61 protein-coding genes (2 of these 61 only partly in view) are annotated in these 55,520 nt (G+C 60.2%); 36 read left to right on the top strand and 25 right to left on the bottom strand.

Going from position 1 to position 55,520, the window contains the following annotated elements; all coding sequences use genetic code 11:
* The 8 genes from RSO67_RS10760 to xth form a co-directional block, all read left to right on the top strand.
* A protein-coding gene (locus RSO67_RS10760) for a SemiSWEET family sugar transporter (RefSeq protein WP_315843472.1) crosses the window boundary here: on the top strand, positions 1-4 show its final stretch. Its footprint begins 191 nt before the window's first position; only the last 4 of its 195 coding nucleotides appear in the window; the start codon falls outside the window, past its left edge; its stop codon occupies positions 2-4.
* A gap of 67 nt (positions 5-71) precedes the next feature.
* On the top strand, positions 72-638 hold the full coding sequence (locus tag RSO67_RS10755; protein WP_315843471.1) for a phosphatase PAP2 family protein: 567 nt from the start codon (positions 72-74) through the stop codon (positions 636-638).
* Complete coding sequence (locus RSO67_RS10750) at positions 635-973, top strand: DUF3147 family protein (protein ID WP_315843470.1); 339 nt, start codon at positions 635-637, stop codon at positions 971-973. Before RSO67_RS10755 ends, RSO67_RS10750 begins: the two co-directional genes overlap by 4 nt.
* A gap of 433 nt (positions 974-1,406) precedes the next feature.
* A complete protein-coding gene (locus tag RSO67_RS10745; protein WP_315843469.1) occupies positions 1,407-2,015 on the top strand; it encodes a cysteine hydrolase in 609 nt (202 codons plus the stop codon).
* A 762-nt stretch (positions 2,016-2,777) separates the two neighbouring features.
* Positions 2,778-3,287 (top strand): (2Fe-2S)-binding protein, encoded by a 510-nt coding sequence (locus tag RSO67_RS10740; protein ID WP_244528439.1) that lies wholly within the window; start codon positions 2,778-2,780, stop codon positions 3,285-3,287.
* Entirely contained in the window at positions 3,284-4,297 is a 1,014-nt protein-coding gene (locus RSO67_RS10735; protein WP_315843468.1) for a xanthine dehydrogenase family protein subunit M, read from the top strand. The genes RSO67_RS10740 and RSO67_RS10735 overlap by 4 nt, the downstream gene beginning before the upstream one ends.
* A 20-nt stretch (positions 4,298-4,317) precedes the next feature.
* On the top strand, positions 4,318-6,573 hold the full coding sequence (locus RSO67_RS10730; protein ID WP_315843467.1) for a xanthine dehydrogenase family protein molybdopterin-binding subunit: 2,256 nt from the start codon (positions 4,318-4,320) through the stop codon (positions 6,571-6,573).
* 121 nt (positions 6,574-6,694) lie between these two features.
* Positions 6,695-7,465, top strand: coding sequence for an exodeoxyribonuclease III (gene xth, locus RSO67_RS10725; RefSeq protein WP_120286781.1), 771 nt, complete (start codon positions 6,695-6,697; stop codon positions 7,463-7,465).
* A gap of 2 nt (positions 7,466-7,467) precedes the next feature.
* Here the strand turns inward: xth and RSO67_RS10720 are convergent, their stop codons facing one another.
* Entirely contained in the window at positions 7,468-7,896 is a 429-nt protein-coding gene (locus RSO67_RS10720; protein WP_315843466.1) for a hypothetical protein, read from the bottom strand.
* Between the two features lie 107 nt (positions 7,897-8,003).
* On the opposite strand from RSO67_RS10720, the gene RSO67_RS10715 reads away from it, so the two are divergent.
* Entirely contained in the window at positions 8,004-10,391 is a 2,388-nt protein-coding gene (locus RSO67_RS10715) for a PAS domain S-box protein (RefSeq protein WP_315843465.1), read from the top strand.
* Positions 10,392-10,396: 5 nt separating this feature from the next.
* On the opposite strand, the gene dinB is transcribed toward RSO67_RS10715, so the two are convergent.
* Entirely contained in the window at positions 10,397-11,509 is a 1,113-nt protein-coding gene (dinB, locus tag RSO67_RS10710; RefSeq protein ID WP_315843464.1) for a DNA polymerase IV, read from the bottom strand.
* The gene (locus tag RSO67_RS10705) at positions 11,488-11,748 is read right to left on the bottom strand and encodes a hypothetical protein (RefSeq protein ID WP_315843463.1); all 261 of its coding nucleotides are present in this window, start codon (positions 11,746-11,748) and stop codon (positions 11,488-11,490) included. Before RSO67_RS10705 ends, dinB begins: the two co-directional genes overlap by 22 nt.
* A 510-nt stretch (positions 11,749-12,258) precedes the next feature.
* On the opposite strand from RSO67_RS10705, the gene RSO67_RS10700 reads away from it, so the two are divergent.
* Together RSO67_RS10700 and RSO67_RS10695 are read left to right on the top strand one after the other, a co-directional pair.
* The gene (locus RSO67_RS10700; protein ID WP_184511612.1) at positions 12,259-12,510 is read left to right on the top strand and encodes a hypothetical protein; all 252 of its coding nucleotides are present in this window, start codon (positions 12,259-12,261) and stop codon (positions 12,508-12,510) included.
* A gap of 15 nt (positions 12,511-12,525) precedes the next feature.
* Positions 12,526-12,687, top strand: a complete 162-nt coding sequence (locus RSO67_RS10695) for a hypothetical protein (RefSeq protein WP_315843462.1) — start codon at positions 12,526-12,528, stop codon at positions 12,685-12,687.
* A gap of 1,116 nt (positions 12,688-13,803) precedes the next feature.
* On the opposite strand, the gene RSO67_RS10690 is transcribed toward RSO67_RS10695, so the two are convergent.
* From RSO67_RS10690 to RSO67_RS10680, 3 genes are all read right to left on the bottom strand, one after another.
* Positions 13,804-14,382, bottom strand: coding sequence for a Crp/Fnr family transcriptional regulator (locus tag RSO67_RS10690; RefSeq protein WP_315843461.1), 579 nt, complete (start codon positions 14,380-14,382; stop codon positions 13,804-13,806).
* Positions 14,383-14,739: 357 nt separating this feature from the next.
* Positions 14,740-15,147 carry a hypothetical protein gene (locus RSO67_RS10685; protein ID WP_315843460.1) on the bottom strand — a complete coding sequence of 136 codons (408 nt, stop codon included), beginning with the start codon at positions 15,145-15,147 and terminating at the stop codon, positions 14,740-14,742.
* A 593-nt stretch (positions 15,148-15,740) separates the two neighbouring features.
* The gene (locus RSO67_RS10680; protein ID WP_315843459.1) at positions 15,741-15,923 is read right to left on the bottom strand and encodes a hypothetical protein; all 183 of its coding nucleotides are present in this window, start codon (positions 15,921-15,923) and stop codon (positions 15,741-15,743) included.
* A gap of 49 nt (positions 15,924-15,972) precedes the next feature.
* Between RSO67_RS10680 and RSO67_RS10675 the strand changes: the two genes are divergently transcribed.
* Complete coding sequence (locus tag RSO67_RS10675; RefSeq protein WP_315843458.1) at positions 15,973-16,176, top strand: hypothetical protein; 204 nt, start codon at positions 15,973-15,975, stop codon at positions 16,174-16,176.
* Positions 16,177-16,202: 26 nt separating this feature from the next.
* Here the strand turns inward: RSO67_RS10675 and RSO67_RS10670 are convergent, their stop codons facing one another.
* Positions 16,203-16,466: a PepSY domain-containing protein gene (locus tag RSO67_RS10670; RefSeq protein WP_315843457.1), complete on the bottom strand. Its 264-nt coding sequence runs from the start codon at positions 16,464-16,466 to the stop codon at positions 16,203-16,205.
* Positions 16,467-16,533: 67 nt separating this feature from the next.
* Positions 16,534-16,713, bottom strand: a complete 180-nt coding sequence (locus tag RSO67_RS10665; protein ID WP_315843456.1) for a hypothetical protein — start codon at positions 16,711-16,713, stop codon at positions 16,534-16,536.
* Positions 16,714-17,139: 426 nt separating this feature from the next.
* Between RSO67_RS10665 and RSO67_RS10660 the strand changes: the two genes are divergently transcribed.
* The 4 genes from RSO67_RS10660 to RSO67_RS10645 all read left to right on the top strand — a co-directional run bounded on the left by RSO67_RS10660 (position 17,140) and on the right by RSO67_RS10645 (position 19,610).
* Positions 17,140-17,415, top strand: a complete 276-nt coding sequence (locus RSO67_RS10660) for a hypothetical protein (protein ID WP_315843455.1) — start codon at positions 17,140-17,142, stop codon at positions 17,413-17,415.
* Positions 17,416-17,922: 507 nt separating this feature from the next.
* Complete coding sequence (locus RSO67_RS10655; RefSeq protein ID WP_120293195.1) at positions 17,923-18,426, top strand: ferritin-like domain-containing protein; 504 nt, start codon at positions 17,923-17,925, stop codon at positions 18,424-18,426.
* Between the two features lie 387 nt (positions 18,427-18,813).
* Positions 18,814-19,023 carry a hypothetical protein gene (locus RSO67_RS10650; protein WP_315843454.1) on the top strand — a complete coding sequence of 70 codons (210 nt, stop codon included), beginning with the start codon at positions 18,814-18,816 and terminating at the stop codon, positions 19,021-19,023.
* Positions 19,024-19,436: 413 nt separating this feature from the next.
* Positions 19,437-19,610, top strand: a complete 174-nt coding sequence (locus RSO67_RS10645) for a DUF3606 domain-containing protein (RefSeq protein ID WP_120293199.1) — start codon at positions 19,437-19,439, stop codon at positions 19,608-19,610.
* Between the two features lie 141 nt (positions 19,611-19,751).
* On the opposite strand, the gene RSO67_RS10640 is transcribed toward RSO67_RS10645, so the two are convergent.
* Positions 19,752-19,937 (bottom strand): hypothetical protein, encoded by a 186-nt coding sequence (locus tag RSO67_RS10640; RefSeq protein ID WP_315843453.1) that lies wholly within the window; start codon positions 19,935-19,937, stop codon positions 19,752-19,754.
* A 181-nt stretch (positions 19,938-20,118) separates the two neighbouring features.
* Between RSO67_RS10640 and RSO67_RS10635 the strand changes: the two genes are divergently transcribed.
* The 3 genes from RSO67_RS10635 (at position 20,119) to RSO67_RS10630 (ending at position 21,941) form a co-directional block, all read left to right on the top strand.
* Positions 20,119-20,295, top strand: a complete 177-nt coding sequence (locus RSO67_RS10635) for a hypothetical protein (RefSeq protein WP_172980498.1) — start codon at positions 20,119-20,121, stop codon at positions 20,293-20,295.
* Between the two features lie 345 nt (positions 20,296-20,640).
* Entirely contained in the window at positions 20,641-21,036 is a 396-nt protein-coding gene (locus RSO67_RS30445; RefSeq protein WP_410001830.1) for a helix-turn-helix domain-containing protein, read from the top strand.
* A gap of 536 nt (positions 21,037-21,572) precedes the next feature.
* Positions 21,573-21,941, top strand: a complete 369-nt coding sequence (locus RSO67_RS10630; protein WP_315843452.1) for a hypothetical protein — start codon at positions 21,573-21,575, stop codon at positions 21,939-21,941.
* A 131-nt stretch (positions 21,942-22,072) separates the two neighbouring features.
* Here RSO67_RS10630 and RSO67_RS10625 read toward each other — a convergent pair whose 3' ends face one another.
* On the bottom strand, positions 22,073-22,963 hold the full coding sequence (locus tag RSO67_RS10625) for an alpha/beta hydrolase (RefSeq protein ID WP_315843451.1): 891 nt from the start codon (positions 22,961-22,963) through the stop codon (positions 22,073-22,075).
* 289 nt (positions 22,964-23,252) lie between these two features.
* A complete protein-coding gene (locus RSO67_RS10620; RefSeq protein ID WP_315843450.1) occupies positions 23,253-23,507 on the bottom strand; it encodes a hypothetical protein in 255 nt (84 codons plus the stop codon).
* 588 nt (positions 23,508-24,095) lie between these two features.
* On the opposite strand from RSO67_RS10620, the gene RSO67_RS10615 reads away from it, so the two are divergent.
* The 7 genes from RSO67_RS10615 (at position 24,096) to RSO67_RS10585 (ending at position 32,229) form a co-directional block, all read left to right on the top strand.
* Positions 24,096-25,643, top strand: a complete 1,548-nt coding sequence (locus RSO67_RS10615) for an ABC transporter substrate-binding protein (protein WP_315843449.1) — start codon at positions 24,096-24,098, stop codon at positions 25,641-25,643.
* A 15-nt stretch (positions 25,644-25,658) separates the two neighbouring features.
* Entirely contained in the window at positions 25,659-27,293 is a 1,635-nt protein-coding gene (locus RSO67_RS10610; RefSeq protein ID WP_315843448.1) for an ABC transporter substrate-binding protein, read from the top strand.
* A 10-nt stretch (positions 27,294-27,303) separates the two neighbouring features.
* On the top strand, positions 27,304-28,284 hold the full coding sequence (locus tag RSO67_RS10605) for an ABC transporter permease (RefSeq protein ID WP_315843447.1): 981 nt from the start codon (positions 27,304-27,306) through the stop codon (positions 28,282-28,284).
* Between the two features lie 2 nt (positions 28,285-28,286).
* Positions 28,287-29,168, top strand: coding sequence for an ABC transporter permease (locus RSO67_RS10600; protein ID WP_315843446.1), 882 nt, complete (start codon positions 28,287-28,289; stop codon positions 29,166-29,168).
* Positions 29,168-30,187 carry an ABC transporter ATP-binding protein gene (locus RSO67_RS10595; protein ID WP_315843445.1) on the top strand — a complete coding sequence of 340 codons (1,020 nt, stop codon included), beginning with the start codon at positions 29,168-29,170 and terminating at the stop codon, positions 30,185-30,187. The genes RSO67_RS10600 and RSO67_RS10595 overlap by 1 nt, the downstream gene beginning before the upstream one ends.
* Positions 30,147-31,127, top strand: coding sequence for an oligopeptide/dipeptide ABC transporter ATP-binding protein (locus tag RSO67_RS10590; protein ID WP_315843444.1), 981 nt, complete (start codon positions 30,147-30,149; stop codon positions 31,125-31,127). Before RSO67_RS10595 ends, RSO67_RS10590 begins: the two co-directional genes overlap by 41 nt.
* A 301-nt stretch (positions 31,128-31,428) precedes the next feature.
* A complete protein-coding gene (locus tag RSO67_RS10585) occupies positions 31,429-32,229 on the top strand; it encodes a MetQ/NlpA family ABC transporter substrate-binding protein (protein WP_315844219.1) in 801 nt (266 codons plus the stop codon).
* Positions 32,230-32,299: 70 nt separating this feature from the next.
* Here RSO67_RS10585 and RSO67_RS10580 read toward each other — a convergent pair whose 3' ends face one another.
* Entirely contained in the window at positions 32,300-33,667 is a 1,368-nt protein-coding gene (locus RSO67_RS10580) for an LLM class flavin-dependent oxidoreductase (protein ID WP_315843443.1), read from the bottom strand.
* A gap of 422 nt (positions 33,668-34,089) precedes the next feature.
* Between RSO67_RS10580 and RSO67_RS10575 the strand changes: the two genes are divergently transcribed.
* The 3 genes from RSO67_RS10575 to RSO67_RS10565 all read left to right on the top strand — a co-directional run bounded on the left by RSO67_RS10575 (position 34,090) and on the right by RSO67_RS10565 (position 37,366).
* On the top strand, positions 34,090-35,013 hold the full coding sequence (locus RSO67_RS10575; RefSeq protein WP_410001881.1) for a sulfurtransferase: 924 nt from the start codon (positions 34,090-34,092) through the stop codon (positions 35,011-35,013).
* The gene (locus tag RSO67_RS10570; RefSeq protein WP_315843442.1) at positions 35,010-36,272 is read left to right on the top strand and encodes a YeeE/YedE family protein; all 1,263 of its coding nucleotides are present in this window, start codon (positions 35,010-35,012) and stop codon (positions 36,270-36,272) included. Before RSO67_RS10575 ends, RSO67_RS10570 begins: the two co-directional genes overlap by 4 nt.
* Positions 36,273-36,793: 521 nt before the next feature.
* Entirely contained in the window at positions 36,794-37,366 is a 573-nt protein-coding gene (locus RSO67_RS10565; protein WP_315843441.1) for an XRE family transcriptional regulator, read from the top strand.
* Positions 37,367-37,439: 73 nt separating this feature from the next.
* Here RSO67_RS10565 and RSO67_RS10560 read toward each other — a convergent pair whose 3' ends face one another.
* Complete coding sequence (locus tag RSO67_RS10560) at positions 37,440-37,772, bottom strand: hypothetical protein (RefSeq protein ID WP_315843440.1); 333 nt, start codon at positions 37,770-37,772, stop codon at positions 37,440-37,442.
* Positions 37,773-38,298: 526 nt separating this feature from the next.
* On the opposite strand from RSO67_RS10560, the gene RSO67_RS10555 reads away from it, so the two are divergent.
* The 6 genes from RSO67_RS10555 (at position 38,299) to RSO67_RS10530 (ending at position 43,548) form a co-directional block, all read left to right on the top strand.
* Complete coding sequence (locus RSO67_RS10555; protein WP_315843439.1) at positions 38,299-38,871, top strand: carboxymuconolactone decarboxylase family protein; 573 nt, start codon at positions 38,299-38,301, stop codon at positions 38,869-38,871.
* 18 nt (positions 38,872-38,889) lie between these two features.
* Positions 38,890-39,978: an acyl-CoA dehydrogenase family protein gene (locus tag RSO67_RS10550; protein WP_315843438.1), complete on the top strand. Its 1,089-nt coding sequence runs from the start codon at positions 38,890-38,892 to the stop codon at positions 39,976-39,978.
* Positions 39,975-40,742, top strand: coding sequence for an ABC transporter ATP-binding protein (locus tag RSO67_RS10545; RefSeq protein WP_315843437.1), 768 nt, complete (start codon positions 39,975-39,977; stop codon positions 40,740-40,742). Before RSO67_RS10550 ends, RSO67_RS10545 begins: the two co-directional genes overlap by 4 nt.
* A 14-nt stretch (positions 40,743-40,756) precedes the next feature.
* Positions 40,757-41,944, top strand: a complete 1,188-nt coding sequence (locus tag RSO67_RS10540) for an ABC transporter substrate-binding protein (protein ID WP_315843436.1) — start codon at positions 40,757-40,759, stop codon at positions 41,942-41,944.
* Positions 41,945-42,084: 140 nt separating this feature from the next.
* Positions 42,085-42,816 (top strand): ABC transporter permease, encoded by a 732-nt coding sequence (locus tag RSO67_RS10535; RefSeq protein ID WP_315843435.1) that lies wholly within the window; start codon positions 42,085-42,087, stop codon positions 42,814-42,816.
* A gap of 219 nt (positions 42,817-43,035) precedes the next feature.
* Positions 43,036-43,548 (top strand): Lrp/AsnC family transcriptional regulator, encoded by a 513-nt coding sequence (locus RSO67_RS10530; RefSeq protein ID WP_175365695.1) that lies wholly within the window; start codon positions 43,036-43,038, stop codon positions 43,546-43,548.
* Between the two features lie 397 nt (positions 43,549-43,945).
* On the opposite strand, the gene RSO67_RS10525 is transcribed toward RSO67_RS10530, so the two are convergent.
* The 4 genes from RSO67_RS10525 to RSO67_RS10510 all read right to left on the bottom strand — a co-directional run bounded on the left by RSO67_RS10525 (position 43,946) and on the right by RSO67_RS10510 (position 47,429).
* Positions 43,946-44,098 carry a hypothetical protein gene (locus RSO67_RS10525; RefSeq protein ID WP_315843434.1) on the bottom strand — a complete coding sequence of 51 codons (153 nt, stop codon included), beginning with the start codon at positions 44,096-44,098 and terminating at the stop codon, positions 43,946-43,948.
* A 282-nt stretch (positions 44,099-44,380) separates the two neighbouring features.
* A complete protein-coding gene (locus tag RSO67_RS10520; RefSeq protein WP_315843433.1) occupies positions 44,381-45,226 on the bottom strand; it encodes an ABC transporter ATP-binding protein in 846 nt (281 codons plus the stop codon).
* Positions 45,223-46,020: an ABC transporter permease gene (locus RSO67_RS10515; protein ID WP_410001829.1), complete on the bottom strand. Its 798-nt coding sequence runs from the start codon at positions 46,018-46,020 to the stop codon at positions 45,223-45,225. The genes RSO67_RS10520 and RSO67_RS10515 overlap by 4 nt, the downstream gene beginning before the upstream one ends.
* A complete protein-coding gene (locus RSO67_RS10510; RefSeq protein WP_315843432.1) occupies positions 46,020-47,429 on the bottom strand; it encodes an ABC transporter substrate-binding protein in 1,410 nt (469 codons plus the stop codon). The genes RSO67_RS10515 and RSO67_RS10510 overlap by 1 nt, the downstream gene beginning before the upstream one ends.
* Positions 47,430-47,917: 488 nt before the next feature.
* Between RSO67_RS10510 and RSO67_RS10505 the strand changes: the two genes are divergently transcribed.
* On the top strand, positions 47,918-48,610 hold the full coding sequence (locus tag RSO67_RS10505) for a Crp/Fnr family transcriptional regulator (protein ID WP_315843431.1): 693 nt from the start codon (positions 47,918-47,920) through the stop codon (positions 48,608-48,610).
* Here RSO67_RS10505 and RSO67_RS10500 read toward each other — a convergent pair.
* The 8 genes from RSO67_RS10500 to atzF all read right to left on the bottom strand — a co-directional run.
* Entirely contained in the window at positions 48,607-49,560 is a 954-nt protein-coding gene (locus RSO67_RS10500) for a HEAT repeat domain-containing protein (protein ID WP_315843430.1), read from the bottom strand. The two genes, RSO67_RS10505 and RSO67_RS10500, sit on opposite strands and share 4 nt — an antisense overlap.
* A gap of 1 nt (position 49,561) precedes the next feature.
* Positions 49,562-49,795: a ferredoxin family protein gene (locus tag RSO67_RS10495; RefSeq protein ID WP_184517127.1), complete on the bottom strand. Its 234-nt coding sequence runs from the start codon at positions 49,793-49,795 to the stop codon at positions 49,562-49,564.
* A 12-nt stretch (positions 49,796-49,807) separates the two neighbouring features.
* A complete protein-coding gene (locus tag RSO67_RS10490; protein ID WP_315843429.1) occupies positions 49,808-51,544 on the bottom strand; it encodes a fumarate reductase/succinate dehydrogenase flavoprotein subunit in 1,737 nt (578 codons plus the stop codon).
* Positions 51,545-51,555: 11 nt separating this feature from the next.
* Entirely contained in the window at positions 51,556-51,846 is a 291-nt protein-coding gene (locus RSO67_RS10485) for a DUF971 domain-containing protein (protein ID WP_315843428.1), read from the bottom strand.
* An 87-nt stretch (positions 51,847-51,933) separates the two neighbouring features.
* A complete protein-coding gene (locus RSO67_RS10480) occupies positions 51,934-52,758 on the bottom strand; it encodes an ABC transporter permease (protein ID WP_315843427.1) in 825 nt (274 codons plus the stop codon).
* 3 nt (positions 52,759-52,761) lie between these two features.
* Positions 52,762-53,559: an ABC transporter ATP-binding protein gene (locus RSO67_RS10475; protein WP_315843426.1), complete on the bottom strand. Its 798-nt coding sequence runs from the start codon at positions 53,557-53,559 to the stop codon at positions 52,762-52,764.
* Between the two features lie 24 nt (positions 53,560-53,583).
* A complete protein-coding gene (locus RSO67_RS10470; protein WP_315843425.1) occupies positions 53,584-54,567 on the bottom strand; it encodes an NrtA/SsuA/CpmA family ABC transporter substrate-binding protein in 984 nt (327 codons plus the stop codon).
* A protein-coding gene (gene atzF, locus RSO67_RS10465) for an allophanate hydrolase (RefSeq protein ID WP_315843424.1) crosses the window boundary here: on the bottom strand, positions 54,564-55,520 show its 3' portion. It continues 471 nt past the right edge of the window; the window shows 957 of its 1,428 coding nt (coding positions 472-1,428); the start codon falls outside the window, past its right edge; its stop codon occupies positions 54,564-54,566. Before atzF ends, RSO67_RS10470 begins: the two co-directional genes overlap by 4 nt.

The raw sequence follows: 55,520 nt of genomic DNA, 5'->3' as shown, positions 1-55,520 counted from the left end.
ATAGGGAGCGGAACCTGGCTGCATGATCAGGGTTTAGAGTGCCTGCTATCTAGGTGTCATACGGAGATGCCATGCGGCCAATAATGGTACCACCCACTCTCCTTGATCGCGAGGTCGCAGCAACCGCCGTTCGGCACGCACATGCCGCAAGCGAACAAGTGGCCGAAGCTCTGACGTGGGGCGCGGACGAGCATGTTCTCGTTGTTGCTGCAGCGGCCTTCTGGCTCCTGTCGCGTAGCGGCTCCCCCCGGAAGCGAACTGTCGGTACGCATTTTCTGGCGGCCTCGGTGGCCACGGCCGTTGTGCCACATGCACTGAAGCATGTTTTCAATCAACGTCGACCGGATAGGCTCACCATTCTTGGCCATCTACACGGAGTACCGATCTCAGGCCGCCCGAATGATGCGTTCCCCTCGGGGCACGCGATGCATATGGGGGCTCTCGCGAGCGCAACATCCTCATTCGATCGGCCGTATCGCGAGCTGACCTGGACGGCTGCGGTCGGTATCTCGCTGACGAGGATCTATGTTCTCGCGCACTGGACGAGCGATGTGGTCGCGGGCTTCGCCAGCGGATATCTGATTGATCGGCTATTGAGACGCTGGACCGGCTACGGCAATGGGACGACGACGCCATGACGGATTACGCCGTCCGATTTTTCGTTGGAGGGGCAGTGGTCTCGATATTCGCGCTGCTCGGAGACGTGTTACGGCCTAAGTCCTTTGCGGGACTCTTCGGCGCCGTGCCATCGGTGGCCCTGGTTTCGCTCGCGCTCGCAATCTTCAGGCATGGACCGGACTACGTCTCTACGCTGGCTGCTTCGATGATGGCCGGCGCGACCGCTCTTCTCGTGCTCAGCTTCGTGACGTGCCGTCTACTCAAACGCGCGGGGTTGTCAGTTCTATCTGTTACCCTGCTCGGGTTTCCCCTGTGGCTGGTAGTCGCGTTTGGCCTCTATGGAATGGTGGGCTGAATGCTTGTTCGAGTCTCATTCTCGTCGTTGAGCGATGGTCGCTGGTACGAATACATCGTCCGGTTCCTACTGGGCGGAGCATCGACTGCAATAACGGGTCTGATCGGCACACGTTGTGGGCCGGGCGTCGGCGGTCTGTTTCTGGCATTTCCAGCCATGCTCTGCGCCAGTGCCACGCTGGTCGAGGCGCACGAAAGGCGCCGCAAAAGGGAAATTGGCCTGCATGGCAAGAGACGTGGTGAAGACGCCGCTGCGCTCGACGCCGCCGGAGCGGCTCTGGGAAGCATGGGCCTCGTTACGTTCGCTCTCACAGTTTTCCTCCTAAATGCCGCGGCTCCCTGGAGCAGCTTGGCGCTGGCATCTCTGGTATGGGCGGCGACCGCAGGTTCTTGCTGGTGGACTTACAAGAGACTTCGCAGGACGTGGACCTGAGATGGGCGAGCTCCGATCAAGAATAGACACCAGTCGGGCAGTGCACTTGTGTCTGGATATGCAGAGGCTGTTCGGTCCCGAAGGGCCTTGGCCGACGCCTTGGCTCGAACGTGTCATGCCGGCGGTGGAAAGCCTCGTCGAGCGTGACCCGGCACGGACTGTCTTTACGCGCTTTATTCCCCCGGCGTCGCCCGAGCATGCAAATGGGATGTGGCAGAGCTACTTCCAAAAATGGCGGTTGGTCACGCGCGAACGTCTGGATCCGCACCTCCTCGAGCTTATGCCCCCTTTGCAGCGACATGTCCCACCGGCGATTGTCTGCGACAAGTCTGCGTATTCTGCGTTCTCGAATGGAAGACTTCACGATATTCTGCAAGACGGTAACGTCAATACCTTGATTGTGAGCGGCGCGGAGACTGACGTCTGCGTTCTCTCAACCATCTTGAGTGCCGTTGATCTGGGCTATCGCATCATCGTTGCCCAAGACGCGATATGCAGCTCAGCTGACGAAACTCACGATGCCTTACTTGGCTTGTACGCCCAGCGTTTCGACCTACAGATCGAACTGGCAGATTGTGCCGAGATCCTTGAAAGATGGTCGCAGGCTTGAATGCAGTCAGGGCTAGGGCCGGACGGGCGAAGTGTTTGGCGCGCGCGCCACCGGAGCGGGCGACCAAGACCCATAAAGAGGAGACCCCGATCATCGGGGTCTCCTTCTGGCTGGCATCACGCGCTAGTTGCCGCCGGCACCACCACCTGCGCCACCACCAGCACCGCCGCCGCCGCCCGAAGTGCGACCTTCGGCAGAGCTGTTAGACCCGGTAGTTCCAGTCGCTGCGTTCGATCCACTAAGGGAGCTCGCATTGTTGCCAGTCTGCGATCCTGCAGCGTGCGGCGCCGCGTGTGGAGTGCTCGATGTCGGGCGATCGACTGCCGTCCCTGTACTGGTGGTGCCGGGCTGTGTAACGCCGTTGCCTGCGGAATTGACCTGAGGCGCGCTCGGATTTGCACCGCTCTGTGCGAACGCAGCAGGAGCAATCATCAGTGCTGTTGCCGTTACTGCTATCAACGTCTTCTTCATATTGTCCTCGTTCCTTGTCATGCCCCGAGCTGGATGAATTAACTTGCTCGTTTGTTGTTCCTGGCGACGGACATCACGCAACGGTGGAACAACACTCGCGTCTCCTTCACCCATTTGCCAGAGGCGGTTCCGACAGCATCCTGGCGGCCTTCCCACGGCGCGCCTGAGACGCCAGAAGCGGTAAGGTTGGCCTCGCCGACCGGTGCGGGCAAGCCGATCCTGAGGGCGGAAGAAAACGGAACATCCTACGATTAGAATGGTTCTGATGGCGAACGCATAGCGAGGCGCCCCGTGAACCAGATTCCACCTCACCCACAGATCCCAATTTCCCTGACGATCAACGGAACGTTGCACGAGCTCAAAGTAGAGCCGTGGGTGACGCTGCTAGACCTGTTGCGCGAGCGCCTCTCGCTCACCGGGACTAAGAAGGGATGCGATCAGGGACAATGCGGCGCCTGTACCGTGCTCGTCGATGGCAAACGCGTCAATTCGTGCCTAGCACTCGCGGTATCGCGCGACGGCGCCGAGATCACCACTATCGAAGGTCTGGCTCAGAACGGCGAACTGCATCCGCTGCAGGTCGCCTTCATCGAGCGCGACGCGTTTCAATGCGGCTACTGTACGCCTGGCCAAATTTGCTCAGCGGCGGGCCTGCTGGCGGAAGGTCACACCCGTAGTCGGGCCGAGATACGCGAGCATATGAGCGGCAATCTGTGTCGCTGCGGCGCCTATACCAATATCGCCGACGCGGTCGAGGACGTGCTGATGCCGCGCATCGCGGCGAAGGAGGCCGCCGAATGAACCGGTTCGAATATATCCGCCCGGCCACAGTGGCCGATGCCATCGCGGCGCTGAATGAACCTGCAGCGCGCGCGCTGGCGGGTGGCACCAATCTCGTCGACCTCATGAAATACGATGTGGCGCAGCCGTCGCGGCTGGTCGACATCAACCGGCTTCCGCTCAAATCGATCGAAATCACTTCCAGTGGAGCGCTGCGCATCGGCGCGCTGGTCACCAATACCGATCTGGCGTGGCATCGAGACGTTCGGGACAAGTGGCCGATACTGTCAAGCGCCATTCTTGCCGGCGCATCGCCGCAATTGCGAAACGCAGCTACAGCCGGGGGAAACCTGATGCAGCGAACCCGCTGTTATTATTTTTATGATCCGTCCACAGCCTGCAACAAGCGACAGCCAGGAAGTGGCTGCTCCGCCATTGGCGGCGTCAATCGCATTCACGCCATTCTCGGCGCGAGCGATAGCTGCATTGCGGTCCATCCGTCGGACATGTGCGTCGCGATGGCTGCACTCGATGCATCCGTCGAAGTCGAGGGGCCGGAGGGCAAGCGATCGATTCCAATTTCTGGTTTCCACCGCCTCCCCGGCGGCGAGCCCGAACGCGACAATACGCTCAGGGTCGGCGAGCTCATTACATCGATCATTATCCCCGAGCCGGACTTCGGACCTTGTCACACCTATCTCAAGATCCGGGACCGGCTCTCCTATGCCTTCGCGCTGATCTCCGTCGCCGCCGCGCTGCGTGTGGAGGAGGGCATCATCCAGGACGTCCGGATCGCGCTCGGCGGGGTCGCGCATAAGCCATGGCGGGATTTTGACGCAGAAAGATCGCTGAAAGGCGAGCGAGTCGGGATCCAGAGCTTTAAGCACGTCGCTGATTTCATTCTTCGTGATGCGAAGGGGCAGGGCGACAACGACTTCAAGGTCGAGCTTGCTCGCCGCGCTATCGTTCGTGCCCTGGAGCAGGCGGCTGCGGGCACGCCGCAGGATCAGGCCGACAAATCGCTCCACTAGAAAGTTAACGGGAACATCGCATGTCAGTTGGTGAAATCACGCATATCGGACGTCCGACCAACCGGGTCGACGGTAGGCTGAAGGTGACCGGCCAAGCGCACTACGCGGCGGAGTATCCTGCTGACGATCTGCTCTATGGCTACATCGTTGGTAGTACGATCGCCGCTGGACGGATCGCGGCGATGCACTTGGATGCAGCAAGGCTGTTTCCAGGCGTCGTCGAAATCTTCACGCACGAAAATCGCAGCAAGGCGGCATGGCTTGATCGTAGCTGGCGGGACGAAGTCGCGCCTCCTGGCCATCCGTTCCGGCCGCTGCATTCGGACCGTATCCTGTTTGACGGTCAGCCGGTCGCGTTGATTGTCGCCGAAACGTTCGAGGCCGCGCGCGATGCGGGCTCCCTGGTTCGCATTGCCTATGATGTCGATGCGCATTGTACCGAGCTTGAGGCGAAGCGGGCAGAGGCCTATGTGCCTCCGAAGAAGCGTAGCGGTATTCCGCCGCCGCCGGACCCGCGCGGCGATGCCGAGCAGGCGTTTCAAGATGCGCCCGTCAAGATCAGCCGCGATTACCTGATCAATGCCGAGCACCACAATCCGATGGAGATGTTTGCCACCACCTGCGTGTTCGAGGGCGACGGCAAGCTTACGATCTATGACAAGACGCAGGGCTCGCAGAATGCGCAGGGCTATGTCACCTCAGTGTTCGGCCTGCGCAGCAAGGATGTCCGCCTGGTCAATCATTATGTGGGCGGCGCCTTCGGCGCCGGCTTGCGGCCGCAGCACCAATTGTTCTTCGCCGTCATGGCCAGTCTCGAACTCGAACGCTCGGTCCGGGTGTCGCTGACGCGCGCGCAGATGTTTCATATCGGCTACCGGCCGGACAGTTACCACACCGTCTCGCTCGCCGCCGATCGCGATGGGCGGCTGCAGTCGATCATGCATGATGCCGTTGCCTCGACCTCCCATTACGAGGATTATCAGGAGGCTGTCGTCAATTGGTCGGGCATGATGTATCACTGCGACAACGTCAAGCTGACCTATCAGCTTTCCAAGCTCGATACGGCCACGCCGTGTGACATGCGCGCACCCGGCGCAGCCATCGGCGTGACAGCGCTCGAATGCGCGCTCGATGAACTTTCATACGAACTCGGTATCGGTCCGCTCGAAATTCGACGGATCAATTTCGCCTCGAAGGACGAAAACACCAACAAGCAGTTCACATCCAAGGCGCTTCTGGAATGCTACAGCGAGGGCGCTGCGGCATTTGGATGGGAGAAGCGAAGCCCCAAGCCGCGTGCCATGAGGGAGGGTCGCGAGCTGATTGGATGGGGCGTCTCAACGGGAATGTGGGACGCCTTCCTGCAAAAGGCCCAGGCCACTGCGACTCTCAAGGTGGACGGGACGCTGGAGGTGGCAACGGCGGCGTCCGATATTGGCACTGGGACCTGGACAATCCTGACGCAGATCGGCGCCGAAGCGTTCGGATTATCACTCGAAGACGTTCAGGCCAGAATCGGCGATTCGACTCTGCCGATGTCGCCGGTCGAAGGAGGTTCGTGGACCGCAGCGTCAAACGGTTCGGCAGTTCAGGCCGCATGTGAGGCGGTCAAGCATTCTCTGTTCAAGCAAGCCAGGAAGATGGCCAACTCGCCGCTTGCGGATGCAAGTTTCGAAGACGTCGAGGTTCGGAATCGACGCATCTTCCGGACGGATGATCCGGCGCGCGGGCTTACCGTTTTCGAGGTCATGCACGCCGCCGAGCTCACGGAAATCACCGAGCAGGGCACAGTCAGCCCGAACCTGCGGCAGATGCTGAAATATATCAGCTACACGAATTCCGCCGTGTTCGCGGAAGTGCGCGTGGATGAAGATCTGGGTGTCGTTCGCGTGACGCGCGTCGTGTGCGCGGCGGCGGCGGGCAAGATCCTTAATCCCAAGACGGCCCGCAGCCAGATCCTAGGCGGTGTGGTGATGGGAATCGGCATGGCGCTTCACGAGGAAGCCATGACGGATCATCGCCTCGGCAAGATTATGAATGCCAATCTCGGCGAATATCACGTTCCGGCCCATGCCGACATCGAGGATATTGAAGTGATCTTCGTCGATGAAAAGGACGACAAGGTCAGCCCTCTTGGCGTCAAGGGCCTGGGCGAGATCGGCATCGTGGGAACCGCGTCTGCCGTCGCTAATGCGATCTTTCACGCAACTGGTGCGCGGGTGCGTGATTTTCCCATCACGATTGACAAGATTTTGAATGCTCCACGACCGTCCTGAGTTCGTCTCGTACAGACCCAACGGTGGCATACGCCGATGGAGCTCCACGGCTTACGGCTTTGGAGTCCGGGCCGCTGCATGACTGAGCTAAATGTCCGTAAGCCTCGGATCGGGAGAGCGCGTGAAGATTGCGACCTTCAACGTGAACAACATCAACAAGCGACTGCCCAATCTGCTGGCGTGGTTGAAGTCGTCCAAGCCGGACGTGGCCTGTCTTCAGGAGTTGAAGGCCGCCAATTCCGAATTCCCGGAAAGTGCGTTGCGTAAGGCGGGCTATTTTGCCGAGTGGGTTGGGCAGAAGACTTGGAATGGCGTCGCAATCCTCGCTAGAGAATCCAAGATCGTGGTAACGCGCAGGCGGTTGCCTGGTGACGAGAGCGACGAGCAAAGCCGATACATCGAGGCTGCCGTCGACGGCGTTCTCGTTGGCTGCGTCTACGCACCCAACGGCAATCCGCAGCCGGGACCGAAGTTCGATTACAAGCTCACCTGGCTGAAGCGTCTGAACGCCCACGCCGGCAAGCTGCTCAAGTCCGGTGCTCCTGCCGTTATCGCCGGCGACTTCAACATCGTGCCAACGCCCTTCGACATCTACCCGACCAAGTCGTGGGACAAGGATGCGCTCGTGCAGCCGGAAAGTAGGGCGGCGTTCGGCAAGCTCCTCAAGAAGGGGTGGATCGATGCACTGCGCGAACAGCATCCGGATGAGCCGATGTATACGTTCTGGTCGTATTGGCGGAACCGATACGAGCGTGACGCTGGCCTTCGCATTGACCATCTGCTTCTCAGTCCTGCGCTGAGCCCGCGGCTTGCGCAGGCCGGTGTCGACCGAAAGGTGCGCGGCAAGCTGGATCCAAGCGACCATGCTCCAGCGTGGATAGTGCTGAAGTAGCGCTACGCCTTACTTTTTGCTTTCCGATCGACCCGGACGTCGCGGAATTCCTCGGGCCCTTTGAGCAGGCGCCGCTTCCGACTGGCCTGATCGTCCGCACGGGCGCCCTTGTCCGTCAGCTTGTCGATTGCGCCGGCGGCCATCTCACTGGCACGGGCGCTATGAGCGACGTTCTTTCTGCGAGACGGTTTAACGGTAAGGCCCAGTTCGACAAGGCGGCGGACAGCTTCTGAGAGTTTCGGAGCGTCCGGCTGAAACTCGGCCCAATGAACAATCCTGCCGCGTAGTTCGTCTGCGGCGCGAAAGCCGAGCATTGGCGTTTGGCCGGTCGCAGGTCGGCCTTTTGATTTTTGCTTTGCTACTGTCGTTTTCTTCATAAAATAATGTTTAGCATAAATGCCAGACCGCGAGAAGTTGGAACTCTGCGTCATGTTATTGAGTTGCGATCTCCGAGGGCACGCTGTTTTAGCGGACTTTCCCCCTGCGCCTTGCTAAACAGTGTGAGAGCGGCCGATCGCCGCATGATGGCGAGGAAGCCGTGGCGAAAGAACTGACAGCGTCCGAACAGGCCCTGCGCGATCGGGAAAGCGAACTCGCGGAGGTCCAACGGATCGCGAAAGTGGGCGGTGTGATCGTCGACCTGCGCGATGGATTTCAGAACCGACGATCACCTGAATATCTCGCCATACACGGGTTACCCCCTGAAGCTGCAAACGAGACACATGAAGACTGGGTCGCCAGGCTTCATCCGGACGACCGGGAGCGCGCTGAGCGGCAATTTCTGGACCTTCTGAAAAGCGATGCGGAACGTTATTCTTCGGAGTATCGCATCATTCGGCCCAGCGACGGGGAAATTCGTTGGATCGTAGCAGAGGCGCGTATCGAGCGTGATCCAGAAGGCCGACCGCTGCGGATGATCGGCGCTCATATCGATATCACGGAACGTGCGATCGCCAGAGAGGCGCTACGCGAGAGTGAAGAGCGGTTCCGATTGATCGCCGACAGTGCGCCAGTCCCCATGTGGGTGACACGTCTTAATCGGACGCGGTCCTTCGCAAACAAAGCCTACCTGGAATTTCTCGGCCTTGGATATGAAGAAGCGTTGGCTTTCGATTGGCGGACCATCCTTCACCCGGACGATATGGCGCGCGTCGTGCGCGAGAGCGTTGCAGGTGAGGCATCTCTAAAGCCGTTTGTGCTCGAAAGCAGATATCGACGTGCGGATGGCGTGTGGCGTTGGGTCAGATCCGAATCTCAACCCCGATGGGACCCGGCGGGTAAGCATATCGGCTTTATTGGGGTTGCCCACGACATCACGATTGCAAAAGAAGCAGAGATCGAACTGCGTGGGTTGAACGAGGTACTCGAACGGCGGGTTGAAGAGCGAACCGCGCAACTTCATACCCACGAGGCTCATTTACGAGCCATTTTGGAAACGACCAACCAGTATCAGGGATTGCTCGCGCTCGATGGTACACTCGTTTTCGCGAATGCGGTCGCACTTGCCGCCATCGCGGTAGAAGCGAAGACAGTGCTCGGGATGCCGTTCTGGGATACGCCCTGGTTTACTGCGACGCCCCGTATGCCCGAACGAGTTCTCAGCGCGTTTAAAACCGCACTGAGCGGCGATGCGTGGCGCGCCGAAGTTCAATTGAACCTATCCGGCGCGGAGCGGCATCTCGACCTCGCCATGCGCCCAGTATTCGGCAGTGGAGGTAGGATTACAGCCGTCTTGGCAGAGGCCGTCGATGTGACCGAGCGTCGCCGGAACGAGGACGCTCTGCGCCAGGCTCAGAAGATGGAGGCGGTCGGACAACTCACCGGAGGCGTGGCGCACGACTTCAATAATCTCCTGACGATCATCAGGTCAGCCACAGATTTTCTTCGTCGGCGCGATCTTCCAGAGGAGAGGCGAGGGCGCTATATCGACGCAATCTCCGATACTGTTGACCGGGCGGCCAAGCTGACCAGCCAGTTGCTTGCGTTCGCTCGCCGGCAGCCGCTTGCTCCGCGCGTCTTCAACGTCGGCACCCAGGTCGCGAGCGTTGCGAACCTGATTCGGCCACTGGTCGGCGGCCGGATCCAGATTGATCTGGATATTGAGGCTGCCGCCCAATTCGCCATGGCCGATATAACCCAATTCGAAACCGCCTTGGTCAACCTCGCAGTCAATGCACGCGATGCCATGAACGGCGAAGGGCGCCTCGTTATCGGTGTCGCGGCAGCCGACTCGATTCCGGAGATGCGCTCTCATCCTCAGAAAGAGGGCGACTTCATCGCGGTTTCCGTAACTGACTCTGGCGTCGGCATAGCTAGCGAGTACCTGGATGCGATCTTCGAACCATTTTTCACGACCAAGGACGTGGGAAAAGGAACGGGCCTCGGCTTGAGTCAGGCCTTCGGGTTCGCCAAACAGACGGGCGGCGAGATCGGCGTCAGCAGCACGCTTGGAGCGGGCGCGACGTTCACAATTTATCTGCCGCGGGCCGAAACTGGCGCCGAAGTCGAAAGCAGCGCGCCGCCATTAGCAAGCGCAGCGACAAGCGGGCGGGGGCACCGCGTTCTTGTTGTCGAGGATAATACGGATGTTGGGGGATTCTCGACAGAGCTTCTGCAGGATCTCGGATACGCAACCGACTGGGTGACGTCAGCTTCCGCGGCACTGGACGTTCTAGCCAAGGATGAATTCGCATTCGACCTCGTGTTTTCGGACGTCATCATGCCCGGCATGAACGGGGTGGAGATGGCCACGATTATCCGCGACCAATACCCTGGATTGCCGGTCGTTCTGACAAGTGGCTACAGCCACGTTCTAGCCGAAAACGCCCATACAGGCTTTGAACTCATCCAGAAGCCGTATTCGGTTGAGCTTTTGTCGCGCACGCTGCGCAAGGCGATCACTGATCGACGGACTGAATCGGCTTAGCGCTGCTAGATTGGTAACTGGAACTGGGATTGCGCGTCGTCCCCGTCAGTCTGAAGTGTCGATAGTGAAACACCGAGAAGCCGCACGGCTTTCGGCAGTGGCATCGAGCGTTCGAGAAGTGATGCCGCGACCCGTTCGAGCTCTTCGCGGTTTGATACGGCCGTCGGCATTGATTGGCTTCGTGACATGATCTCGAAGTCAGCGAACTTCACCTTCAGCGTGACGGTTCGCCCGCGGTTCCCTGTGTTGGCACAGTGTTGCCACACCTTGTCGACGAGGGGCTGCAGCGCGGCGATCATGGTGTCGAACTCGGTGAGGTCGTCGGAGAAAGTGTTCTCGGCGCCGACGGATTTCCGCATGCGGTTGGCGCGGACAGGACGCTCGTCGATGCCGCGTGATATCCAGTAGTAATAGGTCCCGGCTTTGCCGAAGTGTGCCTCCAGGAACGTCAGCGACTGGTTCCGGATGTTTAGTCCTGTCTGGATACCCAATGCGTTGAATTTAGCCGCAGTCGCCGGTCCGATGCCGTGGAACTTGCCGACGGGCAGGGTCTCCACAAAGGCGAGTCCCATCTCCGGAGAGATGACGTACTGACCGTTTGGCTTGCGATGGTCTGAGGCGAGTTTGGCCAGGAACTTGTTGTAAGAGATGCCGGCGGAGGCATTGAGCCCTGTCTCGGCTTTGATTTTAGTGCGGATCGCCAGTGCGATGTCGCGCGCCAGTGGGATGCTCTGAAGGTTCTCGGTAACATCCAGATAAGCCTCGTCCAGCGACAGCGGTTCGATGATCGGCGTGTGCTCGGCGAAGATCTCTCGGATCTGCTGGCTAATGGTCTTGTAGACCTCGAAGCGCGGTTTCACGAAGATTAGATCTGGACACTGACGTTTGGCTATAACGGACGGCATCGCCGAGCGGACGCCGAATTTGCGGGCTTCGTAACTCGCTGCTGCCACGACCCCACGCTCCCGAGAGACGCCGACGGCGACAGGTTTGCCGCGTAGCTCTGGATTATCCCGCTGTTCGACTGATGCGTAAAAGGCGTCCATGTCGATATGGATGATCTTACGCTGTCGGATTTCCGGCGCGACGTCGTTCGTCACCGGGCCATCGGTTTCCATTTGCCGTCTCTGATCGCCAGCATCGCCTTCGCAACCGGGGTCGATGCGCGATCGGCGGGGCCCTCGGCCGCCGCCTCGACGGCGCGCCAGTCGATCAGAACGGTGCCGTCCGGAGCGACCTCATAGAGACCCACACCTACCGGAGTGCCTGAGATGCGCTCGGTTCGGACGGGGCGCTGCGTGATGTCTTGCGCCAGCGCGGCAGCGGGCAGCACCATGGCAAGTACGGCGATCCACATTATGCGCATCTGTCCTTCTTCGGGCCTCGGACTACGATCTTACAGGGCAAGCAGATCGGATCGTCAACGGCCAAGGATATGGCGTCTCGAACGCGGGTCAGCAACCATTGTCCTCTCGGCTGCCGGTCGGTTCCTGGCAGGTACGATTGAGGAGGCGCAAATCCGGGCAATCTGGGAAGGGCGCGCTCCGACGCCTAGTCCACCAGACGTTTCATTAATGGACCTGTTTGTCCAATACGGTACTTCGCAAACGGAGGAGCTTAGACGAGGGGGCGCATCTACGATCTGGTTTTGCATCTCCAGAATGATAAAGAAGCGATTGTACACGGCCAAGATGCTCTCCGGCCGCGGCTTCCTGCACGCTTTTCGTTAGTTTATCTGACCGCCACGAGAAGAGCTTGGCGGGCCGGGGATTGCCACGAGGCTGTTAGTGGGGGCCCGATGCGGAACGAGTCAGGCAGCGCTACGTTCGACTGACAAGGGCTTCATGAACAGATTGGCTTTGGTTCAATGCAAAAGATTATAACGATCAGCGCTACAGCGCTTCTCCTCGTCGGTGCCACGATGTCGTCGGCGTCCGCCGAAAAGTCCCGCCGGCACCACACTCAGCAGGGCGTCACCTCCGGTCAAGGCATGACCACCGGTACCGGCCGCACATATACTGGCGGCAATACCGCTCTGAAGGGCAACAGCGGCAATTCCGGGCAAGGGGACAACTCGCTGGGCAACATCAAGGGCGGCAACATCGGCGCCGGCAAGTAGCATTTCGGAGAGACCATGAGCAAAGAAAATCCCAAAGATGATCCCCGCACGGAGTCAGAGTGGGCTCCGACGAAACAGACCGACAAGCCCTGGAAAGGCGTGCCGGAAAAGGAACAGTTTGCTCAGGACCGGGAAAAACCGGACCTTGAAAAGTGGCAAAGGACCGACACTCATTGACGATTGCGGCGGACGTGCATCGATCTTTTCGACGGGGCGACGATTGAGCCGTCCGAGCAATATGCTCGGGCGGCTTCTTTGCGAAAATGGTTTCGCGTCTTATGGATGGATGTCCGCTAAACGGCGGCGTCGATCCTCTCCTGCGGTTTGGCCCACGGCTCGGACACGTATGGGTGCTTCCGGCAACGGCATTCGCGACGTCTTCGGTGGGGGACCGTCATCCTCATCAAGGGATCGGAGAGCTGCGAGAATATCACCGATCCTAACAGTCTCATGGGAGCCGGGAATTTGGCGTAGCCACGGCTTCCCTTCGACAGTAAACGCATCCGATGCCCAAGCGGCTAGGATGCATCGCTTTTGCAGGGTGTCTAAGAAGGGATTGGCAAGAACCTCCCGCGGGTGCGAGAAGGTGCTGGCGAGGAGAGAATTTGCGTGGATTTCATTCATCGACATGGCAGCGCTTGTCATGCTGGGCCTCCTAACTCCTTTCGTTTAAAGGCGATTATCGATGTAGATTTTCGCTGCTTTCGGTCAAGGGGTGACGCTAAAAATTTTCGGGGCGCTTCTTGGACTGCCGGGCGCTGTCTTAGTGTGACGTCAGGCGCAGCGCTGTTCTACGCCAACGGCGGTCGCGCATGGGCCGATAATCGCTTTTCGATCGCCGGCCTGGGCGGCAGCTTCAGCGAGAGCAAAGCGGTCGGCGCTGGCGTGGAATACATGTTCGCCCCTACTGGTCGCTCAAGGGTGAGTACATGTACGCCGACTATGGCAGCGAACGTTATCTGACTGCATCTGCTCCGGACGGTCTGGAGCTTGGTGCCACCACCCACACTGTGAAGGGCGGCATCAACTATCACTTCAACTTCTAAGTCCGAACACTGAATTCAGCAGACCGGGGCCCGGCGAAAGCCGGCCTTTTCCCTGTCTACGCATAATATCGGCCAATGCCGGGAAGGCGTTACCGGGATTTGGTCAGAGGCTAGTGTCGGTCAGACCGCGACGACCGCCGAGATGCTAAGAACCGTGATCGCGTTGTGCGGCCTCTCTACAAACTCGACAGCGGTCTTGAGATTGGCATAGGTGCCGCCATTGTGCTGTTCGTTGACAATCGCGATGTCAGAACGGCTCGCGTCGCAGATGCAAGTAGCGAGGGTTGAACTCGCCGCAGTCCGCCAGACCTGCCCAATTTCTGATGGTAAGAGACCCGCTCTTGAAGTCAGCAAGGTCGCTGTCTCGAAGGTTGGCCAAAGCGCGGTTTACGGTAGCTAGCGACAGCCCGAGAGCCTCTCCCAGCTGATTAAGACCTATCGGCAGAATACACGTATCGTCACGTGTCAAGCCGGAAGCCCGCGATCGGTAGAAGAGTTCGCAGAAGAGATGAGCCATGCGGGCAGGGGCGGACCGCGCGCTATTGTTCGTGATTGCCTCACGGAAGATGGCTGCGTCGATCAAGGTTTCACGCCAGATTGCAGCGCCAACCTTTGGTCTACTATCGAATAACTTCATCAAGTCCCGATGCGGGACCGAGGCGACGACGGCCTTGCCGATCGCGCAGACGGCATGATCCATCACCTCGATGAAAAGACACTGTGAATCCGGCATGTCGCCAGCGAGATGAAAGGACAAATACTGGCGTGCGCCGTTCGGCAGGAGATGATAGCGAGCCAGCATTCCTTCGACGACGATTGCGGACACCTTGGGTCGATCGCCTTGCCGAATGAAGTCCTCATGACTATCCAATTCGCGGACAGAGCACGGCAGCCGGCGGATCTCCAAAAGATCTTCTTGGCTCAGGTGCGAGTGCTCTTTCAGTTTTTTTATAAGGACGACTAGAGGGTCGATTGTAGCCTCCTACGCGGCTGAACCTGTTCGCCTGCGCTCAGCATCCTAGTCATCTTGACGGTGGCTTCAACTCGCTCGAAAGCCAACCCTTGCTGCGCTCCATCGGATCGACCTCGCACTTTGCGCATTTGAACTCCGAATCTCCCTTTTCAAATGACGTCATCTTGCGATTGCACTTCGGGCATTTCGGCGCTGCAGACCCAATAACTGTCATTGGGTTTGCTCGCGAGCGCTGATCTCCCGCCGGACTTCTCGAACACTTGCGAAATGCAGCCCAAGTTCACGAGCACGCTTTTTGACGGAAGCCATTGGTCGCTTCATAGCCGCACATGCTCGTAGAAGCGTAGCCCCCTCTGCATGCAACTGTTTGAGCTTCTCCAAATCCGCATCTTGCCATGCGCGGGTTATCAGCTGACGCTCATTCATGTCGGTTCCTCCAACGGTTCCGGGAGGGAACCACAAGCCAGGAGGTGACGTCGTCTCATTTGAGACGAATTGCCGAGAGCGGATCTCAATGTTTTTGCGGTGCACCTTCGCCGTTTTGCCACCCCGGATCCTTGCCACCCGCGGCGTCGTCTCCACGTTGCTGGCGATGTAATCGCGCGTGGTGCCTTCCATGGTCAGACTTCTGCATGTGATCGGTGGTGTCCTCGACCGAGGCTCACCGCGCAAGTTGAGGCAGCAGAAGCTTGCGATCGAAGAGTGATGTCCTTGAGAGCTAGGCAGTGCGCGTCGGGCCTGACCGGCTTGTCGATACTGGAGGATGCTGTCTGGTTGCTCGAACAGCAACGTTAGAGAACATCGTTGTTTAAAGGCCCAGCGGGTAGGTCGCTCTACCGCCGGGCCGACCGAAGCGAGGCTTCTGGGGTCAAGATTCGGTCGCTGTCATCCTGCGTTAACTCCAACCGTAAATCCATCAGCCGTTAGATTGAGGCAACTCGCTCAATCCTGTTCTCGAAAAGTGAACGTGGAACAACTTTGGAGCGAAGTGCCGTCGCCAACATCTTGCAGACGCACATCGGTTCACCTTTGACGGTAGTGCACCTGCATGTGTCGCCATATGCAAATTTTATCAATCTGTCGATGTCCTGATCTGCAATCGCTGTTTCGATCTGATCGTCGTAAGTCAAAACGTGCTCCTCGCGGTAAGATCAATCCGGATACGAGACGGGCGCAAGAAAGTTTCAGTTCTTTTCTGGGTCGGGCAGGCTCTACTTGGGCGACAGATCAGTTTTCGGCGAAGCCTCGCCATCGAGCCAGTCCGCTTCTTCGGCTAATGCGAGCCATGCCGTTTCCATGCGCTTGAACCGATTCCTGGCCGGTTCGTTGTCGGCTGCGGCAGCCATTTCGGCGCAGTTGTGTGCGTTCGCGCGGTAAGTGTCGGACTGTTTCATCCCGGAAGCCTACGCTGTCCGGAGGGCGTGCGATAGGACCGCCCAGCAGGTGGAACTACTTCCCGGCTTGCGGCATAACTTCCGTATGAAACCAACGAAGTCGCTCAGGAAGCAGGCTCGTAAGGCCGAGGCCGTAGCTCAACGCTCCGAGGACATCGAGCATGCTGAGCGGATGCACGATCTGGCTGAAGCATTCCGCGCGCAAGCCGAGGCTCTGAAAGCTTCTGAGAAAAAAGGGAAGGTGAGAAAGTAGCTCCCCTTCACCGCAGGCCGCGAAGGTTAGTCATCAAGCGTCTCTGAGACGATCACGCCAGTCTTCGGATCTGCGTGAAAGTCCATCTTTTGACCATTCTTGATGCCTTCACCTTCCCATCGGCCATCATCAGCCTCGAGCTTGGTAACCTGCGAGTAGCCAGACTGCAGGACTTTCGCCTTTACTTGCTCCATTGGCATCCAATCCGGTCCAGGCTGATCAGCTCGCGCCATAGTCGATGCGCCGATTAGCAAGACTCCACAGAGAACAACTGCAGCAAACCTGTTCATCGCAACCTCCTTTGTTCTGTGTGAGCCAAATCAGAATACCGGAAGATCGTCGTTCGGTAGAAAGGCTTCACTGGATCTTCCGATTTCCGACCTCCGTCAGTTTGACCTGGTCGTCCACGATTTCGACGAGGCCCATCTCCAGGAGTTCGCTGAGTTGGTCTTCCGTGATCGGGGACAGCTTCAGCCGGCCGGCACCGATATCGCGGAGCGTCCAGTCGAGCTCGAAATCGTCTCTCCAGTACTTCATTTGGCGGGGCCGTCGCCGGCAGAGGTTGAAAAACTGAAAGCCCGCCGGATCGTCCGCGGGGGCTTTCACTATCTAATGCCGAAAACCAACGTAGAGACCAATCATGGTAATGGCCGATACCAAGATGAAGCAAAAAAGCCCCCACGCAATAATCGTGGCTTCATCTGGGGTATTCCGATTCGTCTTCTGAAGAACGTTCAATGGTCTCTCCCTGTAATCTCTATCGTCGGCGCTCGCATCTCGAGGCGAACTTGTGCAAAGCGTAGCGACGGTAGATCGCAGGGTCCAGAATGAATTGATGGTGCGCTGCAGCGTGGCGCGTAATCAATGGGCTGCCAGGTCGGTAGGTGCCGCAAGCACCGCAGCTCCCATTGAAGGAACTAAAACACCAAATGCACGATATAGGAGAAAACAAGGGAGGTCGTCATGTTGATGGAAGATGGAATTGCCGGACGGCCAGTCGCCAGCGCACCGCCATTGGTCGCGCAGATGGTCGACAAGCGAACAATTCTTGAGATGGAGATAGCCCTTACCAAAGCGTGCGAGGTCTTGCCGTGCGAGTTGGACAACCACAGGAACCGCTGTTTCGTCGCCAAGAAAATACTGAAGCGCGTGAATGCGGGTGAGCGCACGTTCGGCGGCATGGTGTCCGCGGGGATGGCGGCAGTGGAGACGCTACGGCGCAGGCAAGAGCAGGTTTGACGGCGTTTCCTGAACAATCATTCAGGAAATTTATCCTGAGACGACGGAACGGGCCCTACAGTCGCGCATTCAATCTCCGCTCATTCAAAGGAGAAGATAATGCGCATAGTTCTTTTGGCTCTCGCTGCCTTCGCTACCATCGGCATCGCTGTTCCTGCCGCTACTTCACAGGCTGATGCTCAGACCGTAGCGGTTCGGCATGGCGGCGGCCATCACGGCGGCTACCATCGCGGTCATCGTGCCAACAAGGTTGTTATCGTGAAGCGCGGTCATGGTCACATGCATCGTGGAATCCACCACGGCCATCGCTGAACGCGTTGCTCTTCAAATCAGAAGGCTCCCTCCCGGGGGCCTTTTTCGTTGGGCGCTATAAAGGGCAACTGAACAGAGGCCATCGCGTTTTGGAAAGAAGAGCGCAGCTCCTCATCGGAACTTAAGTTCCAGCGGTCTGTTGGGCTGGCGTGATAAGCCGCCCCAGCTCACCGGGGCTACTGGAGGAAATTTCCCATGGCCAAAAAGCCAAAGCTTCTTGCCGACCTTTTCCATGACACACTCAAGGATGTCTATTTCGCCGAGAAGAAGATTCTCGCCACGCTGCCGAAGATGGCAAAAGCCGCACAATCGAAAGAACTCAAGGCCGCCTTTCTGAAGCATCAGAAGGAGACCGTTGGTCAGATCAAGCGGCTCGAAGGCGTGTTCAAGATATTCGGCAAGAAGCCGACCGCCAAGAAGTGTGAAGCCATCATGGGTATTACCAAGGAAGGCGCAGAGATCATGACCGAATACAAGGGCATGCCTGCTCTCGATGCCGGTCTTGCTGCCGCGGCACAGGCGGTGGAGCACTATGAGATCTCCCGCTACGGAACGCTGGCGACCTGGGCGAAGGAGCTGGGGATGCCTGAAGCTGTCTCGCTTCTCGATGCCACGTTGAAGGAAGAGAAGGCCACCGACGTTGCGTTGACCGCGCTGGCCAAATCTGTCGTCAACGTCGAAGCAGAGCAAGATCTCTAAGGCTAAATGTCCGGCTCCGTCACTGGAGCCGGACTACGTAAGTCCTCCCACCCGTTGAAGAAACCTTTAGCGCAACAGTGGCTTATGTTTTCGCTGAAATGGAGAGCGAAAATGCGCCAAGGTACGTCGTTTCGGTTGATGGCATCCGATGCAGCGAGACAGGCAAAAGAAGCCACGGACCAGGCTGAAGCTCTCCGGCTTTTACAGATGGCACACTACTGGATCTCAGCTGCAGACAACGAGGACTGGCTGAATGCCAACTCGATCCATTATCCGGTAAGATCACCTGGCTCCGACTGAGAACTGAGAAACTTGGAACGATCGGAAGCATCGGGGCTTGACTCCGACAACTGTCGCACATGGCGACGGTGAACGGTGGCTGTGGCCATGAGAAAGCTCGCCATGAACATCCCGGCCGGCAACCGCGCCATCGATATTTATGGCGCCCTCTCAGGACATTCGGAAGCACCGGGCGTCCGCGCCCAGCTTTCCCAGCATCTTGACCAACTACACAGTGAGGGGGAGACCGATCATCACCGTCTTACGGTGCATGGCCTCTCGTTCCTTCGGCAGAACGATCTTCAGCGCAACAGCTAGCCGCGCTGCAGAGCTCGCTGCTTCTGCAATGATTTACGGAGCGTCGCTTTCGCAGAGTGAGCGCGCTCCTTGTCGCTCGCCGATTTCTTGATCGGACGAAACGGGCCGGTTTTGGAATTTCCGGCCATCGGCATTGCTGGCATCATCTGCGAGCAGGATTCCAACTGGGAAGGTTGAAGGCCCATAGGGGCCGATGTCCGTGTGCGCTTGGGCATATTTCTCAACCCGCCACTCAACCCAAAGTTCATTCGTGCAGATCAAGCGGCGGCAAAAAGACACCTCGTCCCTTTAGAAGGCCGGCATCAGTACCGCGAAGAGGCGCGGCGACCTACCGCGGCGGCCGCCATACTGGCCGCGCCGGAACTAGAAAGTCAGAAATGCGTTCCTTTAGGCATCAAACACTGGAGGATGCCATGGACGATCTGAAGAACAAGGGGCAGCCGGATCGCAGCAAGATCAACATGCACGAGGCGCATGAGGTCAAGTATTGGACCAAGGAGCTCGGCGTGGATAAAGACAAGCTGCAGAAGACGGTCGCCAAGGTCGGCAACTCAGCCGCCGCAGTTCGCAAGGAGTTGGCAGCCTGAGCCAGTCAACGGAATCCCTGCACGAGCAATCTGTAAAGATCGCGCTGGATTACCTGGCGGGGGTTGGCCGCTTGCGCGACCCGCAAGAAGCGTTTGAATTTATTGGAAAGCATGTCGCGTACCAGATCGGGCAGGGGGTCGTCAGTCCTCTGCTGCTGTCGAATCAGGCGATTGCAGTCTACGAGCGCCATAGGGAAAAGACGCCGCTTCGATTGGTGGAGTATGAGTGATGATGCCGCTAATCCGGCCTTGGTCGGCCGCAGAAGGTGAAAAACTTAAAGCCATGGCTGAAGCGGGTGCATCGCCGATCAAAATTGCTGCGGCCATGAAACGTAATGTCCAGGCCGTCAGACGTCAGGCGAACCGATTGGGGATCTCTTTGCCCACAACGCGAGAGACGCGCAAACGACAGCGTGCGTTAGAGGCGGAAGCCACAAGGTCTTCAGTATGACATCGCAAATAGGAACAAGCTGCGCGTTCCGTGGTTGCCAGGGAAACGGAGGTTCCCATGCTTACAGACGATCAACTGATGGTTCTGCGGGAAATCGATAACGCCTTTGCTTTTGACGATACAGCGAAGGCTGAAGAGTTGGTGCTGGACGGCTATGTCCAGAAGGACGGCGACCTTTATCAGCTCACGCCGAAGGGTGAGAAAAGCCTGCTCGACAATGGCGTCTCGGCATAGACTGCATCGTGAAGGGATTCCAGACCTCACACAGTAGCTCAGGGAGGACGACGAGGCGCTCCGGGACCGGTAGTCGCTCCAGAGGCGTCAAATTACATCGCACAATTGAGGGACATTGAGCCAACCGAAAGCTGCCGGGTTCTGCGACTATGGCTAAGCACGATGTTGCCGATGATAGGTTTAGTTTGTCCCCTGCACCGTATCGGTCACAACTAGCCCTCCGCAACTTCACAGGAGGCTGTGAGATAGCATAGATCTCGGTAAGCAAGCATGACAGCCGCCATGCCCGCCGCGACTCATTGTTGTGGCTGATGCGGTCAGTGAAAATTCTCCTCACCACCGTTGATGTCCGGATATGCTCGAAAAGTCCGTCGAAGTACGCTGTTGTACGCGAGGGCCCTCGGTTGCTCGCATTGTCGTTGCTCGTCGCGCGGTCAACTCTCGCCGTCGAGCGCTTTGCGATTGGGAGGCTTCGTGAGATACAGACGTCGAGAGAAGAACGGAGGACAGCAGTCACAGGCTACTCCATGCCTTCCAAAATCTGCTGAACCGCAGACGATTGCATTCTCCCAGCGGGTCACCTGTACGATCGACGAAGCATGTGAGGCGACCGGTTTGGAACGCACGAAGCTTTACGAACTGATAGGAGCGGGACATCTCGCGACCACAACGGTCGGACGTCGGCGACTTGTGGCAGTACAATCACTTCTGTCGCTTCTTAAAGCGAGCATGTCGACGTGATGAGGCTACTTAAGTGGCGCGGCTACATTTCGGTTCGTGTTTTCCTTCACACTCTCACTCTGAGGACGCGACCGTTCTCCCTCAACAGGTCAAGCGCGTCGGCCCAAAAAAGCATCATCCGAACACGCTCCTGCCAGAATTCGACGGCGTGTGTATAGGCGCTGCGGATTTCGTTCGCGCGGCAGAGCCAAATTTGTAGAGGTCGATTCTCGCCTATTTTAAATCAGCGTCGCGGGTGCTCGGCCAGGATGGGTATTAGTTGACCAAGATATCGGGCAATGTTCACAGGCCCGTCGTGTCCGAAGCTGCGAAGTATGCTAACCTACCGAAGCCAGTTGGTGGGTCTGAGCCTGTCCAACGCTTCGAGTATGCCACGAGCGCTACTGGACGCGGCGGTGATCGGGGGGCGCCACGCCTCCCCTTCGAAGTGCTGGTCCACCTTGTTGCTGAAGCCGTCCCAAGTGACCTGATCGGCCTCCTTTAACTGTTCGCTGCTATCCATATCGAAGCGGTTTTTTGGCGAAGCACGCTCCCAGGTGATCGGTCTCATCGAAAAGCAACGCCCTACCCATATCGGGAATGGTGCCGTAGTCTGCCTGCCGGTGGTGCTGGTCGACGATATCCGCCCGCTGGCGGCCGGGCATTCGTTGTCCCGGCAAAACTCAGTCAACATTCGCAAATTGTTGGTATCGACGTTGGTAGCATCTCGGATCAACCTAAAAAATCATGTGTCTTGTCAATATTATAGCTTTGCAAAGCGGAGCCGCCCCTGGGCACCAAAACTACGCTTTTCCACGCTTGAACACGATTGTGTTCGCCAGCTGATCGGCGCTCGCGGATTTCTCTTCCTAGGGTTTCCCCGCATGACGCGCACACGATCAGCGGCGAAGGCCGAGGTATTGTGACGTCAGTCGTTGGACAGTTCATATTTCCGCCGAAGCTCAAGGGGCAGCGCTCCACGATCCGTGCACATCTGACGTCGGCGAGGGTGTCGGTCGTACTCGATTGACGCGCAGTTTGGCCGGAGCCTTACCGCTCATGAAGTGGATATAATTTCGAAAAATGCCCTCAGCTCGGCGACAAGAGCTGCGGGCTGTTCCTCTGGGATATAGTGTCCACTGTCCAGGATGACGCCGCCTCGAATATTTTCAGCCAAGGGTCGCATAGCTTCGAAAATTCCTGGTGCACTACCGGCATCGCCTCCCAGCGCCAGCACAGGCACAGCTATTCTCTTTTGAAACAAGCCACGATTGTAATCCATGTCGCGGATGACCGCGCGATAATAGCCTAGCATTCCGCGCAGGCCACCCAAGGAGCTATAGACGCGAACATATTCGTCGATGTCTTCCTTCGAGAAGGTCGCGATCGCGTTTGCGGTTTTCTTGTTGAAGAACCATTCGATGAGAATACGCTCGCGGTCCCGCAAGAGCGCCTCGGGCAGATCGTCGACCATGTTGAAGAGAAAGTGCCAGCTCTTCCAATAGTCCGGATCAGCGACATCGATGGAAGGCTTCAACGTGACGCCGGGAATGTTGGCGTCGAGATACACGACGCCGTCCAGTTCGCTCGCAAATTCGTGCGCATAAGGATATCCGATCCAGGATCCGATATCATGCCCGACGAAATAATGGCGTCCAACGCCTAACGTTTTGAGGAGGCCGTTGATCCGTTTCGCTGCCGTGGCTGTGTCGTAGCCATCCAGTGGCTTGTCGCTATCGCCCTGGCCTGGAAGGTCCAGCGCGATGACGTCATAGGCATCGGTCAGGAGAGGAATGACGCGCCGCCATGCGTAAACGCTCTGTGGAAAGCCAGCGACCAGGACGACGGTGGGTCCGTTGCCGCCGCGGATATAATGAAAACGAATGCCGTCCGAATCCGCCAGCTTCTGCGGAAGGGGGCGGCCAGTATGATCCAGATAGACAGCCATTGTTCTGTTCTCGGTTGTTTTTCTTCGGAAAGTAAGTAAAAGCGCTGCGCTTCAGTGGCAACAACGATTCATGTAACCGGGTCTTTGGCAACACGGTGCGAGATCGTATGTTCTGCGCGCTTTCCACGAATTGCATGCCCAAATGGTGATTTGCGCAACCTGCGTTGCCGGACTGACGTCCAGTCACATCGCGAGCGCAATCCCATCGCAGCCGACATTGATGCGCATGGCCTCTTTGAGGCTGTCGGAGAAATGGAAATCATACGGATGAGGCCTGGAAAGCGTATGCCTAACTTGATCGCAGTTCCAATTCATCCGCGAAGCGAATACCCAATTTCGATGCCATCGCTTGGGTAATGCAAACGGACCGCTTGAGCGATCTGGCAATCTTCCGAACGGATAAGCCTCGCTCGGCCAACCCCTTGAGTTTGTGTTTCTCCACAGCTGTCCATTCGCGATAGCCTATCTGTCGCATACCGAACGTGATGGCAGAAGTCGGGCCGCGCTGCCGCTGGATTAGAATGTTGTCATCGTCGATGCTCAAGCAGATGCTCCCAATTTTCAGGCTGTTGTTGTTTTCTCCGCGCCTTCAGTCGCTCCCTTACGTAACGGCCAACATCGACTCTCGGTCAGCGAACAAGATTTTTGAAGTCCAAAGATCGACGATCGGGAGTTCAATCATTCTCCCCGATACAAGTTCGATGAAGAAAAGCCTGCGCGGAGCAATCTCAAGCGCGGGGCAACGGTATCCCCCCAAGGTGCGAAGCCGAAGATTTCGGCGGCGGCTGGTACATCGCTGTCGACCGCGCGGATCGAGGTGCATGTTGATGTGCCGGAAGGCATTCCTGCTTGCGAAGGAGAAAGCTTCTTCAATCGGCCGTGTCGACGGCGCCGTTGTCCTTGGTATCGTGTGCAATTCGAAATTGACGATTGATCGTGGGGGCGTCGATATATCCCGGCGTCAAGGAGCATGCCGTTCGTCAGGCAATATGCTGCAGATCGATGTCAAACAGGGGGAAGAATGGTTGCCGCTACGCCACAGAATGATCGTCCTTGGATGGTTCTCCCTCGCTCGATCGCAGATAGATCCCGCCGTGCAGTAGTCGGTTTGCTTTTCGCCCTTGGTGCGGGGGTGCCAGCGGGGAGCTTTGCTCAGACGCCGCAGCCCGGTGGGACGCTTACGGCAATCATTCAGCCCGAACCCGTGATCCTCACCGCGGCGATCAATACGGCAGCTCCGACTGGTACAGTCAGCGGCAACATCTTCGATGGCCTCGTCGACTACGACACCAACCTCAATCCTCAGCCGGCGCTGGCGGAGAGCTGGGAAACGGCCGCGGATGGATTGTCGCTCACCCTTCGCTTGCGCAAGGGCGTGCTCTGGCATGACGGCAAGCCGTTCACATCGGCGGATGTGAAGTGGACCTTGGAAAATGTCTGGAAGACGATCCACCCGCGCAATCAGGCGACCTTCGCCAAGGTGAAGCAGGTCGACACCCCCGACGACAACACCGTCATCCTGAGGCTGAGCGAACCTTCTCCCGCGATCCTCAGTTCACTGAACAGCAACGGCGCCCAAGTGCTGCCGAAGCATCTTTACGATGGCACCGATATTCTCAACAATCCGAACAACAACAAGCCGGTCGGGACCGGACCGTTCGTGTTCAAGGAATGGAAGCGCGGTGAGTACATCGTGCTGGAACGGAATCCGAATTACTGGGCCAAGGGAAAGCCGTATCTCGACAAAGTGATCTATAAGGTCGTTCCGGATGCGGCGGCCCGATCGGCTGGCTTCGAGAAGGGCGAAATCCAGTATGGCTCGCTCAGCCCGGTGCCGCTCAAGGACGCCGAACGGCTCGGCAAGCTGCCCGGCCTCAAGATTGAAACCAGCGGCTATGAATGGCTGTCGCCGTTCCTGTTTCTCGATTTCAATGTCGAACGTGGACCGCTGAAGGATGCACGCGTTCGACATGCGTTGGCACGTGCAACCGATCGCAAGGCGATTTCCAACGTGGTCTGGTACGGTTTTGCCAAGCCCGCAACCAGCCCCGTTCCTTCAACGCTGGCGGCGTTCCACGATGCGAGCGCCGACAAGGATGCGTTCGACGTCAAATCGGCGGATGCGCTGTTGGATGAGGCCGGTTTCAAGCGCAACGCGGATGGCACGCGCTTCTCGCTGTTCATCGATTACATCCCTTATGGTGACGACTTCAAGCGGACTGCGGAATACATCAAGCAGGCGTTGAAGCGCGTCGGCGTCGACGTCACGATCAGGACGCAGGATACCGCGGCATTTACCAAGCGGGTCTATGGCGACCGTGACTTCGATCTTTCGATCGCATGGTTTGCAGCGTTTTCCGATCCGCAGATCGGCGTGACCCGCGCTTACTGGTCGGCATCCGTCGGCAAGAACATCCCTTGGACCAATGGCTCCGGCTACAAGAATGCCGAGGTCGATGACATCATCTCGAAGGTCCAGGGCGAGGCCAGCGCCGAGAAACGCATCGCGCTGTTCAAGGACTTTCAGAAGATCGTTCTGACCGACCTGCCGACGCTGCCGCTGGTCGAGCTAAAGTTCTTCACCATTCAGGCGGCGAATCTCAAGACCTCGGCCATTCGCGGCGATCAGGTTTATGGCAGCTTCCGCGATTTCTGGTTTGACGTTCCGAAGCAGAATTGAGCTGGGGCAATCATCATGAAGTTTTTTCGGGCAATCTCTTTCGAAACATCATTGGTCGCACGACTATCGGTCCTGCTGGCTGCCGTGGCGGTCATGCCGGCGACGCTGGCATGCGCAGCCGACGGTCCGAAGCGCGGTGGAACGCTGACGGCCATCGTGCAGCCGGAGCCGGTCACCCTGACGCCAGCATTCAATACGGCAACGCCGACGCAGATCGTTGCGGGAAACATCTTCGATGGCCTGGTTTATTACGACCCGGAGCTGAAGCCGCAGCCATCGCTCGCGACGGAGTGGAAAGTTGCGGAGGATGGCCTCACTATCAGCTTCAACCTGCGCAAGGGCGTCAAGTGGCATGATGGCAAACCGTTCTCGTCCGCGGACGTGAAATGGAGCCTGGAGAACGTCTGGAAGACCATTCATCCGCGCAACAAGGCGATATTCGAAAACGTCGCTAAGGTCGATACGCCTGACGGCAATACGATCATCCTTCATTTGTCGAAGCCGTCGCTGCCAATTCTGAGTGTGCTCAACGCCGTCGGTGCGCCGATCCTGCCGAAGCACCTCTATGAAGGCACCGACATCCTGAACAACGCGTATAACAACAAGCCGGTCGGCACCGGAGCATTCGTCTTCAAGGAGTGGAAGAAGGGCGAATACATTCTGCTCGAACGCAATCCGGATTACTGGGAGACCGCAAAGCCCTATCTCGACAAAGTCATCTTCAGGATTATTCCCGACGCGGCGGCACGCGCGGCGGCGATCGAGAAGGGTGAGGTGCAATATGCGACATTCAATCCGGTGTCGTTCCGCGAGGTCGAGCGCCTTGCCAAGCTGTCGTCGCTAAAGGTCGATACCCGCGGCTATGACTGGCTATCGCCCGTGCTGTATCTCGATTTCAACGTCGAGAACCAGTATCTCAAGGACGTCCGCGTCCGTCAGGCCATCGCGTTTGCTCTGGACAAGGAAGCGCTGGGCAAGGTCGTCTGGTATGGCTACGGCAAGCCTGCTGTGAGCCCGGTTCCGACGGCGCTGACGGCGTTCCACGATGCCAGCGTGCCCAAATATCCGTTCGACCTGAAGAAGGCCGAAGCCTTGCTCGACGAAGCCGGCTTTAAGCGCGGGCCTGATGGGGTGCGGTTCACGCTTAATCATGACTTCCTGCCTTACGGTGATGACTACAAGCGAACCGGCGAATATCTGAAGCAGGCGCTGAAGCGTGTGGGTATCGAGATCAACATCCGCGCCCAGGACACCGCAGCTTTCATCAAACGCGTCTATGCCGACCGTGACTTCGATATTTCGAGCTCCTACAACGGTGCCTTCCCCGATCCGCAAATTGGCGTCGTTCGCGAATACTGGTCAGGCTGGCTCGGCAGCAAGACGCCGTGGACAAACGGGTCGGGCTACCGCAATGCCGAGGTCGATGGTCTGATCCAGGCCGCTGCGGTCGAAGGCAATCCGAAAAAGCGTACTGAAGATTTCAATCGCTTCCAGCAGATCGTTCAACGCGATCTGCCGACTTTGCCACTGCTCGAACTACGCTTCTTCACATTGCACTCTTCCGCCCTGAAGGACGTCGTCCTGCAGGCGGACCAGTCCTATGGCTCGCTGAAGAATGCATGGTTCGATCAGGCGCCGGCGCAGAATTGAACGCCCGCGCATGATCCCGGTATCGGCCAAATTTCTCGGGCGGCGAGCCCTGCAGCTCGTGATCGTGGTGCTGGGCATTGCGATCACCAATTTCTTCCTGCTGCGGCTAGCGCCGGGTGATGCAGCACAAGTGCTGGCAGGTGAGGCTGGCTCGGCAACGCCGGAATATCTGGCCGCATTGCGCAAGCAGTTCGGGCTCGATCAACCGCTGCCGGTGCAATTCGCCCTATATTTGCGCAACCTTCTGTCGCTCAATCTCGGCTTCTCGTTCCGTCAGGGCTTGCCCGTGCTCGAACTGATCGCCCAGCGGCTCCCGGCAACGCTGTTGCTGATGGGTACGTCGATCACGTTCGCATTGCTGGTCGGTTCGGCGATGGGGATCGCTGCCGCGCGGCGCGCGGGCAGCGCGACCGATACCGTGATCTCCAGCATCGCGCTGTTGTTCTATGCGACGCCCGTGTTCTGGACCGGGATCATGCTGATCGTGGTCTTTTCGGTGTGGCTCGACTGGCTACCGGTCGGCGGCATGACCAGCATCGAGCGTGGCTATACCGGCCTAGTCTATCTGAAAGATGTGGCGGCACATCTGGTACTTCCTGCAACCACGCTGGGGCTGTTCTTTCTGGCCGTTTATACGCGGTTGATGCGCGCGGCGATGATCGACGTGCAGCGGCAGGACTTTGTCAGGACTGCCGTCGCTAAGGGCATTCGTCCGGGGCGGATCGCCTATCGTCATGTTGTACGAAACGCGTTGCTGCCTGTTCTCACCATGCTCGGCGTGCAGGTCGGTGCCGTGCTTGGCGGCGCTGTGCTGGTTGAAACCGTGTTTTCGTGGCCCGGGCTGGGGCGGCTTGCTTTCGAAGCGCTGTTTCAGCGCGACCTCAATCTGCTTCTCGGCATACTGCTGTGCAGTTCGGTCGTGGTGGTGTTGGCCAATGCGGCGATCGACTTCCTGTACACTGTGCTCGACCCGCGCATCGAGCTCAGCTGACCATGGCCCTCGTCGATATCGTTGCGCATATCCCGCCGGCGCGCATCGCGCAGGATAACGCGTTCTTCCGGACGGCAAGACAGCCGTCGGCGGTTGTGGGCGTGCTGCTGCTCGGGTTCGTCGTGGCCATGGCACTGCTTGCCAATCAGATTTTCCCTGGCGATCCCCTGGATTTTGTCGGTCAGCCATTCCTGCGTCCTGGCCAGGATCCCAGCTTTCCGCTCGGTACCGATATGCTGGGGCGCGATCTGGCGTCGGGGATCTCTCACGGCGCGCGCGTCTCGCTTCTGATCGGCGCGGTGGCGACCGCTATGTCGTTGGTGATTGGGGGCGGTGTCGGCGCCTTCGCAGGATATTACGGCGGCAAGATCGATGCGTCGCTGATGCGGCTGACGGAGTTCTTCCAGACGATTCCGCCGTTTCTGTTCGCGCTGACCATCGTCGCCATCCTGCAGCCCTCCATCGCGACCATCGTCGGAGCGATCGGTGTCACAGCGTGGCCGAGCCTGGCACGGCTGGTGCGCGCCGAATTCCTTAAGCTGCGTCACGGCGACATGGTGCAGGCGGAGATCGCACTCGGTGCGTCCGACATGCGTATTATCTTCCGCCATCTGCTGCCCAACACGCTGGCGCCGATCATCGTCTCAGCATCGGTCATGGTCGCGACGGCCATCCTGACCGAATCCAGTCTGGCGTTTCTCGGTCTCGGCGATCCGAACGTGGTGAGTTGGGGTGGCATGGTCGGCGCCGGGCGCGAAGTGCTGCGGTCGGATTGGTACATCGCAACGCTGCCGGGCGTGGCGATCGTCGTTGCGGTGCTCGCGCTCAATCTGCTGGGGGATGGCCTCAATGACGCCGTCGACCCGAAACAGGAGCGCCGGTGATGGGCGAGCCAGTGCTGTCCGTCGATGGGCTGAGTGTCAGGTTCGACCGCAAGGGTAATGCGCTGACCGCCGTGGACGGTCTCAGCTTCGATATCTCTGCGGGAGAGACGCTGGCCATCGTGGGCGAATCCGGCTGCGGAAAATCGCTCACCGCTCTTGCATTGCTCGGCCTCGTGGCGGCGCCCGGCCGCATCGAGGGCCGCTCTGTGAAGCTGCAGGGGCGCGACATTCTCGGCCTTGAGGGCGAGGCACTGCGCCGGCTGCGTGGCAACCGGATCGCGATGATCTTCCAGGAGCCGATGACGGCGCTCAATCCGGTGCTGACCATCGGCGAGCAGATCGTCGAGGCCATCACCGCACATGAGGACATTTCACACCAGAAGGCCCGCGATCGCGCAGTCTCATTGCTTGATCGGGTGCGGATTTCCGATCCACGTCGCCGCGTGAACGACTATCCGCACCATCTCTCCGGCGGCATGCGACAGCGGGTCATGATCGCCATCGCTCTCGCCTGCAATCCGGCACTGCTGGTTGCCGACGAGCCGACCACGGCACTCGACGTCACCATTCAATCGCAGATCCTGGAGTTGCTGGATCAGATCAAACGCGAGTCCGGAACCGCCATTCTGTTGATCACGCACGATCTCGGTGTTGTCTCGGAATACTCCGATCGCGTGCTGGTGATGTATGCGGGCCGCAAAGTCGAGGAGCGCACCACCCGTGATCTTCTGAAGTCGCCGCTGCATCCCTACACGCGCGGATTGATCGCAGCGCGGCCGGGGCGCCATCACGTCAACGGCCTTCGTACCCGACTGAGCGAAATCCCGGGCATGGTGCCTTCGCTGGCCGAGATGCCGCATGGATGTGGCTTTGCCGCGCGATGCTCGTTTGTGGTCGCCGCCTGCCGGATCGCGCGGCCACCGCTGATACCCGTTGACGCAGATGGCGCCGTAGCCTGTCTGAGAATTGAGGAAGCCCGTGCATCAGAACACGCAGCCGCTCGTTGCGACGCATATTGAGCCACTGCTCACGGTGAACGATCTCGTTGTGCGCTTTGCTTCGTCGCGCGGAACCGTGCACGCGGTTGACGGCGTCTCGCTGTCGATCAAGCCCGGCGAAACGCTCGGTCTCGTTGGCGAATCCGGCTGTGGGAAGTCCACACTCGGCCGGGCGATTGCACGGCTGGTCGAGCCGCAGAGCGGCAGCGTTCGGCTGGGCGGCGTCGATCTGACGCGCCTGACACGGAGCGGCATGCGGCCCTATAGACGCGATATCCAGGTCGTATTCCAGGATCCGCTGGCCTCGCTCGATCCGCGCTGTACCGTCGGAATGCTGATCGGTGAACCGCTGAGGATTCATGGCATCGGCGATCGGCGACAGCGCCGTGACCGGATTGCCGATCTGCTTTCAAAAGTGGGACTTTCCGCGGATTCCGCCGACCGTTACCCGCATCAATTCTCGGGTGGGCAGCGGCAACGGATCGGAATTGCCCGCGCGCTGGCGCTTGATCCACGACTAATCATCCTGGATGAACCGGTGTCTGCGCTCGACGTGTCCGTGCAGGCGCAGATCCTGAACTTGCTGGTCGATCTGCAGTCCAAACTCGGCGTGGCGTATCTCTTCATCAGCCACGACCTGTCCGTGGTCGAATATGTCAGCGATCGCGTCGCGGTCATGTATCTCGGGCGTATCGTGGAGACATCGACTCGAGAGAAATTGTGGTCAAGCCCCGCGCATCCCTACACGCGAGCGCTGTTTGACTCGATCCCGCGCATCGATACCGGCGATCTCGGTCGGCGGCGGCATATGGTGCAGGGAGATCTGCCGAGTGCCTATAATCCGCCTGAAGGATGCCACTTCCATACCAGGTGCCCGCGCGCAGAAGAGCTCTGTGCTGTGGACAGCCCAGTCCTTCGCACCGTGGCAGATAGCCACGTAGCGGCGTGCCATTTCGCTTGAATGCGTGGGCGCGCACCGTCAGTGCGAAGGAAATCTGTGTGCGCATCGATAACTCCGTCGCGATCGACGATGCTATCCTGGCGCTGGGCGGTTGGCTGCCACTGTGTTTGTGCTGCGTCTCCCCTTGATCGCAGCAAAGTCTCTTCCAAACCGGGCTAACAAAAGAATTCCGTCGGCTCGGGAGAAATTCATAATCATTGGCGTGGCGGCGCAACGAGAGTTGCCCGCCACCATCATCGTCATCTCGCACACTCACATAAGGGACTCGTCAATGAAATCGGCTAACGTATTGCGGCTGGCCATGCTCGCTCGCACCGGCGGTGTGGCCGCATTCCTGTTCGCCGCTATTGCAGCAAGTCTACCTGTCGCAAATGCACAAGAGCCAACGACCATTCGCGTGGGTGTCACGGCCGGCCCACATGCGGAAGTGCTCGACGCAGTTAAGAAGGTGGCCGCGGAGCGCGGACTCGACATCAAGGTCGTCGAATTCACAGACTATGTGTTCCCGAACCAGGCCCTGGCCAACAAGGATCTTGAGGCCAATTCGTTTCAGCACGAGCCTTATCTGAAGAACCAGATCTCCAAGACCGGCTGGAAGCTCGTGAAGGTTGCCTACACCACGGTTTCTCCAATGGGCTTCTACGCGAAGAAGTACAAGAGCGTTGCCGATGTCCCAAATGGTGCGACGGTTGCGATTCCCAACGACCCGACCAATGGCGCGCGTTCGCTACAGATTTTGGCAGCCAATGGCGTGATCAAGCTGCGTGACCCCACCAGCGTCACCGCGGGGATCGTCGATATCGCGGAGAATCCCAAAAAACTGAAATTTGTCGAGCTCGATGCCGCGCAGCTATCGCGGTCGTTGGCCGATGTCGATGTAGCGGCGATCAACAACAACTATGCCGTCCAGGCTGGCCTCGATCCCGTGCGCGACAGCTTGATCAAGGAGCCGTTGGAAAGCCCGTGGGTCAATATCATCGCCGTGCGGGAAGAGGACAAGGGCAAGCCATGGGTGGCGAAGCTGGTCGATGCCTATCACTCAGAGCCGGTAAAACAGTTCATCCTGACGCGATTCAAAGGCGCCTATCTGCCGTCGTGGTGATGGAGGTCTGGACCGCTACGTCGTCGTGGCGGTCCTGTCGCGATTTGTGCGGGCGATCCGCCCGGAAAGTTTAGCGGCGAAACTGCGCTCCAGGATGCGTGCTGTGGAGCAACGCGCCCCGGCCAGGAAACAATTTCTCGCGCAGGGTTCCCTGGCTGTAGTCGGACTTGTACAGCCCGCGTGACTGCAGTTCCGGCACCACCAGATCGACGAATGCCTCAAGCGATTCCGGTGCGACCAGACGGACGAGATTGAAGCCATCGATATCGGTCTGTTCGGCCCAGTCGGCGAGTTCATCCGCAACATCCTGCGGTGATCCGACGACGAAAGGAGCCCGCGCACCGATCGCGCTCAGGCTGGCGAGATCGCCGACGCGCAGCGGCGTTTCGCTGCGCAGTGTGAGGTTCTCGACCATCGACTGGATCGCGTTGCTCTCGACATATTGCAGCGCCTGATCCGGGCTGTAGGTCGAGAAATCGATGCCGGTCCAGCCCGAGAGCAGCGCAAGCTGCCCTTGCTGGTCGACATAGCGGCTGTATTCCGCATGAAGATCAAAGGCCTCCGCACGGGTCGGCGCAACGATCACGGTCAGACCGGCGAACAGCCGGGTGTCGTAGGGATCGCGGCCAAAGTCTTTTGTGGCCGTCCGGATGTCGCGCACGGCCTTGGCGAGGATCGGTTTGGTCTGGCCGTTGAGAAAGATCGCCTCGGCATGTCTGGCGGCGAAGGCGCGCCCGCGCTTCGAAGCGCCAGCCTGATACAGCAATGGCGTGCGTTGCGGGGAGGGCTCGGAGAGGTGAATGCCATCGATGCGGTAATGCGGACCGTCGTGGCGGATGGTGTGAACTTTCGTTGGATCGGTGAACGTGCCGGTGGCACGATCGCGACGCACGGCGTCCTGCTCCCAGCTGCCCTCCCATAATTTGTAGGCGGCCGTGAGGAAGTCCTCGGCAACATCGTAACGATCGTCATGGGCACGGCCGGCCGTAAAGCCCATGCCGCGCGCGCCGCTGTCGAGATAGCCGGTAACGATGTTCCAGCCGATGCGGCCGCGGGTCAGGTGATCCAACGTCGAAAATCGCCGCGCGAATTGGTAGGGATGCTCCAGCGACATATTGGACGTGATGCCGAAACCGAGGTGCTTGGTGACCAGCGCCATGGCCGAGACCAGAAGCGTGGGGTCCGCATTCGGCAATTGCACGCCGTGCGATACGGCTGTGTCCGGGCTGTCACCGAACACGTCATAGACACCGAACACGTCAGCCAGAAAGACGCCGTCGAACAACCCGCGTTCGGCGATTCGCGCATAGTCGATCCAGTAATCCAGATTGTTGTAATCGATGGATGCATCGCGCGGATGAGACCAGAGCCCGGCCCAGTTATGGCTCGGCGCGGTCATGTTGAAGGCATTGAAGCGAAGCTGTCGGCCGGTGGTCATGGGAGTCCTGGTCGGGAGGCAAGCGACGCGCGGATGTAGAGCTTGAGGGGCGCTATCGCAAGACTAGCCGTCAAATACAGTTGGAATGAGGGCCGCGGTCTGCTCCCACCTCACTGGTGGCGCTATCCTGCAGCGCTCTTCAGACAGTGGGCTTGTCGCTGCGAATGCTCGTAACGAGCGCATATCACCTGCGACAGGTTGCCACGACCAGAAGGACATTCCGGGTGAGCGAGCTCGCACATTCGATCCATTCGGCGATTCCGACATTTGCGAGAAGGCCATTTTTGGCTGCGTCAGACGGTCGATTGACGCGCTGCTGGTGCAGTGAGGAGATGCATCCGAGAAATTGTCGGCTGGGGGCGACGTTCGGCAACTGATACTCAGCCCAGTGCTCTGCCCATTGATGGAGAATGATTGTGAAACTGAAATCGATTATCGCAACGACGCTGGCCATGGGCCTTGGCGCCGTCGCACTGGCGACAGCGTCATTCGCGCAGGGCAGCAGCCCGCTGGTCAACGGCGAATGGCTTGAGAAGAATCTGAACGATCCGAAGGTTCGCGTCGTCGAAGTCAGCGTTGAGCCCGGCGTCTATGAGCGCGGCCACATTCCCGGCGCCCAGAATGTGGTGTGGCACACGGACCTCGTCGATACGGTGACCCGTGACATCGCCTCGAAGGAGAAGTTCCAGGAACTGACGCGCAAGCTGGGCGTCGATCAGGACACCACCGTCGTTCTCTACGGTGACAACAACAATTGGTTCGCAGCCTGGGGTGCCTGGGTGTTCGATGTCTATGGCGTTAAGAACGTCAAGCTACTCGATGGCGGCCGCAAGAAGTGGGAGGCCGACAAGCGTCCGCTGGATACGCGCAATGCATCGGTACAGCCGGGCAAGCTGACGGTCTCCGAGCCGAACCAGAAGCTGCGTGCGCGCCTCGCCGATATTCGCGCGGCATCCGACAGCAAGAATGCGACAATTGTCGATATCCGTTCTGCCGATGAGTATTCCGGCAAGATCTTTGCACCGCCCGGTTCGCAGGAACTGACGGTGCGGGCCGGCCACGTCCCCGGCGCGCTCAACGTGCCATGGGGCCGTGCGGTTAGCGAGGATGGCACCTTCAAATCGGCTGACGAGTTGAAGAAGCTGTACGCCGCTGCCGGTATCGACGGATCGAAGCCGATCATCGTCTATTGCCGGATCGGCGAGCGCTCGAGCCACACCTGGTTCCTGCTCTCGAAGATCCTTGGCTATGACGTCAAGAACGATGACGGCTCGTGGACCGAATACGGCAACTCGGTTGGCGTCCCCGTCGTCAACGTTGCGGGTACGGTCTGGAGCGGCAAGTGACCGACGGCACATCCGTGGAGACCCTCACAGGGTCTTCACATCGCGACGAACAGGCGCCGGGCATCGACCCGGCGCTTGCTGCGTTTGCGGACCGCAAGGTTTCCGTCGCGGTCGCTCTTGCTATTGTGCTGGCAATCGGCGTGTCCGCCTATGTGCTGCACGGGCAGAGCAGTCCGGCGCTCGCCATCTCGCTGCTGTTTGGCGCGGCGTTCGGCATCGTGCTGCAACGCGCAAGGTTCTGCTTCTTCTGCATGTTTCGCGAATGGTTCGATGATCGCGCACCGCAGGGCGTGCTGGGTCTTATTGTGGCGCTGGCCGTCGGCCTGGTCGGCACGACGCTGGTGTTCGGTGCATGGCTGCCGGATGCCGGCACCGGGCGGCTGCCGCCGGATGCGTTCATCGGGCCTGTCAGCTTCGCGCTGGTGGCCGCAGGCATGGTGTTCGGCGCCGGCATGGCCATCTCCGGCTCCTGCGTCAGCGCGCATCTCTATCGGCTTGGCGAGGGATCGGCCACAGCGCCATTCGCACTCATCGGCACAATTATCGGTTTCATACTGGGCTTTATCAGCTGGAACACCGTCTATCTTGCCGCCGTTGCAGATGCATCGGTGGTGTGGCTGCCGCGGACGCTCGGCTATGCCGGGCATCTGCTGGTCGCTGGCCTGGTGCTCGGCCTGATCGCCTATGCCGTGACGCGATCGGCTCCGCAGAAGCCGGCTGAGCATGCGCGCGCACGCGACCAGGCGACCGCGATCTTCGTCGATCGCTGGCCGGCATGGATTGGTGGTGCCATCATCGGCGTGCTCGCGACCATGTCGTATCTGCGCGTCGCGCCACTCGGTGTCACCGCCGAGATCGGCAGCCGCGCGCGACAGCTTGCAGGCGCATTGGAACTTGCACCGACACGGCTGCAAGGCCTCGATGGTCTGCGCGGCTGCATCGCCGTCGTCCGCGACGCGCTGCTGTCGCCAAATGGCGCGTTCGTGCTGGGACTGGTCGCCGCATCGCTAGCCTCGGCGCTGGTGGCCGGGCAGTTCAAGCCGCAACGTCCGCGGATCGACCACGTCCTGCGCGGTCTAACGGGCGGCGTATTGCTGGGATGGGGCGCGATGACCGGCCTCGGCTGCACCGTTGGCACGCTGTTCTCCGGCATCACTGCCGGTGCGTTGTCGGGCTGGGTGTTTGGCGCGTCGCTGTTCACTGGCACGGCGGTCACGCTCTGGAGCGGTCGCCGGCTTGGCCTGTTGCCGCGCGGCTGATGCGCCGCAGCTTTTGGTTGCTGCTAGAAGAAGTCCTTCGCAGGCAGCGGCGTGCCGTTGACCTCACAGACGCCGATCGCCTGTGCCTTGTGGGTTACCGGGCTGTGCGGCCGTCTCGAGGGAGGCATGCTCCACGCCGCGTCGCGCCTAGCATAGCTTGCTGTGCAGCTGCGTCCTCCGACACGTCTGTTGTTTTATTCTCCGGCGACTTGTTTCGAGCCCCGACATCAATACCATATCGCTCAAGCTGTTGAAGATATGGAAAATTGCGTGGCAGATAGTTCAGCAAACGTAATCGATTTCAGCGCCTATCGGGCGCGCAAGACTGCAACTCGCGAGTCGAGCGCTCCGTCAGAGCAAGTCAATTTCTATCAGGGAGCGGTCTACTGGTTCTGGCCGATGATGGTCTGGATGCCAGTCCCGATGGCGGCAACCGCTTTAACAAATCGGGATGCTTTGTGAGCGACGGCAGATTGAGCCCTGTCGCTGACGACCAGCTTCACCATCTAGCTGCGCCCGACATGCCAACGGATCTTCCGGCGATTGTCGGTCGCAATGTGCGGCGCCTGCGAACCCGTCGTGGAGATTCGCTGGAGCGGCTTGCCAAGCAGTCGGGCGTAAGCCGCGCGATGCTCGGCCAGATCGAGACCGGCAAGAGTGTGCCGACGATCGGGCTGTTGTGGAAGGTCGCGAATGCGTTGAATGTCCCGTTCGCAAACCTGCTGCATTCCGAGGCGCCGCGTGGGTCGGTGGTGTTGCGGCGCTCGGAGGCGAAGCTGCTCACATCGAGCCAGGGGCAGTTCAGTTCGCGTGCTTTGTTTCCTTTTGAGGGAAATCACGACGTCGAATTTTACGAGCTCAAGATCGCAGCTCTGCATCGCGAGTCGGCGGAGGCGCATGCGCCTGGGACTCGTGAGAATCTGGTGGTCGTTAAGGGCGTGGTTGAACTTACCGTAGGATCGGAGAAGCCGCAGACCTTGGCCGAAGGCGACGCCGTCCTGTTCGAGGCGGACGTGCCGCATGTCTATCGAAACCTCGTTGCGAGCGAGGCCGTGCTCTATCTCGTCATGACCTATGCGGACATTGCGTCGTAGCAACCTGACCGCAGAAACGAAAATGGCGAGCTGACAAAGCCAGCCCGCCATCTCTGTCAGTGAAAAGTCGCGATCAGGCCGCGGTCTTCATCGGCATGCACATCATCATCATGCCGCCGCAGTTCATCATCATCGGCATACCCATCTGCATCATGCTCATCATGTTATCACAGCACTTCATGAACATGTCCTTCATGGCGGGATCCATCGGCATCATTTCGCAGGTCATGCCGTTGGCAGTCATGGTGCACTTCATCTGGCAGCCCATCATCGGCATGCCACCCATCATCATCGGGTTCATCATGCCACCGACCATCATCGGGTTCATCATGCTACCCGATATCATCGGATTCATCATGCCGCCCATCATCATAGGCATCGGCATCATCTGCATTGCTGCGTTCATTGTCAGTCTCCAATTCATTCGGCAGAAACGATCTGTCCTGCCTGCTGTTGGGAGACTAAACGTGCTGACATTAGGTTCAATTGGAGAATGTCCTGCCGTCGCGCTTTTATCCAAGAAGACGGCCGGACGGCTATCCTAATGGCGAATGTGTCCGTGATATTGGATATTCGATTGCTATAGCAGACGTCGGTATACTGTAGTCGGGTCCTTCAGCGCGATAAGACGACTGGATCGCCCCGTTGATTCGATCTGCAAATCGGGACGACGCGGCGGCGTCTGTGCGTGCAGGATTGATGCCTGTACCCGCGCGACCAAGCGCGATGCGATGCGCTTCGATGAGCAGTCGGAATGCTGCGTCAATCGCCGGATTACGGCATGTCTCTTTTAGAAATTTGGCTGACGCGATCAAGACTTCCTCTTTTTCGCCAGCGCCTTTGCATCGCAGGCGAAGTCGCTACAACTGGCGCCAGTTGATGATGATGGATGAGGCATCATTGCCCGGCATCATGCGAGCGGAGCTGCATCTATGTCCCGACTTCCGTTGCTTACCATCGAGAACGCCCCGAATGCTGCGAAGGCTGGCTTGCAGACCGCTCAGATCAATAACGGCTTTCTTCCCAACCTTGTGCGGTTGCTCGCCAATGCGCCGGCCGCGCTGGAAACCTATCAAACCGTGTCTGCCATCAATGCGAGGAGCGGTTTGAACCTCGCCGAACGCGAGGTCGTGCAGATCACGGCGGCGGTAACGCATGGATGCGGATTCTGCGTCGCCGGGCATACGGCTATCGCCTACAAAAAGGCGGGGCTTTCGGAAGCGGTCGTCGAAGCGCTGCGCGACGGCCGAAAGGTTCTGGATGATCGGCTGAATGCCGTCGCCGATTTCACCCGCGCCGTCATTCGGAGCCGCGGTGCGGTTTCCGACGCCGAGGTAAAGGCGTTTCGCGCCGCCGGCTTCACCGATGCCAATGCTCTGGAGGTCGTGCTTGGCGTCAGCCTCGCGACACTGTGTAATTTCGCCAATAATCTCGGACAACCACCGCTTAACGACGAGTTGCGTCCCTACGCCTGGACGAACGCGTCGGCAGCTGCGGCCGAATAGTCCGCCGGGCCTGTATCGATGGTGCAACTTCCAACCGAACTGAAAAGCTGGATCGCGTCCAACGCCGATGATCTCGATGAGCGAGCGGACGGCGCGGCGAGCATTCTGCCGCGGCTTGCGGACGCGGATGTGCTGCGCATCGGCGTGCCGCGCGCGCAAGGCGGCCTGGGCGGACACATCAACGATGCCGTCGGAGCGATCGCCGCTGTATCCAGCCATTCTCTGGCAGTGGGTTTCGTGTTCTGGGGGCATCGGACATTCATCGAATATCTGCTGCAGAGTCCCAACGAAAGGCTGCGGGACAGACTGCTGCCGGACCTGCTGTCGGGGCGCCGCGCGGGCGCAACCGGGCTCTCGAACGCGATGAAGTTCCTGTCGGGCGTGGAGGCGCTCCAGATCAAGGCAGCAGTGCAGGACGGCGTGCGCACCGTCACCGGAAAGCTGCCTTGGGTGACCAATCTGCGTGCGGCGGGCTTCGACGTCGCGGCAGCAGTGCAGGGCGAAGGCGGATCGACGCCGTTCGTCGCCAGCCTGTCGTCGGACAGCGCGGGGGTGAGGCGCTCGCCCGATCTGGCATTGATGGGAATGCGCGCCAGCAGCACGGCCGCTGTCGACCTCAACGGCGTTCGCGTGAGCGAAGATGACATTATCCATCCCGATGCCGGCGTGTGGCTGCCGCAGGTCCGTCCGGCATTTCTCGGTCTGCAATGCGCCATGTCCATCGGTCTTGCGAAGCGTTCGCTGGCGGAGACTGAGCTTAGGCTCAACAAGAATCGCGACGTACTTGCAGCTGACGTCGACGCGCTGTCGCGCAACCTCGATATCGCGGAAGGGCAACTGGCGGTAGGATTGCTCGATGCACGCTTCATCGCGGCGCCAGCCCCGCTTTTCCGGATTCGGCTGCAACTCGCTGCCATTGTCTCAGGGGCCGTGCAGCTTGAGCTCGCCGCGTCCGGCGGCCAGGCCTATCTGTCGGAGCCCGGCCGGTCGTTCCAGCGTCGTCTGCGCGAGGCGGCCTTTGTGCCGATCATCACGCCGAGCCTGGTGCAGCTCAAGACGGTGCTGCGCGAACACGAGCGCCGTCAGGCGATCGTCGAAACCGCATGACGCAGGCCTTGCTGCAAGCCGCGGATATCGCGCTCCGCTATTCGCTGGCGGGCGAACACGTGCTGCATGACTTCAGCCTGTCGCTTCATGCCGGTGAGACCGTCAGCATTCTGGGGCCGAGTGGGGTGGGGAAATCCAGCCTGCTGCGTGTGCTCGCAGGTCTGATGCAGCCGGCCGGCGGGACGGTACAGGTGCACGGGAAGCCGTTGAACGGCGCGCATCCACGCGTCGCGATGGCGTTTCAGGATCCGAGCCTGCTGCCGTGGCTTTCGCTGGAGCGCAACGTCGCTTTCGGTCTCGACTTCAAACATCAGCCTCAGCTATCGGCGTCCGAGCGTCGCGCGCGTGTGGATGCCGCCATCGACGAGGTTGGTCTCGGCCATGCCCGCCGCCTTTACCCGGATCAACTGTCCGGCGGCATGGCGCAACGTACAGCGCTCGCCCGCTGCCTTGCGCGCACGCCGGAAATCCTGCTGCTCGACGAACCATTCGGCGCGCTCGACGAGGTCACGCGGGAGGAGATGCAGCATCTGCTGCTTAAAGTCGTGCGCGATCACCAGACGGCGGCCGTCCTCATCACACACGACATCGACGAAGCGCTGCTGCTGTCCGACCGGATCATCCTGCTCGGCGGCGCGCCCGCGCGTCAGGTCGGCGACTGGGTGATCGAGCTACCGAAGCCGCGGGACGAATATGTCGCAGGACTCGGCGCCATCCGGATCCACATTCTTAAGGCCTTGAAAGGCACATCGCGCCGCAACTGAAATGAGGTAACCGCATGTCCATGGATCAGTTCTCGCGCCGCGAACTCATCAAACTGTCGGCGCTGTTCACCGCGGCGGGGGCGCTTCCGTTGCTGCGTGCCTATGAGGCGAGGGCGCAGGAGGCTGATGCGCCGGTACGCATCGGCTATCTCCCGATCACCGATGCCACGCCGCTGCTGGTTGCCCACGGTAAAGGTTATTTCGAAGCCGAAGGCCTCAAGGCCGAGAAGCCGGTGATGCTGCGCAGCTGGGCCCAGGTGCTGGAAGCGTTCATCTCCGGCCAGGTGAACGTTGTTCACCTGCTGTCGCCGATGACGGTGTGGGCACGTTTCGGCAGCCAGGCGCCGGCCAAGGTCGTGGCCTGGAATCATACCGGCGGCTCCGGCCTTAGCGTCGGGCCACAGATCAACAGCGTCAAGGAACTCGGCGGCAAGACCGTCGCCATTCCGTTCTGGTACTCGATCCATAATGTGGTTCTGCAGGCGCTGCTGCGGGAAAACGGTCTGACCCCGGTGAGTAAGCGCACGGGTCAACCGCAGGCCAACGAGGTCAATCTCGTCGTCATGGCGCCGGCGGATATGGTGCCCGCGCTCGCGTCCAATCAGATCGCCGGCTTTATCGTTGCCGAGCCTTTCAATGCTACGGCCGAGACGCTCGGCGTTGGCAAGATCCTGCGTTTTACCGGCGACGTCTGGAAGGATCACGCCTGCTGTGTGGTCTTCATGCATGAGCGCGATCTGCAGCAGCGGCCCGAATGGTCGCAGAAGGTCGTCAACGCGATGGTCAAGGCGCAACTCTGGACCCGCGAGAACCGCGCTGAGACCGCGGCGCTGCTGTCCAAGGAGGGTGCCCAAAAGTACACGCCGCATACGACGGCAGTGCTGGAGAAGGTTCTCTCGCCGCCCGAAGCGGATAATGCCGCCTATCTCAAATCCGGCGCGATCCGGAACGCGGCGTGGCGCGAGCGACGTATCGATTTCCAGCCCTATCCGTTTCCGAGCTATACCGAGGAGCTGGTGCGCCGGTTGAAGGATACGCTGATCGAAGGCGACCGCGCGTTCCTCGACAGGCTCGATCCCGCAACCGCGGCACGGGAGCTTGTGGATGACCGCTTCGTCAAGGCTGCGGTGACCGCAGCAGGCGGCATGGCCGCGTTCGGGCTACCGGAATCGTTCACGCGAACGGAAGTGGTCGTCGCGTGACGAGCAGCCTGGAGGCCGGCATCGCGCCGGTCCGACACGATGCGCAAAGCGGTGACGGGAGCAGGCGACGCTGGTCCATCCGCGCTGCGCGTTCGCGTTGGACTGTGCGGCTATCAACAGTCTTGCTGGGCACTAGCGGGTTGATTGTCCTGATTGTCCTGTGGTGGATCGGGACGGATCTGCTGACCCCGAAAGGGAGTTTCGTGCGTCATTTCGCGCCGGGCACAGCGTTCGCCAGTCTGCTGACGCTGCTGACGCAATCTGACCTGTCGATCCATCTGCTCGTGAGTTTGCGCCGTGTCCTGGTCGGCCTCGGGCTCGCGCTATTGATCGGTGTGCCGATTGGCCTTGCGGTGGGCCGTTCGCAACGTCTCGATGCAGCGACGTCGCCGGCGTTTCAGTTTCTGCGGATGATCTCGCCACTGTCCTGGATGCCGATTGCGGTCATGGTGTTCGGGATCGGCGATCGTCCCATCTACTTCCTGCTCGCGTTTGCAGCCGTCTGGCCGATTCTGCTGAACACCGCGGAAGGCGTGCGACGGCTTGAACCGAATTGGCTACGCCTTGCCAGCAGCCTGTCGGCGACCCGTTGGGAGACGCTGCGTCATGTCATCATTCCGGGCGTCCTGGGGCATATCCTGGCCGGATTGCGGCTCGCCATCGGCGTCGTGTGGATCGTGCTCGTGCCCTGCGAAATGCTCGGGGTGTCGGCGGGAGTGGGTTATTTCATCCTCGATACGCGCGATCGGCTCGCTTACTCCGAGTTGATGGCCATGGTGCTCATGATCGGATTGCTTGGCTTTCTTCTCGACGCGGCAGCGCGCGCGCTGATCCGGCTCGCCGCGCCCGGCCGCATGCGCGTACCGGCATGACGGCATCACACGAGATCGAAGGGTCGAACGGTTCGATCCACCATTTTTGGAAGCAAACCAGGCAGCCATCGAGGAGTTTATAAATGTCGCAGAATCCGAAAGCCATTTTGCGGGTCGTCGAAACGCCCTTGTACGACAGCCACCCAGATGGATTGTCCTTCTTTCATACCGACGCACCGGCCCTTAGCTCCGATCCTTGCGGCCATGCGGGAGGCGCGCATGACTGATGTTGATGTAACAACGCCGCCGATCGGTCGCCGTCTCGACGCCATCGATCGCAGGATTCTCACCTTGATCCAGGAGAACTCGTCACTGTCGGTTGCCGATATCGGAGATATCGTGGGGCTCTCTGCGACGCCCTGCTGGAAGCGGATCAAGCGGCTGGAGGGCGATGGAGTCATCGTCGGCAAGGTTGCCCTGGTCGATCCATCCTCGGTCGGTCTGGATATGACAATATTTCTCGATGTCCAGAGCGACGATCATTCGGAGGCTTGGCTCAGGAAATTCTCGTCGGTCGTCAAGGATATGCCGGAAGTGGTCGCTTGCTATCGCATGGCGGGAGACGTGGACTACTGCCTTCGCATCGTCGTCAGCGATGCATCCGAATTCGAGGAATTCCATCGTCAGCTCAACGCACTGGTACGGATCAAGTCGACGCGGCCGCATTATGTGGTCAAGACGTTGAAGTCGTCGACTTCGCTGCCCATCGCACCCGAGCCGGCTCAACGCTGACACGTTATTAGCGTTCGAAAGGTTGATGGCGCGCGCAGCTCAAAGGAGACGCTGGGGGCCGCTCATGTGGTCGGCAAGGTAAGGGCCGGCGCTGCCACGGTGCTATCACCAACCTGGTGTTCATCCTGCCAAAGACGGATGACAACGAGGCTGCGCGTCAAAATGAGGCCGCTATTGCGCCCATGAGATCATATGCGCGCCGCATGCCGTAAACTGCCACGAACAGGAATGCGGGGATGAGGCCCGGCAACAAAGCCGTCCAGCCCGAGAATGACTGCCGCAAAATCGGCGGGTGGTCGCTCATCCCAATTGCTCCTCTGGATCACCTGCAGTAGCATCGATCCGAATGTTGCCTGCCAGCCAAGCACGCAGGATCCCGGGGTACGCGACGTCGGCACTAGAACGGGCGCACCGAAGCCGCGCCGAATACGATGGCGGCGATCAACGCGAGAGAGCTGTAGACGGCGACGATGTGAAACCTTACCGCGACACGGTTCGACGACGAACGGGCACGAAGATGCAAGCGGGCTTCGGCTGATAGATCTCGCACGGTCTTTCTCCAATCGATCATCTATCTATTTCAAGGCAGGTTGCTTCCGCGTTCAAGCGGGCAGAGAAAATAGCGATACGCGCTCTGTCTGTGGTGCAGTCAGCGGTTCAGAATTCTCCGCGCTGCCGGTTCCGGACAGTTTTATTCGCCTTCCTTGCGCATGCTTAGAGGCGGCATCTCGGCACAGAGACCGTGCGGCTCGGTACGGTGGCCAATTAGCGCTCCGCAGGGGATAGTCGAATTCAGCGGGGGCGGCCTTGCGCGCCGAGAGCCGCTCGCCAACTAATTCGGCGCCAATGCGTGTTCGCTCTGGTGTTCAGACAGCGCAGTAGACTGTTGATCCGGACGGAGAAGCAGAAGCAGGTGCCGCTTCAGACGCGCGAATTCAATCTCGGTGACAATATCAGCTGGCCGTGGACGCGCGAATGGCACTCGCAGATCCTCGACGATCCGCCCAGGGCGCCGGCTCATCACGATCACGCGGTCGGCGAGAAACAGCGCCTCCTCGATATCATGCGTGACGAAGATCAGCGTGGTGGGACGTTCGGTCCAGATGTCGAGCAGCAACTCATGCATCATCGATCGGGTCTGGGCATCGAGCGCGCTAAACGGCTCGTCCATCAAAAGTACGCGCGGCTGGTTGATGAGTACGCGCGCGATCTCGACACGCTGCTGCATGCCGCCTGACAACTGTGACGGATAAAACTCCTCGAAGCCGGATAGCCCGACCAGTGCGAGCAATTCGTCCGCGAGCTGTCGCCGCGCAACCTTGCCGACGCCGCGCATCTTCGGCCCGAAGCAGACATTCTCACGTACCTTTTTCCAAGGGAACAGGGTGTGCTGCTGGAACACGATGCCGCGATCCGGGCTCGGGCCGGTAATCGCCTGTCCGTCCACGGTAAGGCTACCGCTGGTATTTGCTACGTGTCCCGCCAACGCGCCGAGCAGGGTGGACTTGCCGCAGCCCGACGGCCCCAGGATGCAGACGAACTCGCCGGGCGCGACAGAGATGTCGAGACCGGCGACCGCTTCGAAGGCATCGTTGCCATGACCAAGCGATATGGATGCATCCTCGATCGCAATTCGCCCGAGGCCGACGCCGTGGCCGTTAACCCGCGGTGCCTTCATCGCGCCACCATCGGGCTTCGCCAGGGCATCAGGACATGTCCAAGCGTCGTCAGCAGCCAGCTGCTGCCCATGCCGAACAATCCGATCACCAGCATGCCAACGATGATGTCAGCGTAATTCTGCAAGGTGTAGGATTCCCACGTATAATAGCCGATGCCAAACTGGCCCGAGATCATCTCCGCCGTCACCAGGCAGAACCATGATGTTCCCATGCCGATGGCAAGGCCGGTGACGATACTGGGGGCTGCGCCCGGCAACACGATCTCGCGCAGGATGGCGGCGCGGCTGCCACCGAGGCTGCGCGCCGAAGCGACCAGGCGGCGATCCACATTGGCAACGCCGTGAATGGTATTGAGCACGATGGGAAACAGCGCGCCGATGAAAGTGATGAAGATCATCGACAGTTCCGAGGATGGAAACATCAGGATCGACAACGGGATCCAGGCGACCGCCGGAATAGGGCGCAGCAGTTCCAGCGGTGGCAGCAGCACGTCGCTCGCCGCGCGCGACCGGCCGATGGCAAAGCCAAGCAGAATCCCCAAGAGTGCCGCGACCCCGTAGCCGGCAAAGACGCGTCCGAGGCTGCTGCCGAGATGCGCCAGCAGCTTGGGCGACTGCAGCAGCACAATCAGCGACTGCAGGACCTCGGTCGGCGGCGGTACGTTACGAAAGGTGACGATCCCGAGATTGAGGCGCAGAGTGGACGCCACCTGCCAGAACGCAATGCAGGCCAGGATCGATCCCACCTGCACCAGCAGGCGGCCCACATGCATGCCCCCTGATCCCGTCGCCATCAGCGGCTCACCACTACGGCTTCACGCGCGCCGGCGAAATCGACCACCTGGCCGCCCTTGGCCGAGGCCCATTTTTCGGCGGCGCCGCGCGACAGGAAGGCGCCGAGTTCGCCATTGGCCGCGCGAACGAACCAGGCCTGCTGCGCGAACAGCTTGATGCCACTTTCTCGGTCCTGCGCGTAGACGACCCGTGCGCTCTTGCCGTCCTTTTCCAGCGCTGCCAGCGCCTTCAGGGCGTTCTCGGGCGATGCATAGTGCCGCACCAACGGTTCGTCCTTGACCCAGATCTGCGCGACCCGGCTGACATCCGTGATTTCGGCACCGGTCAGGGCGTCCTTCGCCTTCAGCGTGAGCTGGGCGTAATCCTTCAGCTCCGCGTCATAGTCACGCCCGGCTTTGACGAAGGCCGCGCGGATGTATTTGTCGGTGACGAACTTGTCGATATCGAGATCGCCGTCGGCGCGCTTGAGTAGCTTCAGCGTATCGATGGAGGTCTGGACCGCCTGGCGATATTCAGGCTTCCAGGTCAGGCCGCGCGTCTGCAGGCCGAGCGGGCCGTGGAACAGATAGTTCACCTCGGCCTCGATGCCGGTCACCTTGGTGATCAGTTCGCTGTATTTTTCCGGCTCGGCAGCGAATAGGCGATCCGCCTCTAGGCTGGCGCTCAGATAGGCCTGCACGATCTCCGGATACTTGTCGGCATATTCGCTATCGACCAGCGCGCCGTGGAAGGTCGGCGCATCCGCCTGCGAGCCGTCGAAGATCTTGCGGGCGAAGCCGCGCCACGGGAACAGTTCGGCGAACGGCACGAAATCGGCATGAGCCTCGATCTTGTTGGCCTGCAGCGCGGGCCCTGCGACTTCCGGCGCCTGGGTGATGATGTTGACGTCGGTTTCGGGATTCCAGCCTTGCGCCTTGATCGCCCGCAGCAGCATGCCATGCGACGTCGACGCAAACGGCACCGAGATGGTCTTGCCCTTCAGGTCGGCGATCGATTGCGCGGGCGAACTGGTCGGAACAACGATGCCATTGCCGCTCCCCTTGGTGCTGCCGGACAGTGTGGTGATGAAGAGGCTGCGGCGGCCGGCTTTCTGGAATGCGACGCCGTTGAGCGAGCCCGGGAAATCCGCCATCGCACCGAAATCGAGCTTGGCGGCCACCATCTCGTTGGTGAGCGGCGCCCCGCTGGTGAAGTTCTTCCACTGGATGTCGTAGGTGACGTCCTTGTACTTGCCGTCGCGGGGCAGATACTTCTCGAGCAGCTTGAGCTCGCGCACGATCAGCCCGCCGGTGGCGCAATTGATCGTCGTGTCCTGCGTACCCAACGCGACGCGAATGGTCTCGGCGCTCGCCGTTCCGGCCCACGCCATCGTAAAGGCCGCGATAATCCCCAATCCAAATCGTTTCATGGCATGTCCCCTTGTTATCCGAGTGATCGGATGCGCTCCGGCCAGATGTTGAACCGGCGCACGATGCCGCTGAAGCAATTAGTTGCGATGCGTGTCGGCGTCGCAGGCGAGCGAACATGACGCGGCGTTACGCCCGCGAGGGTCATCGAAAAATATCTTGCAGGAGTTCGCTGCATTGCAGACGAATTCTCTCGTGCTTCGTCGATCCGCGCATCAGGTGTTTCAAGTCGATCTGGAGATGCTCAAAAGAGTGGACTTCCTCTGCGCCGCACCATTAGCCTTGCTTCACGACCTTCAGCACAAGTGACAATGCGATGACCAGCCTGAAAGCGCTTTCGGACTCTCGTGAGGCGTATCTTCCCGCAACCGCCGTGACCTTGCGTGGCGGGCACGCATGCCGGACATCACCGTCATCTGCGGGCGTTGCATCCGGTCGCTCGATCACAACCGCGCCGGCTCTGCGGCAGAGCGATCTGTCGGCGCTGTTCATGAGCGAGACGATCGATGACCTGAACGATGGCGCCCATTTTCTCGATCGCCTCACGGTAGAGGAGCGCGCGCAGATCCGCGAGAACGGACGCCAGTTCACGGTGAGGCAAGGCGAGGCGATCTTCAGCCAGGGCGCGCATCATCAGGGAATTTTTATCATCGAGCGCGGCCAGGTCCGGGTGTTCTACACCGCCCCGACTGGGCGCGAGATCACCCTGGCTTATTGGACGCCGGGCCACTTCATCGGTGGTCCGGCGATTTCCGGTGGCGGTACTCATATGTGGTCCGGCGTCGCCATTGAGGATTGCGATATCACGCATCTCTCCAGCACCACACTGCAGGCGCTGCTGCTGCGCATGCCCACTTTCGCGCTGGCGCTGATCGACGGGCTGGTCGCCAAGGGCAAATGCTATTCGTCGATGGCGCAGATGCTGGGCACGCGGTCGGTGATCGAGCGCCTCGCGCAATACATCCTGAACCTCTCGGAGCTCTACGGCGTGGCCGATGGTGACGCGGTCGTGATCAACCGTAAGGTGACGCACGACCAGATCGCGGCGATGGTAGGCTCGACCCGGCAATGGGTCACGATGATGCTGAAGCGGTTCCACGCCAAGCGCATCGTCTCCATCGATGGCGGCGTTATCCGTATCCACCGCCTCGACCAGCTTGAACAGATCCTGCTGAAGGATTAGCGCTCAAGCAATCGGCCGAGCGCCCAGACGACGGTCTTGCGCACGTCCGGATCGGGATCGGCGGCATGCGCAGCGAGCGATGCCTGCGCGCTGATATCGCCGATGTCGCCCAGAGCCGCAGCTGCTTCTTTGCGCAACGAGGGTAGGGGGTCATCCAGAATACCGAGAATGGCTGGGACTGCATCCCGCGCCTTCAGCTTGCCGAGGCATTGCAGCGCCTTCTGGCGCACCTGCCAGAACGTGTCACCGAGCGCGCCTCTCACGGCCGCGGCAGCCGAAGTCTCGCCGATCCGGCCGAGCGTTTCCGCCGCGGCGGCGCGCACCTGCCAGGCGTCGTCGGCCAGCGCGGCCGAAGCCGCCTGCGCAGCAACCGCATTGCGGGCAAAGGACAGCGCGTTGACCGCAGCGAGCCGCACCTGCGCATCGGCATCACGCGCCGCACTGATCAGCGACGGCAGGGTCTCGTTGCTCTTGAGATAGCCGATGACGCCGACTGCCTGCACGCGCACGGCAGCATCGGCGTCCTGCAGTGCCGAGATAGCCGGGCCAAGGGCGATCGCACTCCGCAGCTCCTTCAGTGCTCGAAATATAGCTTCGCGAACAAAGGCTGACTGGTGCGACACCAGCGGCAGCAGGGCTGCATCGGCCGCGGTATCGCGCAGTTCGGCGAGGCTCTCCGCGGCGGCCGATGCGACGTCACGGTCCGCATCCGTCACGCCGCGCACCAGCGCCTGCGCGACCGAAAGCCCATCAAACTCGCCGAGCGCACGCGCCGCCTGCAGCCTGACCTCGGGTGCCGTGTCGCTGATGGCCGCGACCAGATGCGGCACGGCCTCGTCACTTGCCGTCTCGGCGATCTCGATCACCGTGAGGCGGCGTACCGAGGCATCAGGACTCCGCAGATTTTCTGCGATCTCGGCGACGTCGCTGAAGGATTCGAATGCGGACATGTCAGCGCAACAGATAGGGAATGTTGACGGTCACCGCCCCGGTCGGGCAATCGGTCTCGCATGGCATGCAGTACCAGCACTCGTCATACTTCATATAGGCCTTGCCGGTGAGGTCGCTGATCCGCAGCACGTCCAGCGGACAGACATCGACGCAGACCGTGCAGCCCTTGTCGGCGATGCATTTGGCATCGTCCACGACGACGGGCACGGTGGTGGGTGCATAGGCAATGGGCATGGCGGCTCCGTATCAGGCGTGCTGGCGTATGCGCTGGCGATCATAGGCGTCGCGTTCGCTCTCATCGATCGGGACGAGATAGGGCTCGACGGCACGCTTCTCGGCAGTCATGCGGCCGTCGCGCTTGCTGAGGATGCTGTGGCAGAACCAGTCCTCGTCGTTCTTCTCGGGATAATCGACGCGGTTGTGATAGAGGCCCCAGCGACTTTCGGTGCGGAACAATGAGGCGTAAGCTGCCATGTCGGCGCAGTCGAGGATCGACGACACTTCCAGCGCGCGCATCAGCTCGTGCGAGTCGCGGACCACCATCGCATTGTCGAGATCGTCGCGCACTTCCGCCAGGCGCGCCTGGCCGATCTGCATCTTGGCTGTGACCTTCGGCGGCTGCAGGTAATCATTCACGAGGCGGCGCGCCTTGTATTCGAGCTGGTTCGGCGGAATGCCGTCGTCACGCCGCGTCGGCGCGAGAACGCGCTCCTGCTCACGCACCACATCGTCGCGGTCATAATCGGGGAGATCGACCTCGGCGGCGAAATCCACCGAATGTTCGCCGGCAACCGCGCCATTGGTGAAGGCACCGAGCATGTAGTTATGCGGCACGCTCGCCATGTCGCCCGCCGAATAAAGACCCGTGACGGTGGTACGGGCGAATTCGTCGACGAACACGCCCGAGGCGCTATGGCCCGAACACAGGCCGATCTCGGAGATATGCATCTCGATCATTTTCTCGCGATAATTCGTGCCGCGATTTTCGTGGAAGCGTCCGCGCGAGGGCCGCTCGACCTTGTGGAGCACCGCTTCGATCTGGCCGACGGTGTCGCTGTGCAGGTGGTTGAGCTTGAGGAACACCGGCCCCTTGCCCGACTGCAGTTCGTTGTAGAACTCCTGCATCATCTGGCCGGACCAGTAGTCGCATTCGATGAAGCGGTTGCCCTCGCTGTTCGCCGTATAGGCGCCGAACGGACCGGCCACATAGGCGCAGGCCGGGCCGTTGTAGTCCTTGATCAGCGGGTTGATCTGGTAGCACTCGATATTCGCGAGCCCGGCGCCGGCATGATAGGCCATCGCATAGCCATCGCCCGAATTGGTCGCATTCTCGTAGGTGCCCCAGAGATAACCGGACTGCGGCAGGCCGAGACGGCCGGCGGCGCCGGTGCAGAGGATCACGGTCTTGGCGCGCAGCACCAGGAATTCTGCGCTACGCGTATTGACGGCGATGACGCCGGCAATGCGGCCGTCCTTTGCCGTCAACAGCCGCGTCGCCATGTAGCGGTTCGAGATCAGCACCTTTTCGCGGCGCAGTTGGCGATACAGCGCCTTCTTGACCGTCTCGCCATTCGGCATCGGCAGCACATAGGAGCCGAGATGGTGAACCTTCTTGACGTCGAAATCGCCATTCTCGGTCTTCTGGAACTTGATGCCGAAACTGTCCAGTTCCTGGATGACGTCGAAGCAACGCGAAGCATATTTGTAGACGGGCGCCTGATCGCAGATGCCGTCATTGGCGATGGTGATTTCCTTGGTGTACTGTTCCGGCGTTGCAAAGCCCGGCACTACCGCATTGTTGAGCCCGTCCATTCCCATCGCGATGGCGCCCGACCGCTTGACGTTGGCCTTTTCGAGCAATACCACGCGCGCCTTGGGATTGCGGCGCTTGGCCTTGTAGGCAGCCATCGGGCCGGCGGTGCCGCCGCCGATCACCAGCACGTCGCATTCGATTTCTGACAGGCCTTGCTTGATCTCATCCATCGCCTGTTTCCTTACGCTGCCTGGCCGGCGAGTTGGCGCAGATACACCCACGGATAGATGCCGCGATCGTGCCCGTCGGAGAAGAATAGCCGCAGCGCATAATTTCCGATCGGCTCGACGCCCTGCACGCGAAGTGCCGGCGGCAGCGTTAACGCCACCCCCTCGGCTTGGCGCCGGATCTCGCTCGCCGCCCGGCTGGCCTGGCGCAGGGTCACTGCATCCAGGCGACTGGTTTCGCCGTCGTCCCAGGTGACGGCGAGAACGGTGTGGTCTTCGATCAATGTGACGTCGGTCGGCTGCATGTGGAATCTCCAGCTTTGCATCGATCTGTAACCGCCGGTCGCGGACACGGCTCGCAATAAATTGCTTTCTGCGCGGCGTCGGGCAGATCAGGCGGCTGGTTCCGCCAGTTTGCGCTCTTTCCTGTTCCCGGCCGCCCCGCGCAGCGACTTCTCAGCCCCATACCAGGGCAGCAGGCGGCGTACGGCGCCTTCGAACAGGAAATCTGCAACCACACCCATGATGCCGAGCACAATCAGGCCAACGAACATGTAGTCGACGCGAAACACCTGCTGCGACATCTGGATGAGGTAGCCGACGCCGAATGCAGCGCCGGCGAGTTCGGAGGCGACCAGCAGCACCAGCGCGACCGACAGGCTGACACGCAGGCCGGCGATGATGAAGGGCAGGGCACCGGGAATGACGACAAAGGCGAATTTGCGCCAGCCGCGCGCCCCGAGGCTCGCCGCGGCGCGGCCGAGCAGCGGATTGGTGTCGCGCACCCCGAGATAGGTATTGACCCAGACAGGGAAGAACACACCCCAGGCGATCAGGAACACCTTGGACAGTTCGCCGATGCCAAACCAGAAAATCGCGAGCGGCACGAAGGCCAGTGCGGGAATGGCGCGAAACATCTGCACGAGAGGGTTGATGGTTGCGTTCAGCAGCGGCAGTTGCGCCATCGCGACGCCGACTACAATAGCGAGGAGCGAGCCGACAACGAAACCGAGCAGCGAGCGCCACAGGCTGGCGCCGAGATGGCGTAGCAATTCGCCGGATGCCAGCAGCTCCCACCCCGACAGCACGATGGTGGTTGGCGCGGGCAGCATGATGTTGTTGACGAGGCCGCTGCGGCTGATCGCCTCCCAGATCGCGAAGAAGCCGACGGTGCCGAACGCGCTTGCGACGGTGTTTCGCTTCAGCTTGAATGCCATCGCCTATTCTGCCGTATCGAGACCGATGGCGCGGGCCACATGGTCGTAGAGTTCGTTGAAGGCTGGCGAGGTGCGCCGTCGCGGCCGTTCGAAATTGACGGCGATATCCTCGACCACGCGGCCGGGATTCGGTGACATCACGATCAGCCGGGTGCCGAGCACCAGCGCTTCGGCGATGTTGTGCGTGACGAATAGGATCGTCTGCGCGCTCTGCTGCTGCAGGTCGATCAGCCTTGTCTGCAGCGAAGCCCTAGTCATGGCATCCAGCGCGGCAAACGGCTCGTCCATCAGCAGCAGTGCCGGCCGCGTTGCCAGCGCGCGGGCGATCGCTATCCGCTGCTTCATGCCGCCGGACAGTTCGAACGGATATTTGTCGCCGGCTTCCGGCAGTCCGACCTGGCGAAGCAGATCGCTGGCGACGGCCTCGCGTTCCGCGGCCGGGCGCCCGGCCATGCGCAGGCCGAAACCCACATTGGCCTTCGCGGTCAACCATGGAAACAGCGAGTAGTCCTGGAACACGACGCCGCGCTCGGGGCTCGGCCCGGCGATCGCATGGTCGTTGATCAGCACCTCGCCATGCGACGGTTGCACGAATCCGGCGAGGATATTGAGCAGCGTGGTCTTGCCGCAACCGCTCGGGCCCAGAACGCAGACGAATTCGCCGGGCTGGATGGTCAGCGACACCTGGTCGAGCGCGACCGTGCGGCCGCGCCCGGAGTCATAGACATGTCCGAGATCGTGACAGGCGATCAGCGGTCGCTGGACCGCGGATGCCGTGGAAACGTCCACTCTCACATTCATGCGACGACTCCGGTGACGCCGTTTCTATTTCTCACGCGCCTTGTCGAGCAGCGAGCCGACTACGACGGTGTTAAAGTCCGGCACCTTGACGTCCGGCCGCACCAGCTTGTTGTCGATCGCCCATTTCGCCTGCGTCTGCAGTTCGGCGACGAGATCCGCGCGTTCGAGATCGATACTGAAGCGGGTGCGCGGCAGGAAGTTGCGGACGATCTCCGGGTCGACCTTGATGCGCTCGGCGATCAGCGCTGCTGCGGCATTCGGATCCTTCTTGATGAGGTCGTTGGCATCGATCAGCGACTTCAGCACCTTCACGAGCAGGTCGGGATTCTTGTCGATGGTCGATTGCAGCGCGATCACGGTAGAAAATCCGACGTAGAGTCCGGGCGAGCGGATCGCATGGACCTTGTCGCCGCCCTGCCTGAGCGCCAGCGAGATATGCGGTTCGGTCCAGATGAAGCCGTCGACCGCCCCGTTCGACAGGCTGGTGACGAAATCGCCGGGATTGAGGCTGACGGCGGTGATGTCCGCAAAAGTCAGGTTCGCTTCCCTCAGAAGCTTCGATAGGTAGTAGTGCGCGTTGGTGCCTTGCGAATAGCCGATCTTGCGGCCCTTGATATCCTTGATCGTCTTGATGTCCTTGACGGCGACAAGGTCGAAGGATTCCTGGCGATTCAGCGTGGCGATGATGCGCACCGGCAGGCCGTTGAGATTCGCGAACAGCACCGGCGTTTCGGCTGCGGTCGCCACCACTACGCCGCCGCCGACCAGCGCGTCGAGTGCGAGGCGGCCGCTGGCGAAGATCGTGGTTTTGGGCGTGAGGCCCTGCTTGTCCCAGGTCTTGGCCTGATCGGCGACGAAGAACTGGCCCCAGCCCATGGAGAGGCCGGCGCCGATCGTCACATCCTCCGCGCGCGCCGTCGCAGCCGAGGCAACGAATGCCGCGCCCAGCACCAACGCGGTGCGGGCCAATCGCCTGGCATGGCTGAAAAACTGTTCTGAATTCGTCACGTCACAAGCTCCTTGTTGAGAATGGGGGGCGCGATGCCAAGACCGCGCGTACCGAGCGGCAGTCCGGAATGCTGGTGAAATCGGCCGGCCAGCCGTGCGAGGCTGCGGTCGGACAGAGCCGGGCCGATCAGCGTCACGCCTTGGGGCAGGCCGTTCGGTAGGAAGCCCGAGGGCACGGCGACCGCAGCGAGATCGGCCAGATTGACGAATGTGGTGTAGGTGCCGATACGGGCATTGAGGGCGATGGGATCGGCTGCGATCTCGCCGATCCTGTAGGTAGTGGGCGTCGTTGGCACGAAGAGAATGTCGATGTCGCGCCACCCGGCGTCGATTTTCTGCTTCAGTTCGGCGAGACGCTGCTGACCAGCAAAGACCTGCGCGCCCGTGATCTGCGCACCGCCCAGCAGGATGTCGCGGGTGATCGGGAACACGGCATCGATGTCGCGGTCGAGAAACGGCTTCAGCGCGCCGTAGCGATCAGCGAGCCATGGACCGAGGAACAACATGTCGTTGATTTCGCGAAACGGCGCGAAGTCGATCTCGACGCGCACGCCGCCGATCGCTGTGAGGCGCGCGACGGCGGCATCGAACAGTGCGGCCGCCGCTGTGTCGCCGAAGAACTCAAGCCATGGCGCCGCGGGTACGCCGAAGCGGAACGACGGCCATGCGTCCGCTTCGCGTAGCGTCAGCGGTCGCGCGAACGGGTCTTCGGGATCATGCGCGCGGATAACGTCGAAGCCAGCCTGCGCGTCGGCGACGGTGAGCGCGAACACCGAGATCGTTTCGATGGAGCGACAGGCCGGCACCGTGCCGACACCGCTGATGAGGCCGCGCGTCGGCTTGAGACCGACCACGTTGGTGAGCGCGGCGGGCACGCGACCCGAACCGCCGGTGTCGGTGCCGAGCGCCAGGCTGACGAGGCCGGCCGCGACCGAGACGGCGGCACCCGAACT

Origin of the sequence: Tardiphaga sp. 709 (genome assembly GCF_032401055.1) — a bacterium.
Classification (GTDB): domain Bacteria; phylum Pseudomonadota; class Alphaproteobacteria; order Rhizobiales; family Xanthobacteraceae; genus Tardiphaga.
This window is presented reverse-complemented; position numbering and strand designations above follow the sequence as displayed.

Coding starts and splice junctions, on each gene's coding strand:
- RSO67_RS10755 (WP_315843471.1), top strand. CDS start 72: ATGCGGCCAATAATGGTACCACCCACTCTCCTTGATCGCGAGGTCGCA.
- RSO67_RS10750 (WP_315843470.1), top strand. CDS start 635: ATGACGGATTACGCCGTCCGATTTTTCGTTGGAGGGGCAGTGGTCTCG.
- RSO67_RS10745 (WP_315843469.1), top strand. CDS start 1,407: ATGGGCGAGCTCCGATCAAGAATAGACACCAGTCGGGCAGTGCACTTG.
- RSO67_RS10735 (WP_315843468.1), top strand. CDS start 3,284: ATGAACCGGTTCGAATATATCCGCCCGGCCACAGTGGCCGATGCCATC.
- RSO67_RS10730 (WP_315843467.1), top strand. CDS start 4,318: ATGTCAGTTGGTGAAATCACGCATATCGGACGTCCGACCAACCGGGTC.
- RSO67_RS10720 (WP_315843466.1), bottom strand. CDS start 7,896: ATGACGCAGAGTTCCAACTTCTCGCGGTCTGGCATTTATGCTAAACAT.
- dinB (WP_315843464.1), bottom strand. CDS start 11,509: ATGGAAACCGATGGCCCGGTGACGAACGACGTCGCGCCGGAAATCCGA.
- RSO67_RS10705 (WP_315843463.1), bottom strand. CDS start 11,748: ATGTGGATCGCCGTACTTGCCATGGTGCTGCCCGCTGCCGCGCTGGCG.
- RSO67_RS10700 (WP_184511612.1), top strand. CDS start 12,259: ATGCAAAAGATTATAACGATCAGCGCTACAGCGCTTCTCCTCGTCGGT.
- RSO67_RS10695 (WP_315843462.1), top strand. CDS start 12,526: ATGAGCAAAGAAAATCCCAAAGATGATCCCCGCACGGAGTCAGAGTGG.
- RSO67_RS10685 (WP_315843460.1), bottom strand. CDS start 15,147: ATGGAAGGCACCACGCGCGATTACATCGCCAGCAACGTGGAGACGACG.
- RSO67_RS10680 (WP_315843459.1), bottom strand. CDS start 15,923: ATGAAACAGTCCGACACTTACCGCGCGAACGCACACAACTGCGCCGAA.
- RSO67_RS10670 (WP_315843457.1), bottom strand. CDS start 16,466: ATGAACAGGTTTGCTGCAGTTGTTCTCTGTGGAGTCTTGCTAATCGGC.
- RSO67_RS10665 (WP_315843456.1), bottom strand. CDS start 16,713: ATGAAGTACTGGAGAGACGATTTCGAGCTCGACTGGACGCTCCGCGAT.
- RSO67_RS10660 (WP_315843455.1), top strand. CDS start 17,140: ATGTTGATGGAAGATGGAATTGCCGGACGGCCAGTCGCCAGCGCACCG.
- RSO67_RS10655 (WP_120293195.1), top strand. CDS start 17,923: ATGGCCAAAAAGCCAAAGCTTCTTGCCGACCTTTTCCATGACACACTC.
- RSO67_RS10650 (WP_315843454.1), top strand. CDS start 18,814: ATGAGAAAGCTCGCCATGAACATCCCGGCCGGCAACCGCGCCATCGAT.
- RSO67_RS10645 (WP_120293199.1), top strand. CDS start 19,437: ATGGACGATCTGAAGAACAAGGGGCAGCCGGATCGCAGCAAGATCAAC.
- RSO67_RS10640 (WP_315843453.1), bottom strand. CDS start 19,937: ATGGCCGCAGCAATTTTGATCGGCGATGCACCCGCTTCAGCCATGGCT.
- RSO67_RS10635 (WP_172980498.1), top strand. CDS start 20,119: ATGCTTACAGACGATCAACTGATGGTTCTGCGGGAAATCGATAACGCC.
- RSO67_RS30445 (WP_410001830.1), top strand. CDS start 20,641: ATGTCCGGATATGCTCGAAAAGTCCGTCGAAGTACGCTGTTGTACGCG.
- RSO67_RS10625 (WP_315843451.1), bottom strand. CDS start 22,963: ATGGCTGTCTATCTGGATCATACTGGCCGCCCCCTTCCGCAGAAGCTG.
- RSO67_RS10610 (WP_315843448.1), top strand. CDS start 25,659: ATGAAGTTTTTTCGGGCAATCTCTTTCGAAACATCATTGGTCGCACGA.
- RSO67_RS10605 (WP_315843447.1), top strand. CDS start 27,304: ATGATCCCGGTATCGGCCAAATTTCTCGGGCGGCGAGCCCTGCAGCTC.
- RSO67_RS10600 (WP_315843446.1), top strand. CDS start 28,287: ATGGCCCTCGTCGATATCGTTGCGCATATCCCGCCGGCGCGCATCGCG.
- RSO67_RS10595 (WP_315843445.1), top strand. CDS start 29,168: ATGGGCGAGCCAGTGCTGTCCGTCGATGGGCTGAGTGTCAGGTTCGAC.
- RSO67_RS10585 (WP_315844219.1), top strand. CDS start 31,429: ATGCTCGCTCGCACCGGCGGTGTGGCCGCATTCCTGTTCGCCGCTATT.
- RSO67_RS10580 (WP_315843443.1), bottom strand. CDS start 33,667: ATGACCACCGGCCGACAGCTTCGCTTCAATGCCTTCAACATGACCGCG.
- RSO67_RS10565 (WP_315843441.1), top strand. CDS start 36,794: ATGCCAACGGATCTTCCGGCGATTGTCGGTCGCAATGTGCGGCGCCTG.
- RSO67_RS10560 (WP_315843440.1), bottom strand. CDS start 37,772: ATGAACGCAGCAATGCAGATGATGCCGATGCCTATGATGATGGGCGGC.
- RSO67_RS10555 (WP_315843439.1), top strand. CDS start 38,299: ATGTCCCGACTTCCGTTGCTTACCATCGAGAACGCCCCGAATGCTGCG.
- RSO67_RS10550 (WP_315843438.1), top strand. CDS start 38,890: ATGGTGCAACTTCCAACCGAACTGAAAAGCTGGATCGCGTCCAACGCC.
- RSO67_RS10545 (WP_315843437.1), top strand. CDS start 39,975: ATGACGCAGGCCTTGCTGCAAGCCGCGGATATCGCGCTCCGCTATTCG.
- RSO67_RS10540 (WP_315843436.1), top strand. CDS start 40,757: ATGTCCATGGATCAGTTCTCGCGCCGCGAACTCATCAAACTGTCGGCG.
- RSO67_RS10530 (WP_175365695.1), top strand. CDS start 43,036: ATGACTGATGTTGATGTAACAACGCCGCCGATCGGTCGCCGTCTCGAC.
- RSO67_RS10520 (WP_315843433.1), bottom strand. CDS start 45,226: ATGAAGGCACCGCGGGTTAACGGCCACGGCGTCGGCCTCGGGCGAATT.
- RSO67_RS10515 (WP_410001829.1), bottom strand. CDS start 46,020: ATGGCGACGGGATCAGGGGGCATGCATGTGGGCCGCCTGCTGGTGCAG.
- RSO67_RS10510 (WP_315843432.1), bottom strand. CDS start 47,429: ATGAAACGATTTGGATTGGGGATTATCGCGGCCTTTACGATGGCGTGG.
- RSO67_RS10505 (WP_315843431.1), top strand. CDS start 47,918: ATGAGCGAGACGATCGATGACCTGAACGATGGCGCCCATTTTCTCGAT.
- RSO67_RS10500 (WP_315843430.1), bottom strand. CDS start 49,560: ATGTCCGCATTCGAATCCTTCAGCGACGTCGCCGAGATCGCAGAAAAT.
- RSO67_RS10495 (WP_184517127.1), bottom strand. CDS start 49,795: ATGCCCATTGCCTATGCACCCACCACCGTGCCCGTCGTCGTGGACGAT.
- RSO67_RS10490 (WP_315843429.1), bottom strand. CDS start 51,544: ATGGATGAGATCAAGCAAGGCCTGTCAGAAATCGAATGCGACGTGCTG.
- RSO67_RS10485 (WP_315843428.1), bottom strand. CDS start 51,846: ATGCAGCCGACCGACGTCACATTGATCGAAGACCACACCGTTCTCGCC.
- RSO67_RS10480 (WP_315843427.1), bottom strand. CDS start 52,758: ATGGCATTCAAGCTGAAGCGAAACACCGTCGCAAGCGCGTTCGGCACC.
- RSO67_RS10475 (WP_315843426.1), bottom strand. CDS start 53,559: ATGAATGTGAGAGTGGACGTTTCCACGGCATCCGCGGTCCAGCGACCG.